Origin of the sequence: Brachybacterium epidermidis (genome assembly GCF_015209585.1) — a bacterium.
In the GTDB taxonomy this organism is placed as follows: Bacteria; Actinomycetota; Actinomycetes; order Actinomycetales; family Dermabacteraceae; genus Brachybacterium; species Brachybacterium epidermidis.
On record NZ_JADEYR010000015.1, the window covers coordinates 1 to 57,671 of the forward strand.

At 70.3% G+C, this 57,671-nt stretch carries 40 protein-coding genes and 2 pseudogenes (1 of these 42 running past the window's edge); 23 read left to right on the forward strand and 19 right to left on the reverse strand.

The genetic code is table 11. The features are described 5' to 3' along the window. A partial coding sequence (locus tag IOE58_RS11765) for a 2,4-dienoyl-CoA reductase FMN-binding domain-containing protein (protein ID WP_193866572.1) occupies nt 1–1,435 on the reverse strand: 1,435 nt, incomplete at its 3' end. Nucleotides 1,436–1,507: 72 nt separating this feature from the next. On the opposite strand from IOE58_RS11765, the gene IOE58_RS11770 reads away from it, so the two are divergent. The 3 genes from IOE58_RS11770 (at nt 1,508) to IOE58_RS11780 (ending at nt 3,765) form a co-directional block, all read left to right on the forward strand. Next, nucleotides 1,508–2,599: a GNAT family N-acetyltransferase gene (locus tag IOE58_RS11770; RefSeq protein ID WP_193866573.1), complete on the forward strand. Its 1,092-nt coding sequence runs from the start codon at nt 1,508–1,510 to the stop codon at nt 2,597–2,599. Nucleotides 2,600–2,716: 117 nt separating this feature from the next. After that, a complete protein-coding gene (locus IOE58_RS11775) occupies nt 2,717–3,241 on the forward strand; it encodes an SRPBCC family protein (RefSeq protein WP_193866574.1) in 525 nt (174 codons plus the stop codon). 23 nt (nt 3,242–3,264) lie between these two features. Beyond that, the gene (locus IOE58_RS11780; protein ID WP_193866575.1) at nt 3,265–3,765 is read left to right on the forward strand and encodes a DnaJ family domain-containing protein; all 501 of its coding nucleotides are present in this window, start codon (nt 3,265–3,267) and stop codon (nt 3,763–3,765) included. 84 nt (nt 3,766–3,849) lie between these two features. On the opposite strand, the gene IOE58_RS11785 is transcribed toward IOE58_RS11780, so the two are convergent. Beyond that, the gene (locus tag IOE58_RS11785; protein WP_193866576.1) at nt 3,850–4,542 is read right to left on the reverse strand and encodes a Type 1 glutamine amidotransferase-like domain-containing protein; all 693 of its coding nucleotides are present in this window, start codon (nt 4,540–4,542) and stop codon (nt 3,850–3,852) included. Between the two features lie 149 nt (nt 4,543–4,691). Here IOE58_RS11785 and IOE58_RS11790 point away from each other — a divergent pair, with 149 nt between their 5' ends. Then, nucleotides 4,692–5,024 carry a DoxX family protein gene (locus IOE58_RS11790; RefSeq protein WP_193866577.1) on the forward strand — a complete coding sequence of 111 codons (333 nt, stop codon included), beginning with the start codon at nt 4,692–4,694 and terminating at the stop codon, nt 5,022–5,024. 133 nt (nt 5,025–5,157) lie between these two features. Here the strand turns inward: IOE58_RS11790 and IOE58_RS11795 are convergent, their stop codons facing one another. Together IOE58_RS11795 and IOE58_RS11805 are read right to left on the reverse strand one after the other, a co-directional pair. Then, nucleotides 5,158–5,958, reverse strand: coding sequence for a GNAT family N-acetyltransferase (locus IOE58_RS11795; RefSeq protein WP_348981969.1), 801 nt, complete (start codon nt 5,956–5,958; stop codon nt 5,158–5,160). A gap of 81 nt (nt 5,959–6,039) precedes the next feature. Further along, a complete protein-coding gene (locus IOE58_RS11805; protein WP_348981970.1) occupies nt 6,040–7,629 on the reverse strand; it encodes an amidohydrolase in 1,590 nt (529 codons plus the stop codon). Nucleotides 7,630–7,728: 99 nt separating this feature from the next. On the opposite strand from IOE58_RS11805, the gene IOE58_RS11810 reads away from it, so the two are divergent. The 5 genes from IOE58_RS11810 to IOE58_RS11830 all read left to right on the forward strand — a co-directional run bounded on the left by IOE58_RS11810 (nt 7,729) and on the right by IOE58_RS11830 (nt 12,531). Beyond that, nucleotides 7,729–8,706 (forward strand): ABC transporter ATP-binding protein, encoded by a 978-nt coding sequence (locus IOE58_RS11810; RefSeq protein WP_193866580.1) that lies wholly within the window; start codon nt 7,729–7,731, stop codon nt 8,704–8,706. Nucleotides 8,707–8,753: 47 nt separating this feature from the next. Further along, nucleotides 8,754–9,596, forward strand: coding sequence for an ABC transporter permease (locus IOE58_RS11815; protein WP_193866581.1), 843 nt, complete (start codon nt 8,754–8,756; stop codon nt 9,594–9,596). 100 nt (nt 9,597–9,696) lie between these two features. Continuing rightward, nucleotides 9,697–10,905: a sensor histidine kinase gene (locus IOE58_RS11820; protein ID WP_228019934.1), complete on the forward strand. Its 1,209-nt coding sequence runs from the start codon at nt 9,697–9,699 to the stop codon at nt 10,903–10,905. Continuing rightward, nucleotides 10,902–11,567 carry a response regulator gene (locus IOE58_RS11825; protein WP_193866583.1) on the forward strand — a complete coding sequence of 222 codons (666 nt, stop codon included), beginning with the start codon at nt 10,902–10,904 and terminating at the stop codon, nt 11,565–11,567. Before IOE58_RS11820 ends, IOE58_RS11825 begins: the two co-directional genes overlap by 4 nt. A 34-nt stretch (nt 11,568–11,601) precedes the next feature. Next, entirely contained in the window at nt 11,602–12,531 is a 930-nt protein-coding gene (locus IOE58_RS11830) for a Na+-dependent transporter (RefSeq protein ID WP_193866584.1), read from the forward strand. 74 nt (nt 12,532–12,605) lie between these two features. On the opposite strand, the gene IOE58_RS11835 is transcribed toward IOE58_RS11830, so the two are convergent. The 5 genes from IOE58_RS11835 to IOE58_RS11855 are packed head-to-tail and all read right to left on the reverse strand — an operon-like array spanning nt 12,606 to nt 18,606. Next, the gene (locus tag IOE58_RS11835; protein ID WP_193866585.1) at nt 12,606–13,649 is read right to left on the reverse strand and encodes a LacI family DNA-binding transcriptional regulator; all 1,044 of its coding nucleotides are present in this window, start codon (nt 13,647–13,649) and stop codon (nt 12,606–12,608) included. Nucleotides 13,650–13,653: 4 nt separating this feature from the next. Next, nucleotides 13,654–14,559, reverse strand: a complete 906-nt coding sequence (locus tag IOE58_RS11840) for a glycerophosphodiester phosphodiesterase family protein (protein ID WP_193866586.1) — start codon at nt 14,557–14,559, stop codon at nt 13,654–13,656. Further along, nucleotides 14,556–16,469 carry an ABC transporter permease gene (locus IOE58_RS11845; RefSeq protein ID WP_193866587.1) on the reverse strand — a complete coding sequence of 638 codons (1,914 nt, stop codon included), beginning with the start codon at nt 16,467–16,469 and terminating at the stop codon, nt 14,556–14,558. Before IOE58_RS11845 ends, IOE58_RS11840 begins: the two co-directional genes overlap by 4 nt. Next, nucleotides 16,466–17,518 carry an ABC transporter ATP-binding protein gene (locus IOE58_RS11850; protein ID WP_193866588.1) on the reverse strand — a complete coding sequence of 351 codons (1,053 nt, stop codon included), beginning with the start codon at nt 17,516–17,518 and terminating at the stop codon, nt 16,466–16,468. The genes IOE58_RS11845 and IOE58_RS11850 overlap by 4 nt, the downstream gene beginning before the upstream one ends. A 2-nt stretch (nt 17,519–17,520) precedes the next feature. Continuing rightward, nucleotides 17,521–18,606 carry an extracellular solute-binding protein gene (locus IOE58_RS11855; RefSeq protein ID WP_193866589.1) on the reverse strand — a complete coding sequence of 362 codons (1,086 nt, stop codon included), beginning with the start codon at nt 18,604–18,606 and terminating at the stop codon, nt 17,521–17,523. 391 nt (nt 18,607–18,997) lie between these two features. Between IOE58_RS11855 and IOE58_RS11860 the strand changes: the two genes are divergently transcribed. Together IOE58_RS11860 and IOE58_RS11865 are read left to right on the forward strand one after the other, a co-directional pair. Continuing rightward, nucleotides 18,998–21,334 carry a heavy metal translocating P-type ATPase gene (locus IOE58_RS11860; RefSeq protein ID WP_193866590.1) on the forward strand — a complete coding sequence of 779 codons (2,337 nt, stop codon included), beginning with the start codon at nt 18,998–19,000 and terminating at the stop codon, nt 21,332–21,334. A 181-nt stretch (nt 21,335–21,515) separates the two neighbouring features. Continuing rightward, complete coding sequence (locus tag IOE58_RS11865; protein WP_193866591.1) at nt 21,516–23,318, forward strand: ABC transporter transmembrane domain-containing protein; 1,803 nt, start codon at nt 21,516–21,518, stop codon at nt 23,316–23,318. Nucleotides 23,319–23,477: 159 nt separating this feature from the next. Here the strand turns inward: IOE58_RS11865 and IOE58_RS11870 are convergent, their stop codons facing one another. Continuing rightward, on the reverse strand, nt 23,478–25,616 hold the full coding sequence (locus tag IOE58_RS11870; RefSeq protein WP_193866592.1) for a hypothetical protein: 2,139 nt from the start codon (nt 25,614–25,616) through the stop codon (nt 23,478–23,480). 89 nt (nt 25,617–25,705) lie between these two features. Further along, nucleotides 25,706–26,410 carry an ATP-binding cassette domain-containing protein gene (locus IOE58_RS11875; protein WP_348981971.1) on the reverse strand — a complete coding sequence of 235 codons (705 nt, stop codon included), beginning with the start codon at nt 26,408–26,410 and terminating at the stop codon, nt 25,706–25,708. Between the two features lie 857 nt (nt 26,411–27,267). Between IOE58_RS11875 and IOE58_RS11880 the strand changes: the two genes are divergently transcribed. From IOE58_RS11880 to IOE58_RS11895, 4 genes are all read left to right on the forward strand, one after another. Next, nucleotides 27,268–28,470, forward strand: coding sequence for an SPFH domain-containing protein (locus IOE58_RS11880; protein ID WP_193866594.1), 1,203 nt, complete (start codon nt 27,268–27,270; stop codon nt 28,468–28,470). Between the two features lies 1 nt (nt 28,471). Continuing rightward, a complete protein-coding gene (locus IOE58_RS11885) occupies nt 28,472–30,220 on the forward strand; it encodes a TFIIB-type zinc ribbon-containing protein (RefSeq protein ID WP_228019937.1) in 1,749 nt (582 codons plus the stop codon). 126 nt (nt 30,221–30,346) lie between these two features. Next, nucleotides 30,347–30,676, forward strand: a complete 330-nt coding sequence (locus IOE58_RS11890) for a hypothetical protein (protein WP_193866595.1) — start codon at nt 30,347–30,349, stop codon at nt 30,674–30,676. Between the two features lie 13 nt (nt 30,677–30,689). Further along, entirely contained in the window at nt 30,690–30,836 is a 147-nt protein-coding gene (locus tag IOE58_RS11895; RefSeq protein WP_193866596.1) for a hypothetical protein, read from the forward strand. Between the two features lie 36 nt (nt 30,837–30,872). On the opposite strand, the gene IOE58_RS11900 is transcribed toward IOE58_RS11895, so the two are convergent. Continuing rightward, the gene (locus IOE58_RS11900; protein WP_193866597.1) at nt 30,873–31,796 is read right to left on the reverse strand and encodes an NAD(P)-dependent oxidoreductase; all 924 of its coding nucleotides are present in this window, start codon (nt 31,794–31,796) and stop codon (nt 30,873–30,875) included. Nucleotides 31,797–31,904: 108 nt separating this feature from the next. Between IOE58_RS11900 and IOE58_RS11905 the strand changes: the two are divergent. After that, a pseudogene (locus IOE58_RS11905) lies at nt 31,905–33,160 on the forward strand (endonuclease/exonuclease/phosphatase family protein). 97 nt (nt 33,161–33,257) lie between these two features. Beyond that, nucleotides 33,258–34,151, forward strand: coding sequence for a sulfurtransferase (locus IOE58_RS11910; RefSeq protein ID WP_193866598.1), 894 nt, complete (start codon nt 33,258–33,260; stop codon nt 34,149–34,151). Between the two features lie 2 nt (nt 34,152–34,153). Here the strand turns inward: IOE58_RS11910 and IOE58_RS11915 are convergent, their stop codons facing one another. Beyond that, nucleotides 34,154–35,968, reverse strand: a complete 1,815-nt coding sequence (locus IOE58_RS11915) for an alpha/beta hydrolase (RefSeq protein ID WP_193866599.1) — start codon at nt 35,966–35,968, stop codon at nt 34,154–34,156. A 64-nt stretch (nt 35,969–36,032) separates the two neighbouring features. On the opposite strand from IOE58_RS11915, the gene IOE58_RS11920 reads away from it, so the two are divergent. Next, entirely contained in the window at nt 36,033–36,977 is a 945-nt protein-coding gene (locus IOE58_RS11920; protein ID WP_193866600.1) for an NAD(P)-dependent oxidoreductase, read from the forward strand. Here the strand turns inward: IOE58_RS11920 and IOE58_RS11925 are convergent, their stop codons facing one another. Further along, entirely contained in the window at nt 36,978–38,825 is a 1,848-nt protein-coding gene (locus tag IOE58_RS11925; RefSeq protein WP_348981972.1) for a BCCT family transporter, read from the reverse strand. Between the two features lie 304 nt (nt 38,826–39,129). Next, on the reverse strand, nt 39,130–39,864 hold the full coding sequence (mtnN, locus tag IOE58_RS11930; protein ID WP_193866601.1) for a 5'-methylthioadenosine/S-adenosylhomocysteine nucleosidase: 735 nt from the start codon (nt 39,862–39,864) through the stop codon (nt 39,130–39,132). 152 nt (nt 39,865–40,016) lie between these two features. Between mtnN and IOE58_RS11935 the strand changes: the two genes are divergently transcribed. After that, nucleotides 40,017–40,925 carry an alpha/beta hydrolase fold domain-containing protein gene (locus tag IOE58_RS11935; protein ID WP_193866602.1) on the forward strand — a complete coding sequence of 303 codons (909 nt, stop codon included), beginning with the start codon at nt 40,017–40,019 and terminating at the stop codon, nt 40,923–40,925. On the opposite strand, the gene IOE58_RS11940 is transcribed toward IOE58_RS11935, so the two are convergent. Continuing rightward, nucleotides 40,909–41,616, reverse strand: coding sequence for a lysoplasmalogenase family protein (locus IOE58_RS11940; protein WP_193866603.1), 708 nt, complete (start codon nt 41,614–41,616; stop codon nt 40,909–40,911). The two genes, IOE58_RS11935 and IOE58_RS11940, sit on opposite strands and share 17 nt — an antisense overlap. Nucleotides 41,617–41,715: 99 nt before the next feature. Then, the gene (gene argS / locus IOE58_RS11945; protein ID WP_193866604.1) at nt 41,716–43,536 is read right to left on the reverse strand and encodes an arginine--tRNA ligase; all 1,821 of its coding nucleotides are present in this window, start codon (nt 43,534–43,536) and stop codon (nt 41,716–41,718) included. Nucleotides 43,537–43,754: 218 nt separating this feature from the next. Between argS and IOE58_RS11950 the strand changes: the two genes are divergently transcribed. From IOE58_RS11950 to IOE58_RS11965, 4 genes and pseudogenes are all read left to right on the forward strand, one after another. Further along, the gene (locus IOE58_RS11950; RefSeq protein ID WP_193866605.1) at nt 43,755–44,174 is read left to right on the forward strand and encodes a YccF domain-containing protein; all 420 of its coding nucleotides are present in this window, start codon (nt 43,755–43,757) and stop codon (nt 44,172–44,174) included. A 91-nt stretch (nt 44,175–44,265) separates the two neighbouring features. Further along, a complete protein-coding gene (locus IOE58_RS11955; RefSeq protein ID WP_193866606.1) occupies nt 44,266–46,140 on the forward strand; it encodes a DUF7937 domain-containing protein in 1,875 nt (624 codons plus the stop codon). A 116-nt stretch (nt 46,141–46,256) separates the two neighbouring features. After that, nucleotides 46,257–47,614 (forward strand): annotated as a pseudogene (locus tag IOE58_RS11960) (uracil-xanthine permease family protein). A 240-nt stretch (nt 47,615–47,854) separates the two neighbouring features. Continuing rightward, nucleotides 47,855–49,501, forward strand: coding sequence for an NAD-dependent epimerase/dehydratase family protein (locus IOE58_RS11965; RefSeq protein ID WP_193866607.1), 1,647 nt, complete (start codon nt 47,855–47,857; stop codon nt 49,499–49,501). 151 nt (nt 49,502–49,652) lie between these two features. On the opposite strand, the gene pulA is transcribed toward IOE58_RS11965, so the two are convergent. After that, nucleotides 49,653–55,901 carry a pullulanase-type alpha-1,6-glucosidase gene (gene pulA, locus IOE58_RS11970; RefSeq protein ID WP_431831706.1) on the reverse strand — a complete coding sequence of 2,083 codons (6,249 nt, stop codon included), beginning with the start codon at nt 55,899–55,901 and terminating at the stop codon, nt 49,653–49,655. 419 nt (nt 55,902–56,320) lie between these two features. Then, nucleotides 56,321–57,671 carry the final stretch of an alpha-1,6-glucosidase domain-containing protein gene (locus tag IOE58_RS11975; RefSeq protein ID WP_348981973.1) on the reverse strand. 1,466 nt of this gene lie beyond the right edge of the window, so only the last 1,351 of its 2,817 coding nucleotides appear in the window; its start codon lies beyond the right edge, outside the window — the gene reads right to left on this strand; the stop codon is at nt 56,321–56,323.

The window sequence follows — 57,671 nt, forward strand, 5'->3', positions numbered from 1 at the left end:
GGTCCACCTCGCGCGGCAGCACCCCGGTGGCGATCACGACGTCGTGGAAGCCCAGCAGGTCCTGCGCCGAGGGGCGCACCCCGAGCCGGATCCCCACCCCCGCCGCCGCCAGGCGCGTGGGCCAGGAGCGCAGGGCCTGGGCGTAGTCCTCCTTGCCGGGGATGCGGGCCGCCATCCGCAGCTGGCCGCCCAGCTCGTCGGTGGCCTCGAACAGGGTGACCACGTGCCCGCGCTCCGCCGCCGCCAGAGCGGCTTCCAGACCCGCCGGGCCGGCGCCCACCACCGCGACCTTCCGCTGCCGGCGCTGCAGCACCGGGGTGAGCACCAGTTCCGTCTCCCGGCCGGCGCGCGGGTTCATCAGGCAGCTGGCCCGCTTGCCGTCGAACACCCTGTCCAGGCAAGCCTGATTGCAGGCGATGCACGGCACGACCTGGGAGGCCCTGCCCTCGGTCAGCTTCCGCGGCAGGTGCGGATCGGCCAGCAGCGGGCGCGCCATGGAGATCAGATCCGCCTGACCGGCGGCCAGCACCTGCTCGGCCACCGCCGGGTCGTGGATCCGGTTGGAGGCGATCACCGGCACATCCACGTTCATCCGCAGCCGCTCGGTGAGCGGTGCGAACGCGGCCCGCGGGACGGAGGTGACGATAGTGGGCACCCTCGACTCGTGCCAGCCGATGCCGGTGGACAGCACATCGACGCCGCGCTCGACCAGGCCGCGGGCCAGCACCATGGTCTCCACCCAGTCCTGCCCCTCCGGCACCAGGTCCAGCAGGGAGATGCGGTAGCTGAGCAGGGCGTCCGGCCCGATCGCCTCGCGCACGGCCTGGGCCACGGCCAGCGGGAAGGTCCGACGGGCCTCCGCACCGCGGCCCCACCGGTCGCGGCGACGGTTGGTGGCCGGGGCCAGGAACTGGTTCAGCAGGTACCCCTCCGATCCCATCAGCTCCACCCCGTCATAGCCCGCCTCCACGGCACGGGCCGCGGCGGAGGCGAAGTCCTCGACGGTGCGCTGCACGCCTCGCCGGGTGAGGCGGCGCGCGCGGAAGGGCGACAGGGGCGAGCGGCCGGCCTGCGCGGAGGCCGCCAGCGGATGGAAGGCGTAGCGGCCGGCGTGCAGCAGCTGCAGCAGGATGCGGCCATCGGCCTCGTGGACCTCGCGGGTGATCACCCGGTGCCGCTCTGCGGTGCGCGCGTCGACCTGAGCGCCCCGCGGGGTCAGGCGGCCGGTGCGATTGGGGGAGTAGCCACCGGTGACGATCAGCCCCGCGCCGCCACGGGCGCGTTCGGCCAGGTAGGCCGCGAGCTTCTCGGCATCGGCGGGGGAGTCCTCCAGGCCCACGTGCATCGAGCCCATCACGATGCGGTTGCGCACCTCGAACCGCCCCAGGTCCAGCGGGGACAGCAGGCGGGCATACCCGGGGCTCGCAGTGTGCATGTCGCGATTGTGCCAGGCGGGCGGGGAGAAATTGGCGTGCACACGGCGGGCCCGCCGTGGTCGACTTTCCCCATGCACATCACGATCCGCCCCCTGGACCTCTCCTCCGACGCGGAGCTGGAGCAGTACGGGGCCGTCAGCACGGCCTCCGACGACGCCAGCTACGGCGGCCACGAGGAGCGGACCCTTGACCAGATGCGCACCCTGTACCGCGACACCCCGTACTGGCGGCAGCAGCGGTACATCGCCCTGGTGGAGCAGATGGCCGGAGGCAGCAGCGTGGTGGGCACCGCCTCGCTCCTGTTCCCCCTGACGGAGAACCTCGAGACGGTGCACCTCGGCATCACCACCCATCCCGCCTTCCGCGGGCAGGGGATCGCCACGGCGATGCTGGAGCAGGCCCTGGCCCCGGCGATCCACGGCTCGGACCGCACGCTCGTCACCGCATGGGGAGAGATCCCTGCGCACGGCGAGGTCGACGATCCTGCGCTGCCCGTGAACCGTCTCGCGGCTCGCCTGGGCCTGAGCCGCAGGAATGTCTCCGTGTGCCGGCTGCTGCCACTGCCGATCGAGGACTCCCTGCTCGATGCGCTCGAGGAGGAGTCCCGGCAGAAGCGGGGCGGGTACCGCATCGAGCTGTGGGAGGACCAGGTGCCCCAGGAGCACCTGGGGGCCTACGGGCAGCTGCTGCGTCAGATGGCGCTCGATGAGCCCGACGAGGACGTCGAGGAAGAACCGGCCGAGTACACCCCCGAGCGGATCCGCCTCATGGAGCAGCGCCGACGCGAGAGCGGCGGGCGTGCCCTGACCGCCGTGGCCGTGGCACCGGACGGCTCCATCGTCGGCAACTCCGAGGTGCACGTCCAGACTGCGCCCGGCACCACCATCGCCTGGCAGGAGAACACCCTGGTCATGCCGGAGCACCGTGGCCATGGCCTGGGTCTCGCCCTCAAGGTGGCCACCCACCGCCTGCTGAGCAGTGAGCTGCCGGAGGTGCGGTCCCTGGTCACCTTCAACTCGCATGTGAACCCGTGGATGATCGGGATCAACGAGCGGCTGGGGTACCGGATCGCCTTCCGCGAGATCGCCCTCCAGGGCCGTCCTGACCTTTCCGACGGGCTGCTGGCGCGAGTGCCGCACGAGACTGCGATCGGCCCCACCTGAGCAGGTGCCTCCCGGTCGGGGCTCGGGGCCCGCACCTCGCCGAGGGCGCTGCTGGCCGCGCTCCTGTACATCATGCCGATGGTCGCGATCCGCACGGTCCGGTGCCACCATGGGCGCATGAGCGAGAACACCGCCTCCGCCGCATCCGATGACGCCCAGTCCCGGGCGGTGACCGCCTCCCGTGAGATCAACGCTCCTGCCGTGCGCATCTTCGAGCTGATCGCCGACCCGTCTCATCAGCCCCGCTGGGATGGCAACGACAACCTGCGTGAAGCCGCCGAGGGTCAGCGTGTCCACGCCGTCGGCGACGTGTTCGCGATGACCCTCACCAAGGGCAAGGTGCGCGAGAACCACGTGGTGGCCTTCGAGGAGGGCCGGGAGATCGCCTGGATGCCCGCCTCCCAGGGGGAGCAGCCGGCCGGTCACCGCTGGGGCTGGCGCCTCACCCCGCTCGCGGACGACGTGACCGTGGTGGAGCACATCTACGACTGGTCCCAGCTGACCGACGAGAGCCGCTTCGACAGGGCCCGCTCCACCACCGCCGAGATGCTGATGGCCTCGATCGACAGGCTCGCGGAGCTCGCCGAGAGCGGCGGCGCCGGGCACCTCGACCCCGACGGCGGCACCGGCACGGTGGCCTGAGCCTGCATGGTGGTGGCGCTTCCGTGACGTCCGGTGACCCGTTCCGGCCCGAGGACCCGGACCCGTTCCGGCCCGAGGACCCGGTCGATGCCGCGATCGCCCGCGGGGACTTCGACGACCTCGCGCTCGCCGGCAAGCCCCTGCGCCTGCCCTCGCGGCACGACCCGGACTGGTGGATCAAGCAGCGCATAGACGGGGAGGACGTGGACCGCGACGCGCTGCTGCCGGTGGTGATGCTGCTGCGCCGGGAGTACGAGCGGCGCGAGGAGACCTTGGCCGTGCTGTCCACCGAACAGGAGGTGCGCGAGTACGCCGAGGACTACACGCGGAGGGTCCGGGACGACCGCCTGCGCAGCCCCATGGCCCGCATGCTCGCCCCCGAGATGGATCCCGAGCAGGCGGTGGCCCGGTGGCGGGAACTGCGTGCCGAGGCAGATCGAGCGCAACCGCCCGTTGCGCAGGCCGGTGATCAGGTGCCACGGCAGCGTCGCCGCTGGTGGTATTTCGGGCGTCGTTCCCGCTGAGACGGCACGACTGGGCGTACGGGGTCCCGGCGCGCCGGCAGGATCCTTGGCCAGGATGTCGACACCGGAACAGCGGCCATCGGCTCAGGGCCTCTGCGTCGACACCTGCACGCCGCCCCGGCTGGCGCGCACCCACCACAGCTGGCCGGAGCCGGTGACGCTCACGGACCCGTCCGCGGCCTTCGCCAGGGCGGTGTCCTCGTCGATCGCGACCGCATCCCCGCACAGTCCCGCCTCGACGGCGCGGACGATCCGGCCCAGGGTGCCCGCCTGGGCGGCGTGCGCATCCACCGACCACGGCACCAGGCCCAGACCGGGTCGGAACGTGAGCTCGTCCAGGCCCTCGGACCACTCCTGCGGGCACACCTCGATGCCGCCCAGCCGGTACCCGCCCACCTGGGCGTTGGCGGAGGCGACGGCCGCCCCGGCGGAGAACCCGAGGTAGGGCACACCGCCGCTCACCCGCTCACGCAGCAGATCGGCATGCGGATGCAGGGAGTCCATGTACTGCGGGGTGGGGCCACCGGCGACCACGATCGCACCCGCGGTGCGGATCTCCTCGGCCACCGGGCCGCCGTCCAGGGGAACCACCCGCACGTCCGCCTCGAGGGGCTCGAGCAGCTCCAGATAGTCCCACGCGAACTGCGCAGCGATCTCGGCGGTGCCCGCATTGAGCATGGCGACGTGCCCCGTCATGCCCTGGCATGCCTCCAGGAAGGGGGAGATGGTGGTGGGCCGTGTGGACGTCGGGCCGCCGCCGGCCAGGACGATGCTCATGCAGGAAGGCTACGGCAGTGATTCCGGGCGCAGGCAGTACGCTTCGACAATCAGAGCGGCAGGTCCGCGCCCCCACACATCGGAGTTCCATGCTCGGCCCAGCGAGCCCTTCCCGCCCCGGTGCGCCGCGCACCACTATCTTCCTGACGATGCTGCTCGGAGCGGCCGGCATCATGCACGCCGTGCGCCCAGAGCCGTTCGACAGCATCGTCCCGCGGGCACTGCCCGGATCGCCTCGCGCCTACACCTATGCCTCCGGCCTGGCCGAGGTCGCCACGGCCGCTCTGATCGCGGTGCCCCGCACCCGGAGGCTGGGCGGCCTGGCCGCGGCGACGCTTTTCGTGGCGGTGTTTCCCGCCAATGTGCAGATGGCGATCGACTGGCGGAGAAAGCCGCCCAGGATGCGGGCGATCGCCCTTGGCAGGCTGCCGCTGCAGGGAGTGCTCATCGCGCAGGCGCTGCGCGTGGCCCGCCGCGGCTGACCCCGTTCCTCTCCGCAACACCTATGTGTACACAAAGCAATGGCAATCTCGCCGCTGTCGTGGCCGGGGTCGCGCGTCCGGTGAAGAAGCTGCCCCGCTCGGCGCGAGACCGTGTGCTCGGCCAGCAGGGCCATCACCCACGCAGCACGGGATCGCTGCTGCCCCGGATGCGGTCCATGACGATGAAACCACCGGTATCGATCCAGTAGCGCCGCTTCGGCACGTCCGCTCCCGCGTTGCGTACGTCCTCCAGCTCACCCCCGCATCGCTCGATCGTCCGGATCGAACCGAGGTTGTCGTCATCGCACGTCACCAGGGCGCGCTCCACCCCCGCCTGGGCCAGCCGGGCCAAGGACTGGCGCAGGATCTCGGTGGCATGCCCTCGGCGGCGGAACGGGGGAGCCACCGCGTAGCCGACGTGACCACCGACCTCGCGCAAGAAGTCGGTCAGCGCGTAGCGGACGGAGGTGCGGCCGACGATGACGCCGTCGACCTCGGCCACCAGGAAGTCAGCGCGCACCCGGCCGGGAGGAAGATCGACGCCTCGGGACTCGCGCGTGACCTGCTCGAGCACGGCGCCCCAGTCCTCACCCTCGGCGAGCAGGAACTCGAAGTTCTCCTCCAGCATCTGCGCGTGAATGCCACGCAGCGCAGTTTCGTCCTCGTGGCGGGGGGGGCGCAGTTCGAGCGTCATCCGCAGAATGCTAGTCGTGCTGCCGGAAGGCTTCGTGAATCGCCATGACGTCACGACGCGGGTTGTCACCTCACGGGTCGACGCCACCATACGAGTCGACGCCACCGTGCGAGTCGGCGCCACCGTGCGGGTCGACGCCACCGTGCGAGTCGACGCCACCGTGCGGGTCGGCTCCACCGTGCGGTTCGACGCCACCGTGCGAGCCGACGCGGCGACGTCGCCGCAGTTGGCGGAATCCACCCCGCATACCGCCAACTGTTCACCCCTCGAGCCTCAATAGCGGGGGACACCACAACTCAGGGGTCGCTGTGTCATGGCGGCTCAGCCCGCCGCGACCCGCCCCGCCACCACCGTGGCCAGCACGCGTGCCTCCCGCAGGCGCTGCGCGGCCTCGCGGGCCGCGGCATCGACCATCACCCCGTCGGCCCCGAGGGGCACGTCCTCGAACACGTCCTGCTCCAGCAGCACCACATCGGCCCTGCCGCCGACAACGAGCCCTCCCACCCCGTCAGTCGATGCTGCCAGCGCCTCGCGCGGCTGCAACTGCTGACGGGGCAGCCACCCCTCGCGCTCGTCGGCGCTGCGGTGCACGGCGGCGGCCATCGCCAGCCACGGGTCCAGCGGCGCCACCGGGGCGTCGGAGCCGAGCACCAGCTCCACCCCCGCATCCAGCAGATCCCGTAGGCGGTACGCCTGATCGGTGCGGTCGTGCCACAGCTCCTCGGTGGGATCGCGGTCATCGAGCAGATGGGCCGGTTGGACCGAAGCGGCCACCCCGAGGCGGGCCATCCGATCCACGTCCTGGTCGCTCAGCATCTGCGCGTGCTCCACTCGGGCCGGGACCCCGGCTCGCTCGATCGCCTCCAGCGCCACCCCGGCAGCCGCGTCGCCGATCGCGTGCACCGCGGCGCGCAGGCCCAGGCCCTTCGCGCGGCGCAGCGCGGCCACCAGCTCCTCCGGCTCCCAGGTGAGCACCCCGTGCCCGACCGGGCCGTGCCCCCCGGCGTAGGACGTGCGGGTGTAGGCGGTGTGGGAGCCGAGCGCGCCGTCCAGGATCCCCTTCAGCGGACCCATTTCCACCAGGCTCTTCCCTGCGGGGCCGGGCGCGTCCAGCACCACGCCCGTCGGACCCGGCACGAAGTCGAGGTCCTCGGTGTACACGCCGGTGCGCACCCGCAGTGAGCTGCCCAGCCGCTGCCAAGTCTCCCACACCCGGCCCCATTCCATGTCGACCAGGCCCACCACACCGCGTTCAAGGGCCTGACGCTGCAGCATCGCCATGCCCGTGGCGACCTGCGCCCCGACCCCGGGGAGGGCGGGCATGAGCGAGACCAGGTCGAACCACTCGTCCTCGCCCACCACCCCGTCCCGCGGGGGTGCACCGAGGGCCCGCAGCGCCGCTGAGTTCATCCAGGCGTGGTGGGCGTCTCCGCCGATCAGCACCGTGGGCACCTCACCGGTCACCTCATCCAGCATCGGTACTGTGGGCGGCACCAGCAGGTCCACCAGCCGGTGCCCGAACCCCACCAGTGCCTCTTCGCGGCGACGACCGGTCTCCTGCCGCCGGGCCAGCTCCTGCTGCACCAGGGACAGAATCGCTGACGCGCTCCCCGCGCCGGTGGTGTCCAGCCGCGAATGGGCCTGCGCCAGCTGACTGGAATGCACGTGCTGGTCCCACAGGCCCGGGATCGCGATCGCGCCGCCGCCGTCGAGCACCTCCTCGCCGGACCGACGGGCCAGGCGATCACCGATCTCGACGATCACGCCGCCGGTGATACGCACGTCGGTGACGTGCACATTCATCGGGGAGGTCGCGGCGGCGCCGGCCCCTGAGCCCACGGCGGCGCCGGCCCCCGAGCCCGCGGCGGCGCCGGCCGCCGGTTCGCGCACTCGCACCTGTCTGATCAGCACCGATCCAGGCTACCCAGCCCCGCACCATGACACCCGTCATGGTCACGACGTGACCGCGGTGCCTGGGACCGGACGCCCCGGGGCGGAAGGCTGGTCCCCATGAACAGCGCAACCCTCGCCCCCACCCCTGATTCCCTCAGCAGTAGCCGTGCCGCCGACCCCACGGCCGAGACCGCCGCGATCTCCCTGCGCGGCCTGCGCAAGAGCTACGGCCCGGTGCGCGCCCTGGACGGTGTGGACCTCACCGTGCAGCCCGGGGAGATCCTCGCACTGCTGGGCCCCAACGGCGCCGGGAAGTCCACCTGCATGGAGGTGATGGTGGGGCTGGCCACCCCGGATTCCGGCCGCGTGGCGATCCACGGCGCCGACCCCGTCACCGCCACCCGCTCCGGCGTGATCCGGGCAATGCTGCAGAGCGGTGCCCTGCTGCCGGACCAGACCGTGCGCTCCATGCTCACGATGCTGCACTCCCTGCAGGCCCGTCCTATGCCGCTCGCGCAGGCTGTCGAGCAGGCTGACATCGGCGAATTGATGGGCCGCCGCATCGGCCGCCTCTCCGGAGGGCAAGCCCAGCGGGTGCGCTTCGCGATCGCGCTGCTGGGCGACCCGGACGTGCTGCTGCTGGACGAGCCCACCGTCGGCATGGACGTCACGGCCCGCCGCGCCTTCTGGCACCGCATGCGCGAGGTCGCCGCCACCGGCCGCACCATCGTGTTCGCCACCCACCACCTCGAGGAGGCCGAGCGCGAAGCCGCCCGCGTGGTGGTCATGGACCGCGGCCGCATCGTCGCCGACGGCAGCGCCGAGACCATCTCCGCCCTGGTCGCCGGGCGCATCATCACCCTGCGCGGGGCCCACGCCGCAGCCGTCGCGGCACTGCCCGGTGTCGAGGCCGCGGCCCCCGACGAGGCCGACCCCACCCGGGTGCGGGCCGTGTGCGCCGACGCCGACGCGGCCCTGCGCGCCCTGTACGCCTCACCCCTCGCCGACCAGGTGCACGACGTGCTGGTCACCGCTCCCGGGCTCGAGGAGGCCTTCATGCACATCACTGGTCACAGCGACGAGACCGCCGCCTGAGAGCGGCGGCGCCCTTCCCACGCCCCCATTTCCCGAGGAGATCCACGATGACCACCGCCGACCTCACCGCCACCCCCGCCTCCGGCCCGGGGCGCGATACCCCTGCCACCGGCTCCGCGCGCCCCGCTCCCGAGGCACGCCACCAGCCCTCCGCCACCGCCCGCGCTCTGCGCTACACCGGGCACACCGCCCGCATGACCCTGACCAACGTGTTCTTCATGGCCTTCTCGATCGCGATGCCAGTGGGCATGTACCTCCTGTTCGGCACCATGTTCGGCGACCAGGCCGACGGCGCCGCCCGCGGCATCGTGATGGTCAACATGGCCGCCTACGGCGGGCTCGGCACCGCCATCACCGCTGGCACCCAGATCCAGGAGGACCAGCGCAACGGCTTCCTGCGCCAGCTGATCGTCTCCGGTCTGTCCCCGCGCTCCTTCCTGTTGGGCTCCGTGCTCGCCGCCAGCGTGGTGATCGTGCCCGCCCTGATGATCGTTGGGCTCGTCGGGCTGGCCACCGGGGTGCAGGCCGACGCCGGCTCGTTCATGGCCACCATGGGCGTGCTGTGGCTGGGCCTGCTGCCCACCATCCTCATCGGCATCGCGCTGGGAATGCTGCTGAAGGGAGGCGCGGCCTCCGCCGGGGGCGTGGTGGTCCTGATGGCCCTGGCGATCTTCGGCGGGCTGTGGATGCCGCTGGAGATGTTCCCCGAGTGGATGCAGAGCACCGGGCGCCTGCTGCCCAGCTACTGGATCGCCCAGCTGGGCGAGTGGACCCTCATCGGCGGGGACCTGCCCGTGACCGGACTGCTGGTGATCGGCACCTGGACCCTGGTGCTCGGTGTGCTGTGCGCGGTGAGCCTGTCCAAGGCCATCGGCCTCACCCGCCGCTGACCCGGCCCCCCGTGACACGGGGCGGACCCGCACGTGAGACGGCCCGGCCCCGACGCGACGACGCGACCGCGCACCGAGGAGCACTGACACAATGACCGCGATGGACACCACGGACGAGACCTCCGGGCCGCGCTGGGCGGGAATGGCGCAGGCCGCCGACCCCGCCATCGCTGAGGACGCTCCCGCCCGGTCCCTGCACCCGGCGGAGATCCATCGGGCCGCCGTCGAATCCGGGGCGGTGCCGTTCTCCCTGCCCCCGACGGTGTTCCTGCTCCTGCCGATCGTCTTCGCGTGGATCCAGGCGCCCGGCATCGGGGCCGCCGTCGCCACCGGGATGCTGCTGGTCTACGGCGTGCTTTTCGTGTACGCCTCCGGCATCGCCCTGTACCCGCAGCCGGTGAGGCTGGTGTGGTTCGCCCTGATGACCGCTCTGGTGCTGGCACTGATCCCCGTGATCGGCGAGAACGTGCTGTTCATGGTGATGTTCCAGGCCATGACCCACGTGATCCTGCTGCCCTGGCGCTGGGCAGTGCCCACGATGGTGGTGATGTGCGTGGCGGTCGCCGGCATCGCCGCGTGGCTCGGCGTGTACTTCGCGGTGATGCTGGCGGTGATGGGCCTGGCGATGTCCTGGGGCATCGGCCACGGCATCCAGCAGCAGGTGCTGCAGGAGAAGCTCGATGCCGCTGAGCGCCGCAACGCCGCCCTCGCGGTAGCCGCGGAGCGCGAGCGCATCGGCCGCGACCTCCACGACATCCTGGGCCACTCCCTGACCTCCGCGACCGTCTCCGCCCAGCTCGCGCAGCGCCTGCTGGACACCGATCCGGCGGCGGCCCATGAGCAGCTCGCCCACATCGAGTCCACCCTGCGCCAGTCGCTGGCCGATGTGCGCGCCACCGCCAGCGGCATGCAGACCGTGCGCGCCGCCACCGAGATCGCCTCCGCCCGCAGCGTGCTGGCCGCCGTCGGCATCGACGCCCAGGTGCCCAGCGCACTGCCCACCCTCGATGACCAACGTGCCGAACTGTTCGGCTACGTGGTTCGGGAGGCGGTCACCAACATCGTCCGCCACGCCCGCGCCGAGCACGCCCGCATCACCATCTCGGAGGACGAGGTCAGCATCAGCGACGACGGCGTGGGGATCCCCGAGGGCACCGGCCGCACCGGGCTGCGCGGGCTCGAGCAGCGCGTTGCCGACGCCGGGGGAGCGCTCGCCGTGGAGTCCTCCCCGGCGGGCACCACCGTCACGGCGACGATGGGCCCCGCCCTCGCTTCCCCGCGTCCCGGCTCGCCGAAGGAGACCCTGTGATCCGACTCGTCATCGCCGATGACCAGCACATCCTGCGCTCCGGACTGGTGGCTCTGCTGCGCCTGGAGTCCGACATCGAGGTCGTGGCCGAGACCGCGGACTGCGCCGGCACCATCCGCGCGGTCCACGAACACACCCCCGACGTGCTGCTGCTGGACGTGCAGATGCCCGCCGGTTCCCCGCCGGGCGCCCCACATCCCGACGGTGGCGCGCCCGACGGCGCGGTGCCCGAGGACGGCATCGAGGTGGCGCGGCACCTGCACCGGACGATGGAACAGCCCCCGCGCATCATCGTGCTGACCACGTTCGGCAGGGCCGGGTACCTGCGCCGCACCATGGAGGCCGGCGCCCAGGGCTTCATGGTCAAGGACACCCCCGTGGAGCGCCTGGTCGATGCGATCCGCAGGGTCCACCAGGGACTGCGCGTGGTCGATCCGGACCTGGCCGCCCAATCGCTGGCCGTCGGCCCCAGCCCGCTGACCGCCAAGGAGACGGAGATCCTGCGCGCCGCCGCCCAGGGGGACTCCACCGCCGTGATCGCCCGGTCCCTGTTCCTCAGCGAAGGGACGGTGCGCAACCACATCTCCTCCGCCATCGGGAAGCTGCAGGTCTCCACCCGCGCGGACGCCGTGAGGGTCGCCACCGACAACGGCTGGCTGTGAGACCGCCGCACCACCGGCCTCATAGGATTCCTCGGTGCACACGCTCGAATCGCTCCTGGGACTGCTGATCCAGATCAGCGTCCCGGCTTTCGCGATCGCGTCGATGCTCTCGATGGGCCTGCGCACCCCTCTGCGCTCCTTCCGCGCCCAGCTGCGCGACCGCCGCACCGTGCTGGCACTGCTGGGAGCCAACTTCGTGGTGATCCCCGCCGTCGGCACCCTGCTGATCTGGCTGCTCAACGGCCTGATGGCCCCGCACATCGCCGAGGGGTTCGTGATCGTCCTGTGCGCGGCCGGGGCGCCCTTCGTGCTGCAGCTGGGAGCGATGGCCCGCATCCCCTATTCCGAATCGGCAGGTCCCATGGCGGTGCTGCTGCTGGGCTCGATCGTGTTCATGCCGCTGGTGGTGCCTTTCCTGCTGCAGGACGTGCAGGTGGATGCGTGGGCGATCGCCCGACGGCTGCTGGGGACCATGCTGCTGCCGATGCTCGCCGGCATCGCCATCAGCGCCGTGCTCCCCACCCGGGCCGACGGCCTCGCCCGGACGGCGGGGGCTGTCGCGGCGGTCTCGGCGGTGCTGATGTTCGTGTCCGGTTTCGGCCGCAACACCTCCCTGCTGCTGGAGGTGCTGTTCTCCCCGGCGCTGCTGGTCGCAGCAGGGCTGGTGATCCTCGCCTTCGTGGCCGGCCGGGTCTCCGGAGAACTGGCCGGACCCACCCTCACCGTGCCGGACGGCCCCGCGATCCTCTCCAGCCAGCGCAACATCGCCGCTGCCCTGCTGGTGGCACGCTCAGCGGGGGAGGACAGCCACCAACTGGTGCTGGCGATCCTGCTGCTGAGCGCCGTGGGCTTCGTGATGCTGGTGCCGTATGCGCTGGCCACCGGGTACGCGCGCCGCAGGCGGGCGGGGGAGAGGACATCTGCGGGTGTGCTGCTGGGCATCGTCGGGCCGCGCTCGGACTGAGCACGCCCCCAGCCGCGATGGTCGCCGGATTGCAGGCAACCCCCGCTGCCTGACCGCGGAGCAGAACCGCCTGTTCAGCTCTTCCTGCGCGGCGGTGGCCCCAGGGTCGGACCGTCGACCGTATGTCCGCGGAACTTCTCGTGACGAATGGGGAGGGAGTCTCTGTGCTCCAACAGGTCGCCCATCACCGTCACCGCCCGATCTGCGACGGCTTCGATGGGGATGCGCACCGTGGCCAGTCCGATCATGGCCATGGCAGGGGAGATCCCGTCCATCCCGATCACGGAGACCTCACCGGGGACTCGCAATCCGGACTTGCGTGCAATGGTGAGGAAGTCGAGGGCCCTGTCGTCGGTCGGGAACGCGACAGCAGTGATCGTCCCCTCCCGCACCATGTCCGCGATCCGGTGCGAGTGCTCCGCGCCGATGCCGAATGTGGTGGCCTCCACCCGGTGCACAGCAGCGCCACGCTCCCGCAAACGCGAGACGATCGCCTCAGCCCTCACCGATTCCGGTACCGAGACGCTCGCGGCGGTGGCGAGGACCGCAATGTCGCGGTGCCCGTGCCGAAGGAGCAGATCGGCCGCCATGTGACCGTGCGCGACCTCGTCGTAGGAGACCCCGTACACACCGTCATGCGCCTCCGGTCGGCCCACGGACACCACCGGTACGACGGAGAGGAACGGCGCGAGATCCTCGGGGCCGATGACTCCGGTGGCGACGAAGAGGCCGTCCACCCGTAGCCCCAGGAGCCGCTGCAGGGCCTGCTTCTCCGCTGCGGATGCCTCCGTGCTGGAGGGAACCACTGTGATCAACTGCAGGTTCGCCCGATCGGAGAGCTGCTGGAGCTCCGAATGCAGCAGACCGTAGGCAGACTTGCGGGGATCCCGCAGCAGTAGCCCCACCAATCCCGATGACCGGGTGGCAAGCGACTGCGCCATGCGATTCGGGACATACCCGAGCTGCTTGATGGCCTGCAGGACCCTGTCCTCGGTGCTCTCGGCGACACGAGCTGTTCCTGCCAGGACCCGGGAGACGGTCGCACGGGAGACACCCGCCGTCCGTGCCACATCGTCCATCGTCGGGGTGAGGGTCGCCGACCTGAGGTTCTCGCTCACTCCGTCAGCCTATGCCGCGATAGTCCCGAAGCAGGGCCGGCCAGTCGGTCTGGACGATATCCGCGCCGAGGGCGATGAGTCTGCCCCACCCCTCATCGGGGTGCGACAGCACGGACGCCTCGTCGTCCCATCCGCAGAACAGCGGCACGCGATTGCTGAGGTTCAGCGCATTGAGGTAGACGGCGATGCCGCGCGCTCGCAGGGACTGGATGTACGCCGGATCGGCGAACGGGTCATCGGGGGTCTGAGCGAGCAGTTCCATGGCGACGGTATTGATCTCGCCGATCGCGAGCACCTGCTCAACCTCCTCAGGGGACTTCACGATCGGGAGGAACGGGAACGGTTCGGGATGGTCAGCCAGCAGCTCCAGCGCCTCCTGCTCGACGGGCGCCTTCAGTAGCAGCTGGTCGGTGACCCCGAAACCGGCGAGGTGGTCGAGCAGATCATCCCAGTACCACCAGGAGCGGTCCACGTTCAGGATCGTGCCTGGGAAGGCCTGCAGCACGTCATCCAGGCGTGCCAGCCCGTAGGGCGGATCGGACTCGGCCTGCCAGGAGTACTCCAGCTGCTCCATCTGCGCGGTTGAGAGCTCGCGGATGTCCCTGTCCAAACCGAAGTGCATCGCCTCGTAGCCGTTGTGGAACAGGAAGTAGTCGCCGTCGGTGGAGGCGATCACGTCGATCTCGACGATGTCGGCCCCTTGGGCAAGAGCCGCGGTGACCGCGGGCGCCGTGTTCTCCGCGATCGAGCCTGCCCCTGACCCCCGGTGAACGGCGATCAGCGGCGAATGCACGGCAAGGCGTGAGGCCAGCAGCGCGTTCGTGCCGGCATGGTCGGGATGCCCGAGAAGGCGGCCGCCCCACGGATCGGGGTGGATGTTCGTGGCGTTCAGCTGCGGGCTGCTGTTCATCGTGATTTCCCTCCAGGGGTGGGATCGGAAGTATCAGTACCGGCGGATGGCGCCGGCGCGGGCGGCAGCGCCGCGGGGGCACCGTCGGGTTTACCTGCGGCGACGTCGGCGATCCGCTGGGTGGTGGCCGTGGTGGCGGTTGCGTGGGCAGGCGTCGCACGTCGGGATCCGAGTCCACGCAGCCAGGTCCGACGACGTCGACGGGAAGTGGTGGAGCGCCCGTAGACCAGCCACATCGTCACGCCGGAGATCAGCATCAGCAGCACCGTGTACACGAAGGTCAGCGCGGTGGTGTCGTTGATGGTCTCGTTGGCGGTGGCGTTGCGGATGAAGATCCCCAGCGGCTGGAAGAACGGGTGGGCCAGGAACACCGCCGTGTCGTAGTTGTCCAGCAACGAGTTGAAGTTCAGTGCAGCGATGGCGGTGGCCGCCGGCAGCACCAGCGGGAGCAGGACCCTGCGGAACGTGTAGAACTGGCTGGCCCCGAGGATCGAGGCCGCCTCTTCCACGGACTCGGGGATCCCCATGAACGAAGCCTTCAGCATGCGCAGCGTGAAGGGGATCTTCTCGATGATGTAGCCGATCGCCAGGATCACGACGGTTCCGGTGAGCACCTGCCCGGCCACCAGCGCCTGAGGGGTGCTGAAGGTGATGATCAGGGCGAGCGCGATCATCGTGGCAGGAAGAACCCAGGGCAGGTGCAGCAGATACTCCAGCCAGCGAGTCACCGTGTTGGGGAAGCGCTGCAGGATGCGGGCCACGAACAGCATCGCTATGACCACCGTCCCGGAGGCGACGGCCGAGTACCCCATGGAGATGAGGAACGGTCGGAACGCGGTCGGAGCGGGGACGATCTTCGCGTAGTTCTCCAGGGTGAAGCTCTCCCAGGAGATCGTGCCCGAGGCGATGGCTGCCGCATCGGTGAACGAGAAGATCGTGATCGGGCCCGGCGGGATCGCATAGATCAGGAACAGCAGGTACGCCCCCACGTGCACGATCGCGTTGGCGACGGGGTTGCGGATCGTCTGCTTCGTCAGGGCCACCGGGCCCTTGGAGACGGAGAAGTAGGTCCCGCCGCGCTCGAGGCGGTTCAGCACCGCCAGCAGCACCATGGTGGCCAGCCCCAGGAACAGAGCGAGAGTCGCTGCCAGATCGCGGGAGGCCAGACTGTTGGAGAAGGTCAGGATCATCGGCGTGATGGGCTGGGAGTCGGGCCCGCCCAGGATCAGAGGAGCCGCCATTGCGCCCAGCCCACCGAGGAACGTGAGGATGGTGATGGAGAAGATGATCGGCCGCAGCACGGGCAGCACGATCCTCCACAGGATCCCCCACGTCGAGGCGCCCAGCTGCTTGGCCGCCTCGATGGTCTGGAAGTCGACCTTGCTCAGGGCATTGGTCATGAACAGCAGATGGTTGCCGGTACCGGCGAAGGTGGAGACCAGCGCGACGGCAAGGAATCCGGTGAACCACGCCGTGTCCATCCCGGGGAAGAAGCGGGAAAGGATGGTCGTCACGAACCCGCGGGGGCCGTAGATCAGGTTGTAGCCGGAGACCAGCACCACGCCCCCGTACAGCAGCGTGGTCGCGAAGCCGACGAACAGGATGCGCGATCCCTTGATGTCGAAGTAGCGGGTCACCAGCACGATGAAGGTGCCGACCACGTTCACCGACACCGACAGGACGACGGCGAGCAGGAAGGAGTTGCGGAGCGACTGCATCGCGCGGTCAGAGGAGAAGAGCTTGGGGAAGACATCGAAGCTCCAGGCCCCCTCGGGACGGAACACCTGCAGCAGCAGCCGGATGTTGGGCCACACCATGAAGGTCACCACGAACCAGGCGACGACCAGGAAGACCACGGCGAACAGGGGAGAGCGGAACATGGCTCCCATCGAGGTGCCTGAGCGTCTCATGCCGCTGCCTCCTCGACCGGCGGGGTGTAGGAGAGCACCTGCTGAGGGTCGATGACCAGACGCACGTCGTCCCCAGGGCTCCACAGGCCCGTGCCCAGCGCGTCATCCATGATGCGGATGACCTGCAGGAGACCGTCTCCGACCTCGATCTCGAAGGTCGAGGTGGCACCCTCGTACCGGCGGCGCCGCACCCGTCCCTGCAGGGGGACGCCGCGTGGCGTCGAGTGCGATGCTGAGCTCTCCGGGCGGATCTTCTCCACGCGAACGTAGTGCCGGCGGTCAGGGGCCAGGCCCGCTCCGCCGGCGTTGAGCATCTCCACCTGCCCCGGGGTGAGCCGGTTGACGTCCCCCAGGAACGTGCACACGAACTCGCTCGCCGAGGCGTCGTACAGCTCCGCCGGCGCGCCGAACTGCTCGATGCGCCCTTGGTTCATCACCGCGATCCGGTCGCTCATCGAGAGGGCCTCGTCCTGATCGTGCGTGACGTAGACGGTGGTGATGCCGAACTGTGACTGGAGATCCTTGAGCTGGACGCGCAACTGCTGCCGCAGCTTCGCGTCGAGGTTCGACAGAGGTTCGTCCAGCAGCAGGATGCTGGGCTTGAGGATCAGAGCGCGTGCGATGGCCACACGCTGCTGTTGACCGCCGGAGAGCTCGGAGATGTTCTTGTCCAGCTGCTCCGGGCTGAGGTTGACCTGCTCGGCGATCTCGTCGACCCGGCGCCGCAGCTCGGCTGCGGCTGTACGGCGGGTCGCGAGCCCGAACGCGATGTTGTCGCGCACGTTCATCGACGGGAACAGGGCGTAGTTCTGGAACACCATGCCGACCCCGCGCTTGTCGGGGGTGGCCCGGGTGACGTCCCGGCCGGCCACGATGATCCGCCCCCGGCTGGGGGTGACGAACCCCGCGAGAGTGCGCAGAGCGGTGGACTTACCGCAGCCCGACGGTCCCAGCAGGGTGAAGAACTCACCCTCATCGATGGTGAGGTCCAGTTGAGGCAGCGCCGTGAAGTCTCCGTAGGTGACGGTCACGTCGTCGAAGGTGATCATGGTCAGCCCAGGTATTCCAGCTCGATCTTCTCGACCCAGTCGGGAAGGTTCTCGGCGACGGTCGGCCAGTCGATCTCCTGAGCGGTGAACGCATCGGTCTGGTCCACCGCGTCCTGATCGGCCTGGGCCAGCGCATCCTGGTTGGTGGGAGCGGTGAAGAACTCGTTGGACCATGCCGCCTGCAGCTCGGCGCCGCCGAACCAGTCGATGAACTCCTGGGCGGCCTCGGCCCGCTTGGAGTCCTTGACCAGCGCGACATGCTGGGTGGCCATCGGCACCCCGTTCTCGGGCTTCACGGCCTCGGTGCTGATGCCGTGCTCCTCCTCACGCGAGGCCTTGCCTGCCAGCCACATCTGGCCCATGTCGACCTCGCCGGCGGCCATCCGCGCGTACAGGTCGGTGCCCTCGACCGCAGGGCTGCCGTTGGCGAAGTACTGCTCCACCGCAGCCCAGCCCTCATCGGAGACACCGAGGTCCCCGGAGGCATCCAGGTGGCGCGAGAGGATCCCCGACAGCACCATCTGCGTGGTCGCGCCGCCCAGGCTGCGCGGGGTCTCGTAGCGACCGTGGAAGGTCGAGTCCTCCCACAGTTCGGGCCAGTCGGCCGGGGCCTGCTCCGGGGTCGAGTAGGCGGCAGTGTTGTAGACCAGCATGATCGGCTCACGGACGATGGGCCAGAAGGTCTCCCCGTCGCCCATCTCGGCGTCGACAGAGCCGGACCAGGCGGGGGTGTACGGCTCGAGGACGTCAGCGGCCTTGATGTTCTCGAAGTAGACGTTGTTCAGACCGAAGACCACGTCGGCAATCGGATTGGCGGCCTCGGCGATCAGCCGGTTCTGGATGTCGCCGCCACCCAGGTCCACGAACTGCAGCTCGAAGCCCTCGGCCGCAGCCTGCTCGGCGAGCCATTCGCCGCGACCGTCGGAGACCGAGTTCGAGTAGACGACGAGGGATCCGGAGCCGGAAGAGCCGCCGTCGGAACCGCCGGAACCGGAGCCGGAGGATCCGCCGCACGCGGCGAGTGCAGAGGTGCTTCCCAGGATCCCGGTGGCGATGAGGGAGTGGCGAATGAAGGAACGACGATGCATGGAGTCCTCCTCAGGACGGAGCGTGCAGCACGCTTTCATAGTTGATTGACGTGAGAAGCTGGATGGAAGGGGAGTGGACAGCAAAGAGGCTGGTCAAGACGGGATCCGTAGTCGGGCTGCCGCAGATGCGGCACTGGATGATCGCGCTTTCATAAGGAGTGTGCAGGCGCTACGTTGCACCGCGGTGTACGGGGCTCGGAAGTTCGGTGAACAGGTGGCGAATCCGGGCCGCGGAACCCGCGGGGAGTGATCTGTGGTGCGCCGACGAAGGTGAGCAGTTCTGCACTCCGGGGTCCTGTCATTCCTCTCACCCCCACCTGACAGATACCCCTAGGGGGTATATCCTCGTGGTGTAGGCGACGCAGGACCGCCGCACTTCCAGGAGGCACACGTGGCGACCACATCGGACACGACCGAACCCCTCTCCGCACTCGAGGTGATCGACCTCGAGGTCGGAGGGATGACCTGTGCCAGCTGCGCGGCCCGCATCGAGAAGAAGCTCAACAAGCTCGAGGGCGTCGAGGCCTCCGTCAACTACGCCACCGAGAAGGCCAACGTGCGCGTGCCCGAGGGCATCAGCGCCGAGGACCTCATCGCCGTGGTCGAGAAGACCGGGTACACCGCGACCCTGCCCGCGCCGCCTCCCCGCACGACCGCCGGTCATGGTGCGGACCCGTCGGCCGATCCCGCCAACGCCACCGCCGGCCGCAGCGACGCGACCGGCGGCGCGACCGGGCACGATGCCGAGGACCCGGAGCTGCGCAGCCTGCGCCACCGCGTGATCGGTGCCGCGATCCTCTCGGTCCCCGTGATCGCGCTGGCGATGATCCCGGCGCTCCAGTTCGACTACTGGGGCTTCGCCTCCCTCACGCTCGCCGCTCCCGTGGTGGTGTGGGCCGGCTGGCCGTTCCACCGCGCCGCCTGGATCAATGCCCGCCACGGCGCGGCCACCATGGACACCCTGGTCTCGGTGGGCACCACCGCCGCGTTCCTGTGGTCGATCCTGGCGCTGTTCGTGGGCACCGCCGGTGATCGCGGCACCACCCACCACTTCAGCTTCGCCCTCGAGCGCACCGACGGGATGAGCAACATCTACCTCGAGGTCGCCGCCGGGGTGATCACCTTCGTGCTGCTGGGCCGCTACTTCGAGAAGCGCTCCAAGCGCCAGGCCGGCGCTGCCCTGCGCGCCCTGATGGAGATGGGCGCCAAGGAGGTTGCGGTGCTGCGCGACGGCGCCGAGCAGCTGATCCCCGTGGAGCAGCTCGCCGTGGGGGATGAGTTCGTGGTGCGCCCGGGCGAGAAGATCGCCACCGACGGCATAGTGGTGACCGGTTCCAGCGCCGTGGACATGTCCATGCTCACCGGCGAGTCCGTGCCCGTCGAGGTGGGGGAGGGCCACGAGGTCACCGGCGCCACCGTCAACGAGGGCGGGCGTCTGGTGGTGCGCGCCACCCGCGTGGGCTCGGACACCCAGCTGGCGCGCATGGCCAAGCTGGTCGAGGACGCCCAGTCCGGCAAGGCCGAGATCCAGCGCCTGGCCGACCGCGTCTCCGGCATCTTCGTGCCGATCGTGTTCGTGATCGCCATCGCGACCTTCATAGGCTGGCTGGTCTTCGGCGGCAGCGCCGTGATGGCCGGCACCGCCGCCGTGGCCGTGCTGATCATCGCCTGCCCCTGCGCCCTGGGCCTGGCGACCCCCACCGCCCTGCTGGTCGGTACCGGCCGCGGCGCCCAGATGGGCGTGCTGATCAAGGGCCCCGAGGTGCTGGAGAGCACCCGCCGCGTGGACACCATCGTGCTGGACAAGACCGGCACCGTCACCACCGGCACCATGACCCTGCAGGACGTCGTCCCCGCCGCCGGCACCGACCGCACCGCCCTGTTGCGTCACGCCGGCGCAGTGGAGGCCGCCAGCGAGCACCCCATCGCCCGCGCCATCGCCGCCGGTGCCGCCGGGGAACTGGGCCGTCTTCCGGAGGTCACCGACTTCCAGAACCTCGCGGGCTCCGGCGTGCGCGGCACCGTTGATGGCGTGCCAGTGCAGGTGGGTCGCAACATCCCGGGGGCCGACGAGCTCCCGGCCGATCTCGCCGCCGCCCTCGAGCAGGCCCGCGGCGATGGTCGCACCGCCGTGCTGGTGGCCTGGGACGGCCAGGTGCGCGGCCTGCTCACCGTGGCCGACGAGGTCAAGCCCACCAGCGCCCAGGCCGTCGCCCAGCTTCGCGAGCTGGGCCTCACCCCGGTGCTGCTCACGGGAGACCACGAGACCGTGGCCCGCCGCGTCGCCGCCGAGGTGGGCATCGACGAGGTGATTGCCGAGGTGATGCCCGAGGACAAGGTGGGCGTGATCGAGGGCCTGCAGGGCGACGGCAAGGTCGTCGCGATGGTGGGCGACGGTGTGAACGACGCCCCGGCCCTCGCGCAGGCCGACCTGGGGCTGGCCATGGGCACCGGCACCGATGTGGCCATCGAGGCCGCGGACATCACCCTGGTGCGCGGTGACCTGATGGCCGCCGTGGATGCAATCCGCCTCTCACGCCGCACCCTGCGCACCATCAAGGGCAACCTGTTCTGGGCCTTCGCCTACAACACGGCCGCCATCCCGGTGGCCGCCTTGGGCCTGCTGAACCCCATGCTGGCCGGTGCCGCGATGGCGTTCTCCAGCGTGTTCGTGGTCTCCAACAGCCTGCGCCTGCGCGGCTTCGGCAGCGTGGCGAGCGAGGGCTGACGCGCGGGCGGCCCGCCGGGCCGCTGCTCGAGCCTGCGGAGCCGGCGCGCCCCGCCCCGTGCATCCCGTCGGCAGCCCGGCCCCCGGGGGTGCGGGGCATCGGCCGGCGGGCAGTGCCGCACGGGTCACACGGGGCCCCGCGGCCCGATCCAGGGACGATGCCCGGGCATACCCTGGTGGGGTGTCCGCCCTCCTGCGCATCGCCCGCTTCACCCGTGAACTGACCCCGCTGTACCTCGCCATCATTCTGTGCTCCGTGCTGACGGCGGTGGCGGGGCTCGCGGTGCCGTTCCTGATCGGCAACGCCACCGATGCGATTGCCGCGGGGATCGGTGGGCAGACCACCACCGAGCAGGCGCTGCGCACCGCCCTGCTGATGGCCGGTGCGCTGCTGCTGGCGGAGCTGGCCTCCACCGTCATCTCCAACATCGGCGGCTGGTACGGCGACGTGATGAGCAACCGGATGCGCACCATGCTCTCGGTGCGCTACTACGACAAGCTGCTTCACCTGCCCCAGCGGTGGTTCGACAACGAGATCACCGGCACCGTGGTGGCCCGCCTGAACCGCCCGATCACCGAGATCACGGGCTTCGCGAAGATGTTCTCCAACTCCTTCGCCACCATGCTGATCACCACCGCCGCGGTGCTCGCCATCAGCGCCTGGTACGCGTGGCCGCTGGCCGCCCTGCTGCTGATCGTGTTCCCGGTGTACGTGTGGCTGACCGCGCTGACGTCGGTGAAGTGGCAGCGCCTGGAGGGCGAGAAGAACGAGCAGGTGGACATCGCCTCGGGTCGCTTCGCCGAGGTGATCGGCCAGATCCGCGTGGTGAAGTCCTTCGTGGCGGAGAGGGCCGAGCTGGACGACTTCACCCGTCGCTTCTGGTCAACCGACCGCATCACCCGTGAGCAGTCCCGTCACTGGCACGGCATGGACATGGCCCGCCGTGCGGTGCTGAACATCGTGTTCTTCGGGATCTACGCGATCATCTTCTGGCAGACCGCCGCCGGCGAGTTCTCCATCGGCACCATGGTGCTGCTGATCCAGCTGATGACCATGGCCCGCCAGCCGGTGCAGAACATGAGCTTCGTGATCGACACCGCCCAGCACGCGATCGCCGGCTCCAAGGACTACTTCCGGGTGATGGAGACCGAGGTCGACCCGCGCCTGCTGGCCACGGGTGAGGATCCTGCCGAGCATGCGATCGAGCCCGTGGCGGGGGCGCCCGCGATCTCCTTCCGCGACGTGCACTTCGCGTACGAGGACGGCCAGGACGTGCTGCACGCCATCGACTTCGCAGTCTCCCGCGGCGAGAAGGTGGCCCTGGTAGGGGAGTCCGGCGGCGGCAAGTCCACCATCGTCAACCTGCTGCTGGGCCTGTACGAGCCGCGCGAGGGCACCGTCGAGGTGGCCGGCCATGACGTGGCCGAGCTGCCCCTGGACGTGCTGCGCTCCCGCATCGGCGTGGTGCTCCAGGACGCCTCCCTTTTCTCCGGCACCATCCGCGAGAACATCGCCTATGGCCGCCCCGGCGCCACCGACGAGGAGATCCGCGACGCCGCCCGCCGCGCCAACGCCGACACCTTCATCGAGCGCTTCGCAGACGGCTACGACCAGATCATCGGCGAGCGCGGACTGCGCCTCTCGGGCGGTCAGCGCCAGCGCATCGCGGTGGCCCGGGCGATCCTCAAGGACGCCCCGATCCTGGTGCTCGACGAGGCCACCAGCGCCCTGGACACCAAGGCCGAACGGCAGGTGCAGGCGGGGCTGGACGAGCTGATGCGGGGCCGCAGCTCTTTGATCATCGCCCACCGCCTGTCCACCATCGCGGGCGTGGACCGCATCATCACCCTGGACGACGGGCGCATCGACGAGATCGGCTCCCCGGCCGAGCTGGCGCAGTCCGGTGGCATCTACGCCCAGCTGCTGCAGCTGCAGAGCGCCGGCAACACCAAGCAGCTGGCCAGGTTCGACATCACCGGTTGATGGGCCTGTGCCACCCGAAACCCCGAGGGAGCTTCCGCTGCAAGCGGGGTCCTTGGCCGGGGGACCTAGCCCCGTGCGGGAAGGACCCACGTAGGCAATCGATCTGACGCCGAAGCCAGGGATCCAGTGCCGATTACCACTGAAGGCACGGTATCGATGCTACGACTGTCCGGGTCGCCAGCGGCGAAGGGAAGAACCCTGAATGAGCGCGCTGATGGCCGTGATCATGGCGGCGGCAAGCAGGGGTAGGACAGTCGTGGTGAGGGCGTAGTTGCGGGGCAATTGGCCGTCAAGGGGTGGAAGGAGATACGGGAAGGTCGTCACGTACGCGACAGCCCCTCCCGCAGCAACGGCGACGAGGAGGGGAACGAACACGCGGATGATCGAAACCCCCAGGACGAACTGACGGCCAGCTCCCCACATCGACATGACTCCCGTCCGGCGGGCATGGGGGATGACGTCCCCCTGAACCGCCGCGGTGATGGCGAGGCCGAAGAGCACGGTCAATACGCCGGCACCGGCAGCATTCCATCTGGCCTGGTCCCGGTTCTCCTGAAGGCCGGTGATCCACGAGTCGCCGACGGGGAAGATTGCAGGTGGGGGAAGCATGGCGTGAGCAAGGTCTGACCGTAGAGCTTCGATGGGCAGATCACTCCCGTCGTAGCTGATGATGCTGGTGGAGACGGACTCAGCGCTCGGCGGGACAACCAGGGGATCGGCGACCGTCACCGTGATGGTGGTTGACCAGTCCGCGGGTGCCAGGTAGTCCAAACGCGGATCTGGGTCGATCTCCGTGCGAGACAGGCTGCCGTTGGTGCAAGGCAGTCGAAGAGAGGTCAGGGTTGCGCATGAACCAGTGATGGCGGTGGTGGAGGTGGGGTCGTGGACGTCCCCGGGCATCGACACGGCAACCACTCCCGCGCGCTCCCCGAGGGTTTCGGCGAGCAGTTCGCGTTGGTCGGGGGTGTCGACTCGCCCGGTCACCTCGAGGAGGGACGAACCGAAGGCAGCCTGGGTGGCTTGGGCATTGCGAGTGAAGGAGTTCGTCAGAGTGGACAGGACCATGGCGTGGGCGATGAGGACGACCATGATGGCCATTCCGGCACCGAGACGGCGAACGGACCGCGGGTCGTTGAGCAATTGGCGGCCGGCGACGATCATCGCGGGGCTGCCGGCACCCCGCCCGAGCCGCGTCAGAGCACGGGCGGCAAGAGCGGTGGCGCTGCCGATGAACGAGGGAAGAGTGAGAGCGACCAGGCCCAGGCCGGCATAGCCGATCAGCAGTCTCGGAGTTGAGTCCTCCCAGCTGAGCGTGGCGATGAGTGCCTGCGTCATCGTGAGGCAGGCCAAGGGGAGAGGAGCAAGACTCCACCAGCGTTCCCGGACCCGCCCTGGAAGCGGTCTGGTCCCTCGTAGGCGCCGGGGACGGTTCATCACGATAAGGAGGCACACCGCGATGAGCCACCCTGCCCCAGCGGCACCGAGAGCCAGAGGTGCCTGGGCCCGAAGGTCGCGGGCCAGGATGACTGCTTCGGACGCGGGCACGGGCACGTCGATCAGCATCATCAGGGCAAGGATCGCTAGCGCACCGAGTCCGCCGATGACGAGACCGTGGCCCGTGGCGCCCCAGAGGAACGCTAGATGCTCACGGGGACCGGCGCCCTGGGCACGGAGAACCTGAAGCCGGCGATCGCGGCGTGCGGACCCGGTGCGGGAAGCGACCAGCATGAGTGTCATCGCTGGGAGGACGGCGGCGATGCCTGCTCCTGACAGCGCCTGGGCAAGGCTTCTCTGGTATGCGGCACCACCGAAGAACCCTTCTTGGTTCGCGCGGGCCGGATAAGGGACGCCGTAGCCGGTCAAGGGAATGCCTTCGACCCGGTCGAGGATGTCATCGGCCGGACGGACATAGGCGATCCGTTCCTGTGGAGAGACGAGGCCCTCCAACTGGATCGTCTGCCTGCTTTCCGTGCCGTAGCGCTCGAGGACCTCCCGTCCCGCCTGGGTCCCACGGAGAGCGGGCGCGAGGACGACCTGCCCGGGGTCAGGCCAGGCCTCCAAACCAGGGGGGAGAGGAGTGTCGGCTTCCGGGACGACAACGAAGACATGCACCCAGCGACCGTCTGCCGTATCGGCAATGATGCGCCACCTCGGCCCCTCGACGGTCATCCCGCCGACCCCGGTGTAGGCAGTAGGAACCCGCGCGTAATCCCGTTCCAAACGCTCCTGGTAGCTTCCGATCAGGATGCCCATCGCGGCGATGGCCAATGTCAGAAGCGCTGTGGCGACTGTGATCACAAGGGTTCCCGTGCGTCGTTCCGGAGTGCCGCGATCCACGTCCTTCCCGAGACGGACCCACGAGTAGCGCGCCGAACCCGCTTGGCGCGTCACGGCGCAGGTTCGAGGTGGGCCACCCCGTTGTGGTCGGGGACGAGGGAGAAGGCGGCGTCCGCCCGTCGTGCCAGCGCATCGTCGTGAGTCACGATCAGGACGCTGCTGCCCCATCGCTTGGGAATGGACAGCACGAGATCTCCGACCATCTCGCGGAACTCGGCATCGAGTGACCCTGTGGGCTCGTCGGCGAGGACGAGGGAAGGGCGCGTGATCAGTGCTCGGGCTACCGCCACTCGCTGGTGCTCCCCACCGGAGAGCACCTGCGTGCTCACCCCCCGGGCTGGTACCCCCAAGTCCTCCAGGAGTTCCTCCGCTTCCTGGAACGCCGCTCGCCGAGGTGAGCCCGCCAAGATCGCGGCGATGGCCACGTTCTCAACGGGCTCAAGCTCCTCGAGCAGTTCCCCGTGCTGGAATACGACCGACACGGTGTGACGGAGGTACTCACGCCGATGAGCGCCGCGCAGGGAGTGGACGCCCTTCCCATCGACCTCGATGGTCCCTGATGCGATCGGGACCATGCCCAGGATCGCGCTGAGGAGTGAGGACTTCCCCGATCCCGACCTGCCGGTGATCGCAGCGGACATGCCGTCCTCGAGGCTCAGGTCGATTCCGGAGACGACAGTGCGCCGTCCATGACGGATTGCAACATCGCTGCAGTGCATCACATCAGTGGCCTCTCGAGCAGGGTGGTCATGCATTCAGCAACCAGCGGCGCCGATCAACGGGCGTGACCGGTGCCGCTGGTGAGCGGCGAGGAATTATCAGATGTACTGGCGGGTGCCGCAGCCATCGGGCCTGACCGGGCGATCAACACAGGTCTGGAACGAGGAGACCCTCGTGCTGCCGCTGAGGGTAGCGCTCGCAGTCTCACCGTGGGCCCTGGTGATCAGCTGGTACCGGGAGGAGGAGTTGTTTCGCCAATAGTTCCCGTAGGCACGGACCCCGTCCGCCTTTCCGTCGCGAACGGAAACAGTGGTTCTGGCGCTGTTGACGTTCATGACAGAACCACCTCCATCTTAACTCTGTGAATACGCCTGGGCTGCGCCTGCTCCCGTGGCAATCACCCTGCTGCGAACGCCGTCACCAGTGCGCGTCTGAGATGTGCGGTCGTCTTTGACATGAGCAAACACCTTCCCCCTTGAGTGAAGTAGATCGGCTCTGATCTACCAAGGTGGACGCTACCGCCCCCCCCTCAGCCTCCGCAAGGTCAGCTGACGACATCCTGGTTGCTCCAGAACCGCGGTGCACCGCCTGAGGTGCGCATAGAGCCTGCACTCGGCCCATGTCGGATCTATCGTGCGCGAACGCCCGCGGCCCGTCGATATATCGAGCAGCAGGCGCACCGGAGTTGGAGCCACGACGCCTGCGGTGACCGCCTCGCCTTCTCGGCATCAGCCTGCCTGGTCTCCGCGGCGCGGAGGTGAGCGTCGGAACGGCGCCCTGGGAACCGATTGTCGAAGGCGCGAGCATCCGCAGTGATCCACGCGACGGGTGTCAGCGCCCCAGGCTACGATGGCACACGTCACAGATACTCGGGGGCAACGAAGGAGCTCACATGGGATTCATCCAGGCATTCAAGGGCGCCATCGGCGGTATGTTCGCCGATCAGTGGAAGGACTTCCTCACCATTCCGGACGGCCTGCCGCAGACGGCAGCGCTGTTCCCGGCGGTGCCGCGCGGCACCAACGCCGGTCGCGGCTCGAACGTGCGCGGCTCGCAGAACGTCATCTCCAACGGCTCGCGGATCCTGGTGCCCCAGGGGTACGGCCTGATCACGGTGCTGGACGGTCGCGCCACCGGCATGATCACCGAGGCCGGCGGCTACGAGTTCAACAGCGACTCGCCTGATTCCCGCTCCGTGTTCGCCGGCGATGATCCGCTGGCCTCGACCGTGGGCATGTCGTGGGAGCGCTTCAAGTTCGGTGGCCGCCCCACCTCGCAGCAGCTCGCGTTCTTCGTGAACCTCAAGGAGATCCCGGACAACCGCTTCGGCACCCAGTCGGAGATCTACTGGGACGACGCCTACCTCAACACCCAGGTCGGCGCCGTGGCGCGCGGCTCCTACACCATGCGGATCATCGACCCGCTGCTGTTCGTGCACAACTTCGTGCCCGCCACCTTCATCTCCGAGGGTGCACCGGTGTTCGACTTCTCCGACCCGGACAACTCCGCCGGCAATCAGCTGTTCCAGGAGGTGGTCGGCTCGCTCGCGGCCGCCTTCTCCCGCTACACCAACGACCCGGACAAGGGCAACCGCATCACCCGCATCCAGGGCGACTCGGTGGGCTTCGCCCAGTCCCTGGCCGCCGCGGTGGAGGAGGGGTACCGCTGGTCCACCGACCGCGGTCTCACCATCGTCAAGGTCGCGATCGCCTCGATCGAGTACGACCAGCGCACCCGTGAGCTGCTGGCGGACGTCCAGAAGGCCGATGCCCTCTCCGGCAACCGCTCGCAGTCCTTCATCAACCAGGCCGTGGCTCGCGGTGTGCAGTCCGCCGGGGAGACCGGCGGCGGTGCGGGCCTGGCGATGTTCGGGGCAGGTGCCGGAGCAGCCGGTGGTCTGGTGCAGCCGGTCCAGCCCTGGCAGAACCAGCCCGGCCAGCAGCCCCAGCAGGGCCAGCCCCAGCAGGGCGGCCAGCAGGCGCCCCAGCAGGACGACCCGGTGGCCAAGCTCGCCCAGTACAAGAAGATGCTGGAGGACGGCCTGATCACCGAGGAGGACTACGAGGCGGCGAAGAAGAACGCCCTCGGGCTCTGACATGTCGGTCCCTCCCCAGCAACCGGGCTGGGCGCGCCCCCAGTGGCCCGCCCAGCCGGGGACCCAGCAGAACCCTGCTCCCGGGGGGCACGACGGGAGCGGTGCCCCTGCCGGGCCGCCCTCGCAGGCCGGTGCGCCCGGGCAGCCGAACGCCTTCGGGCAGCCCAGTTACCCAGCCGCGCCCGGCGGCGGGATGCTGCCGCCCCCGCCCGGCCGTCGACCCCAGGCGGCACCGGGATCCCAGGAGGCCCGTCGGGCGGATCCGATCCCCTCGGGCGCCCAGAGCACGGGCCAGCGGGAGGTGCCCCAATGGGCCGGTGACCAGTACCGCAGCGGCGGCGCCCACGCCGAGCGCAGCGGGACCCCGTACGGTCAGCGGCGCCCGGCCGGTCCGGCGCACGGACAGCAGCGTCCCGTGGGCCCCCAGGCCGGAGGGGCCCCGCACGGGGCCCCGGGCCAGGGAGGTCCCTCGGGCCAGGGCGGCGCTCCCGAGGGCCGGGCAGCGACCATGCTGCCCGAGCAGTCCCTCGGCGAGGCCGCGCAGAAGGCGCTGAGGAACGCCGGCAACCGCATCGTCGACACCAGCTCCGGCAAGACCGACGGCCTGGACAAGTGCCCCCGCTGCGGCAGCACCGACATCCACTACTCGATCACCGCGAAGGCCCTGGTATGCGGGTACTGCCGCAACCAGTGGAACGAGGACGTGGCCGAGCAGGCCTTCGGCCTGGACAGCGCCATCGAGGAGCTGCGCGGCCACACCATGGCCTCCGGCACCGGCGACATCCGCGAGGACCTCACCACCGTCACCCTGAAGTGCCAGGGCTGCGGTGCCGAGGTCGTCATCAGGGTCGACGAGCAGCTGCAGAAGCGCTGCCACTGGTGCCGCCAGACCCTCTCCATCAACACGCAGATCCCCAACGGTGCCGTGCCCGACGCAGTCCTGCCCTTCCAGCTCACCCGAGAGCAGGCCATCGACCGGATCAACGAGTTCGTCGGGTCCCGCCGCGCCTTCGCCCACGCCCGCTTCAAGAGCGAGTTCGTGCCCGACAACGTGATGGGCGTGTACATCCCGTACATGGTGGTCGACGGCAACTTGCACGCCGTGATGCGGGGCACGGGCGAGGTGACCACCCGCCAGTACACCGTGCGCCGCAAGGTGGGGGACAACTACGTCTCGGAGACCTACTACGACGCCGACGTGTACGACGTGCGCCGCGCCTTCGACCTGCTGGTGGACGACCTCACCGTGGAATCCTCCCGCCGGTACGACGCGCGCGACAACACCCGCTCCACCAACAACATCCTCAACGCCGTCCAGCCGTACGACACCGCCGCCGCCGTCGCCTACAACTCCAACTACCTGCGGGGCTTCACCTCGGAGCGGCGCGACCTGAACATCCGCGACGTCGACGACAGCGTCGAGGAGAAGTTCCTGTCCATCGCCCGCGCCAAGGCCCGCCCCACCATCTCCCGGTACGACCGTGGCGTGCGATGGGAGCACGAGGGCGTGGCCGTGCACGGCACCCGCTGGGTGGCCGTGTACGTGCCGGTGTGGCTGTACAGCTACGCGGACTCCGCGAAGGGCGAGGGCTCGCTCGTGCACTACATCGCCGTCAACGGCCGCAACGGCAACACCATGGGCTCGGTGCCCGTGTCCCACCCGAAGATCTTCGCGCTGTCCTGCGCGCTCGGCAGCATGGCCACGGCCATCGCTGCCGCCATCGGCTGGGGATGGTTCTTCCTCGGCTGAACCCCGCCCGTCCCACGCTCCGCCCGCCCACCAGGTTTCGCTCCACCCGCCCACCAGGTTCTGCTCCACCCGCCCACCAGGTTCTGCTCCACCCGCCCACCCCACCTATCAGGGAAGGACATCGCGATGCTGCCGCTGCTCGCCGACGCCGCCACCGCCGTGGACCCCGCTGCCGTGACGATCCTCGCCGACTCCGGGGACAGCGGGGTGGCGGGGTTGATGTTCCCCTTCATCGCGGGACCGGCCGTGTTCGCCGCCGTGTACGGGGGGATCTACCGCTACTACCGCAACACCGACAAGCGCCACCACTTCGAGAAGGAGACCGAGGTGGCGGTGGGGAACCTGCGCACCGGAGACCGCAGGCGCGGAAGCAACAACCGCCAGAGCAGCCGCACCATGAGCGGAGCCAACCAGGACAACCACCTGGAGCGAGTGCGCCGCATCGCGGTGCGATGACACAGCGAGGACCATGGGCGCTGGCACCGGGGGCGAGACGGGCAGCCGCGAGTTCGACGCGATCGTCGTCGGCGCTGGACTGGCAGGACTGGTCGCCGCCTGCGAGATCGCCGACCTCCTGAACACAGGGCCCGGCGGCCTGCCCCCGACAGCCGCTTGATCGGTGGTGCGGGTCGCGCAGTCCGGGTCCGCGTGGTCAGTCGCCCGTCGGCCGCGCCTCGGGCAGCAGCATGGTGGAGAAGTCGCGGTCACCGTGACCGGCGTCGATCTCCGCATCCAAGGAGGCGAGAGCGGCCCTGACCGCGGGCAGGTCCGAACCGGGCCGAGGGGAGGCCGGGATCGCGGTGCCCGCGGGGACATCGGCCGTGCCGCCCTGCTCCGCTGCAGTGGCAGCGACGGTGTCGATCATCAGCCGGGCATCCTTGGCGATCGCATCGGCCGTGAAGTCACCGCCCTCGGTGGTGCGCTCACCGCGCACGAACGGGCCCTTCATCCCCGCGATGAACGCCAGGCCTGTCGAGGCCAGCATGTCCAGCACGTCCTCGGCCGGCGTCCCCGTGGCCGCGCCGAGCGCGAGTGCCTCCCGCAGGCCCTGCGCGCTCACCGCGAGCGCCAGGTTCGCCAGCAGCTTCCCGGTGGCGGCCTTCGCGGCAGTGTCCACGCCGCGCAGACGCTCCGGGTCAGCCCACGGTGCGACCAGCGCCAGCACCTTCTCCCGCAGAGCATCGTCCGGGGTGCCGACGTACACACCGAGCTTCCCGGCCCGGGCCGGGCCCAGGGTGCCGATCACGGGCACGCCCACATAGGTGGGGACGGCCGCGCCGAACTCCTCGGCGTCGGCGGGGGAGACGGTGGTGGTGTCCACCCACGGGACACCCGCGGGGATCAGACCGGGGCCGATGACGGTCTCGCGCACCGCGTCCGGGCCGAACAGCGAGGTGACCACCACCTCCGCGCCCTGGACGGCCTCGGCAGGGGAGGAGGCCACACGTGCCCCGGCCTCGGCCAGGCGCTGCGTGCGACGCTCGGTGCGGTTCCACACCCTCAGCTCGTGCTCAGCGAGCAGATGGAGGGCGAGCTCGGTGCCCATGCGTCCGGTTCCCAGAAACGTGATCCTCATGGGGCGAGTCTCTCACCAGCACAGATGCCTCGCCACCGGAACATGCCGTGACCTGTGCATTGTGGGCCGCCCTATCGGGGTCGGGGCCCACCGTGCACAATGGAGGCCATGTCTCCCAGGATCAGCCGTCGTCGTGCCCTCACCGCCGCCGCTGCTGCCGGCCTCGCAATCCCCACCGCTGCCGCCCAGGCCCAGCCCGCAGCTCCGGAGCGCGCCGCGCAGTCCGTCCCTGCTCGTGGGAACGGGGGCCGGTCGATGAACGTCCGCTTCGCCACCTACAACGCCTCCCTCAACCGGGCCACCGAGGGCGAGCTGCTGGAGGACCTCGCCACGGGGGAGGACGTGCAGATCAAGGCGATCGCCCAGGTCATCCAGATCAACAACCCCGACGTCCTGCTGATCAACGAGTTCGACCACGACGCTGACCACCGCGGGATCGACCTGTTCCGCCGCAACTACCTCGAAGTGGGGCAGAACGGCCGCAGCCCCGTGCACTACCCGTACGCGTACACCGCACCGGTGAACACCGGCGTGCCCAGCGGGCTGGACCTGAACCGTGACGGCACCGTGGGCGGCCCGGACGACGCCTGGGGCTTCGGCGAGTTCCCCGGCCAGTACGGCATGGTGGTGCTCTCCCGGTACCCGATCCTCACGCACCAGGTGCGCACCTTCCGGGATCTGCGCTGGGCCTCGATGCCCGGCAACCTGATCCCGGAGAGCTTCTACGGCAGCGAGATCGCCCCGCAGCTGCGCCTGAGCTCCAAGTCCCACTGGGATGTGCCGGTCCAGGTGGGCTCCACCACCATCCACCTGCTGGCCGCCCACCCCACCCCGCCCAGCTTCGACGGTCCCGAGGATCGCAACGGCCGCCGCAACCATGACGAGATCCGCCTGTGGGCGGATTACCTCAGCCCCGGGAGGCCTCCCGCTGGATCGTGGACGACGCCGGCACCCGGGGCGGGCTGCACCCCAGCGAGTCCTTCGTGATCGCCGGTGACTACAACTCCGATCCGAAGGACGGCGACTCCTGGCCCGGCGCCATCGACCAGCTGCTCAACCACCCGCGGGTTCGCGACACGAAGCCCGCCAGCCAGGGCGCCGTCGACGCCGCCCAGAAGCAGAGCGGCAGCAACGAGGACCATCAGGGCGATCCCCGCTACGACACGGCGGACTTCTCCGACGTGCCCAGCCCGGGCAACCTCCGCGTGGACTACGTGCTGCCCTCCAAGGACCTCCAGGTGGTGAGCTCGGCCGTGTACTGGCCGGCCCCGGGACAGCCCGGCAGCGAGCTCACCGGCGAGTACCCCTTCCCCACCTCGGACCACCGCCTGGTCCGGGTGGACATCCAGTGCCGCGGGCTTTGATCGGCAGCGAGATCTGCGACCGCCGGGGGCCGTGAACGTCTGCTGGCCCCACGAACCGCGCCGGGCGAGCCCCCACCGGCCGACGTAGTCTGCTCCCATGAGCGCGCACACATCGCCCGACGCCCCTGAGCCCGCACGCACCGCGGGCCTGCCCCCGGTGATCGACGTGGCCGAACTGCGGGACCTGCAGGGCGGCACCGCCCAGACCGGTGAGGAATCCGCGGTGCGGCTGCTGGACGTGCGCTGGGCGCTGGACGGCTCCAAGGGGCACCACACCTACCTCGCCGGGCACCTTCCCGAAGCGGTCTACATCGACCTGCCCGCCGCCCTGGCCGCACCTGCCCAGGTGGGGCGGGGCCGCCACCCGTTGCCCGATCCGGAGGACTTCGCCGGCGCCCTGCGCTCAGCCGGCGTCGACGAGTCCACGATCGTGGTGGCCTACGACGATGCCGACGGCTCCCAGGCCTCCCGCCTGGTGTGGATGCTGCGTTCCCTGGACCAGCCCGCCGCCCTGCTGGACGGCGGTCTCGACGCATGGGACGGGGAGCTCGCCACCGATGACGTGCGACCCGAGCCCGGCAGCGTCCCGGCCAGGCCCTGGCCGGAGACGGCGATCGCCACCATCGACGAGGTGGCCTCCGGGAGCGCCCTGGTGATCGACGCCCGCGCACCAGAGCGCTACCGAGGCGAGGTGGAGCCGATGGACCCCCGCGCCGGCCACGTGCCCGGGGCCATCAATCTGCCGTTCTCCCAGAACACCGACGAGCACGGCCGCTTCCTGCCGCCGCAGCAGCTGCGTGAGCGCTTCGCCGCCGCCGGTGTCGAGCCCGGCGGCGAGGTCATCGTGTACTGCGGCTCCGGGGTGACCGCCACCCACGACATCCTGGCCCTGGAGCGCGCTGGCTACGAGGGCGTGCGGCTGTTCCCCGGCTCGTGGTCGCAGTGGAGCGCTGACGACACCCGCGAGGTCGCCACCGGCCCCAACCCCTGAGGTCAGTCCGGCGGGCCCAGCTCGCGGATCGCATCGACGATGCGGCGGTGCCGGCGATGCAGCTCGTGCTCGTCATCGTCGGTGCCGTCCTTGCCCAGCACGGCGGCCCAGATCGGCACGAGCTCCTCGTGGTAGGCGTGTCCGTGCCCGCCGGTGACCTTGATCGACAGGGGCATGTCGGCCGCGATCTGCCAGAACGTGATCCAGGGGAACCAGCGCATGGCGTCGGTGACGTCGTGCCCCACCCGCTCCCGCAGCCACGCGGGCTCCGCCCACAGCAGCGAGGGCTCCCACCACGCCACCGGGTCGGAGGGATGCTGGGCGTACACCACGCGCGGGCTCTGCCACGGCTCGTAGAGCCCGCCCCAGTAGTCCTGGTACAGGTCACGGGGCCGGGTCACCACCCGCACGTGACGGCCGTTGTCCAGGATCGGGGCGATCGCGGGGGCGCCCGGTCGGCTGCGGGCCACCAGCTGGCGCCAGATCGGGGTGAAGCCGGGCGTGCCGGTCCACACTGCCCCGTCCACCCTGTCCAGCATGTCCGGCAGATCGCGGAAGGCGGCATGGCCGCCGAACGATCCCAGTGACTCCCCGGCCACGAACAGTCGCGGCCTGTCCGCCGCCGGCATCCGGTCCAGCCGCCTGCGCACCGCGTCGAACAGGAGGTGCCCGGCCCGCTGCGGGGAGCGGCGGTCCAGGATGTAGCTGAGCGCGCTGGTGTACACCGAGTACTGCAGGGACGCGGTGGCGCAGTTGCCACCGGTGAGGAACTCGATCGCCGAGAGCGACCACTCCTGCAGCCAGCCGGTGCCCGTCCCGGTGAACAGCACCAGCACCTCCCGTTCCCAGGCGCCGGTGCGGTCCAGCTCCGCCAGCACCGCGTCCACCGCTTCCTCGATGGTGCGGGTGGTGGACTTGCCGGCGTACACCCGGATCGGCTCCACCGCCGGCTCGCCCGTGGTCGCGGAGATCAAACGGGCGTCGGCCCCGAAGGACACGATCCGGCGGCCCTGCGCACCCAGGGCCGTCCAGTCCTCGCCCGAGGCGGCACTGCCCGAGCGCAGCGGTGAGGCAGGCGGTGTGAGCTCGGGGGAGATCAGAAGGTTGGCGGCTTCGGCGCGCTCGATGGCCTGCTCCAGCAGCCGCCCCCGCACGAACCGCTCTGCCAGCACACCGACGGTGGCCAGGGTCAGCAGCAGGGACGTGGCCTCCAGCACCCGCGGCGGCAGGTAGGGGCGCAGCACCGCGCGGTACACGCGCGCGGTGGCGATCACGGCGCGGGCCGCCAGCAGGGCACCGGCCGACGCGGCCACCCCGCCGGCGGCGCCCACCAGGTGGGTGGCGAGGTTCTTGGGCTCCTGCTGCACCAGGTGGCTGATCTCCCGCTGCCGCAGCACGCCACGCACCCACGAGTAGGTGGTGATGCCGGTCAGCGCCGCCCCGCCCAGCAGGCGCGCCCGATGCCGATGCTCCGGGGAGATGCTCACCTGCAGGCCCACCGCCCGGCCGGCGCGCCCCAGCAGTCGCCGGGTGAGAGCGCCGGTGGTGTACCCGTAGATCTGCGAGAGCCCGATGTTGGCCGTCCACATCCACCAGGTGCGCGGCAGCAGACTGGGGGAGGTGGCGATCCAGGCAGCGGCGGAGGCGCCCAGGAAGCCACCGGTGTCCAGGGGTGCGCGCACGGCGGTGCGCCACACCTGCTGACCGGTGGCGCGTGTCGCCCCGCGCAGCGCGGAGGCGATCCCCCGGGCGGCATGCCCGATCCCCCTGCCGGCGCGGTCGATCCCTGTGGCGGCTGAACCGAGGCCGAGAACCATGGCGGTAGGCTATCGGAACGCGCCCGGTCGGACGTCCTGCAGCGCTGCCCCGTAGCCTGGATCCATGAAGATCCTGCTGCCCGACACCACCGAGCTCGACCCCGACCTGCCCGAGGGCTGGGAGGCCGTCACGATCGACGCCCGCGCCGAGATCCCCGCCGAGCACCACGATGCCCAGGTGCTCGTGGTCTGGGGCGCCTCCCGCCGCCACCTCGCCTCAGCAGCGGAGAACCTCCACGACCTGCGCCTGGTGCAGTCCCTCGCCGCCGGGGTGGACGGCATCCTCGAGGCCGGCTTCGGCGAGGACGTGCAGATCGCCACCGGCGCCGGCCTGCACTCCCTGACGGTCTCCGAGCACACACTGGGCCTGCTGCTGTCGATCCTGAGGCGCCTGCCCGAGTCGAAGCAGGCCCAGGAGCGCCACGAATGGTCCCAGGAGCTCGGGGGAATGCAGCCGCTGAACCCCGAGGGCCGGATGACCAGCCTGGTCGGCGCTCGGGTGCTGATCTGGGGCTTCGGGCAGATCGGCCAGACCCTCGCCCCCGTTCTCAGCGCCCTGGGGGCCACCGTGCGCGGTGCGGCCCGCAGCGCCGGCGAGCGTGCCGGCTTCGAGGTGCTCGCCGACGACGACGTGCTCGCGGCCCTGCCCGAGGTGGACGTGCTGATCAACATCCTGCCCGGCGGGGAGGCCACCCGCGGACTGGTGTGCCGGGAGGTGCTGGACGCGCTGCCCGGCCACGCCGTGCTGATCAACGTGGGCCGCGGCACCACCGTGGACCAGGGGGCGCTTGCCGAGGCCCTCGAGGCGGGAACCCTCGGGGCGGCCGCGCTGGACGTCACCGACCCCGAGCCCCTGCCGGCCGAGGACCCCCTGTGGGACGCGCCCCGCCTGCTGATCACCCCGCACGCCGCCGGCGGCAGGCCCGTCGGTGCCGATGAGCGGATCCGCGAGAACCTGCTCGCACTCGACGGCGACGGGGAGATCATCCAACTGGCCGAGCGCGGGTGATCAGCGGCGGAAGGGGTTCCGGCCGCGACGGTGCCCGTCCTGCTGCCCGGGCTGCCCAGCCTGATCCGCGGCGTGCTCGTCCAGGCGCGCGCTGACCTGCTCGTCCACGCGGGCATCGATCTGGGTGGCGACCTGCTGCTCCACCTGCTCGGCCACCCGCCCGTCGACCTGAGCGGTGACCTGCTCGGCGATCTGCGCGCTCACGCGGTCGCTGACCGTGCCGGTGAGCTGGTCGGAGTAGCGCTCCACGAACTCTCGCTGACGGATCCGCAGCTCCAGGCGCTGGATGATCTTCACCTCGCGCGACAGGGCGATCCAGGTGGAGACGCACATGCCGATCATCACAATGGAGAACGGCAGGGCGCTCAGCAGAGCCATCGCCTGCAGGCCCGTCATGCCTGCGCCCTCCGCACCGGAGACCGAGCCGGCCCAGATCAGCGCGGCGGCGATGATGCCGGAGGCCGAGGCCCAGAAGATGCGGGTCAGGCGCGGCGGGTTCGGGTCGCCGCGGTGGGCGATCATGTCCATCACGAAGGCGCCGGAGTCCGCACTGGTGATGAAGAAGATGGTCACCAGCACAACGGCGATTCCGGACAGCAGCATGCCCAGCGGGAGCGTCGAGAGGGTGTCGAACAGGGCGGTGTTGGCATCGATGGTGCCGTCCTCGCCGGTGAAGTCGATGTTCTCGAACAGGCTCTTGTACAGGGCGGTGCCACCCATCACGGTGAACCAGACCATGGTCACCAGGGTGGGGACCAGCAGCACACCGGTGATGAACTCGCGCACGGTGCGGCCGCGGGAGATGCGGGCGATGAACACGCCCACGAACGGCGACCAGGACATCCACCAGCCCCAGTAGTAGGTGGTCCAGCCGGAGATCCAGCTGGCCCCCTCATCGCCCATGAACGGCAGGGTCTGGAAGGAGAGCTCGAGGAAGTGCTGCAGGTAGTAGCCGATGTTCTGCACCACGTCGCGGAGCAGGAACAGGGTGGGGCCCAGGATCAGAACGGCGACCAGCAGCAGCGCCGCCAGCCCCAGGTTGAGGTTGGAGAGGAACTTGATGCCCTTGTCCACCCCGGAAGCGGCGGAGATGGTGGCCAGCGCGGTCACCGACAGCACGATGATCACCTGAACGGTGGTGGAGTTCGGCAGCAGGCCCAGGTGGTCCAGGCCGGCGGCGATCTGGTTGACGCCGAAGCCCAGGGAGGTGGCGATGCCGAACAGGGTGCCCACCAGGGCGATGATGTCGATCAAGTCACCGATCCAGGTGTCGGTGCGCTTGCCGAGGATCGGCTCGAGTGCCCAGCGGATCGACACGGGACGGCGACGGCGGTGCACCGAGTAGGCGATCGCCAGGCCCGCGACCACGTAGATCGCCCAGGCGTGCAGCCCCCAGTGCAGGAAGGTCTGCCCCATGGCGCGCTGCGCCCGGGCCGGATCGTCCAGATGAGCGGCGTTCGGCGGGATCCCGCCGTCGGAGGCGAAGAAGGTCAGCGGCTCCGCTGCCCCCCAGAACACCAGGCCGATGCCCATGCCCGCGGCGAAGAGCATCGCGAACCAGGACAGCAGGCCGTACTCGGGCTCATCGTCGTCCCGGCCCAGCTTGATGGTGCCCAGGCGGCTCAGTGCGACCACGATCGCGAAGCCCACGAACCCGGTCACCAGCAGCACGTAGTACCAGCCGATGGAGTTCACCACCGTGGAGTTCAGGGTCGAGATGACCTCGGCGAACACCGTGGGCAGGAACAGCGCGAAGGTGACCGCGATGGCCACCACGCCAGCGGTCACCCCGAACACTCCCTTGGCCAGGGAGTACGGGCGGGGGTTGCGGTTCTCGGACCCGTCCACAGGGTCATGGGGTGGGGCGGGGGCGGGAGGCAACAGTCGAAGCCGACACGATCACTCGTTCCGGTGGAGGGGCAGGGAAAGCCCCGTGGTTGCAGGCCGAGGCGCATCTGCGGTTCACGAGGCTCGCCTGCACCATACGGGTCGCACCCCGGGCGATGCCAGGGGGCGGCGCGATCCGGAACGGTGCCCAACACCGCCAGTCCTGATCAGAAGCCCAGGTCAGAAGGGGAACGGGGTGCTCGCGTGGGGCATGGGACCGTTCGTCCGCGGGGTTGTCTGATTCACACGAACGACGCGGGGTGGCTCATGCAGGCAGCTCCCGCACCAGCTGTTCCACCGCTCTAGCCGAGATCTCCGCGACCAGGTCCAGCTCCATGTGGAACTGCTGGCCCGCAGCGGGGCCGCAGAGATCCGAGACAGCGCGCAGCGCCACGAACGGCACCCCGAGCGCGGCGGCGGTGCGGGCTGTGGCAGTGGTCTCCATGTCCGCGCTGAGGGCACCGGGGAACCGCTCCCGCATGGGATCGGCCAGGGGAGCGGTGACGAAGGCGTCACCGGAGAGCATGAGCCCCCGGCGCACCGCGGTGCCGGCAGCACCGGCAGCGCGTTCCGCGACGTCGGCCCAGTCGTCATCGGCCTCGAGGCGTGCGGGCGAGCCGGGCACCTGCCCGGGCTCGTAGCCGAAGGCGGTGGCGTCCGCCAGCGACCAGGTGAAGGCATCGCCCACGATCACCGTGCCCACCTCGACGTCGGCCGCCAGGCCCCCGCAGGAACCCGCCGCGACCACGCAGGTGGGCCGATGCTCGAGGATCGCCCAGGTGGCGGCGGCGCTTGCTGCGGCGATGCCGATGCCGGTGGTGACCACCACCGTGGGCGTGCCCCCAAGGAGGCCGGCCACCGCTCGCACCGAACGCATCCCGGCGTCGTCGACGAACGGGGTCGGCAGCGCCCTCGCGCCGTCCAGCCGGGATTCCAGCGGCGCTGCCTCCTCCGGCATCGCGACCATCACCAGGACAGGGGCGGGGGAGGGCGTCGTCATGAAGGCAGGCTACCTGTGCTCACACGGTCGCGAAGGCGCGTGCCCTGCGTGATCGTCGGCGTGCCCAGGAGGGCAGGAGCGGGGTTCGCTAGGCTGGCCGCGCAAGGCACCCCGCATCGATGCGACCAGAGGGTCGCGGCTAGGAGTCAGCAATGGGACGCATCCGAGACGCCGTGGTGGTGGGCGCCCGCACCGTGCGCCGGGTGCCGATCCCCTCAGCGGTCACCAACCATGCGCTGCGAGAGGCCCGGCGGGCACTGCCCCCGAGCTCGGTGCAGAAGCGCCACGCGGTGGACGTGGAGATGATCGGCCGCACCCGCTGCGTGTGGCTGGACGGCCATCGCCGCGACCAGGGGCTGATCATCCACCTGCACGGCGGCGCCTACGTCTCCGGGCCGTTCACCGGGGACTGGACGTGGCTGTCGAAGCAGGCCGATGCCCGCGACTGCGCCGGGTTGATGGTCGACTACCGCACCGCTCCGGACCACACTCACCCCGTGGCGCGGGACGACGCCGAGAGCGTGCTGCAGGCGCTGGCGGCCGACGGTCGGCTCGGCGCCGGCCCGTGGGTGCTCAGCGGTCAGCACGCCGGCGGTGGACTTGCCTTCGCGATCGCCCGCAGGCTCCGGGAGCATCCGCAGATCCCGGCGCCGGCCGCGCTGGTGACCATGTCGCCCTGGCTGGACCTCGAACTGGCCAACGCCGGCATCACTGAGACGGACCAGGTGGATCCCGTGCACGAGCGCCGGATGCTGCGCGAGGCCGCCCGCGCCTACGCCGGGCGTGCGCCGCTGGACGATCCGGACCTCTCCCCGATCAACGCGAGTCTGGAGGGCCTGCCGCCGGTGCACCTCAGCGTGGGAACGCGCGACCTGTTCCTCTCCGATGTCCGGATGGCCCGGCTGCAGCTGGAGGAGAACGGGCTGGAGGTGGCCTACCGGGAGATCAACGGCCGCCTGGGCCTGCAGCTGATGCAGCGGCGCGGTGAGGACCTCGAGCGCCTGCACCGGGAGCAGGGCGAACTGATCGCCCGCGTCCTGGGGGTCACCCCTCGACGATGACCAGCTCAGCCCCGACGGGCTGCATCGTGTGCTCGCGCGAGGGGATGATGCGCAGCATCCCTGCCACCAGCAGCGCCTGCCCCAGGGCGTAGGTGAGCATCACCCACACGGTGCTGTACATGATCGCGGCCCCGGGCAGGAACCAGTCCATCGCCAGCAGTGAGCTGGACAGCAGGAACAGGGTGCCGCCCATCCAGGTCATACCGTTGCCGCCGGAGGACAGGAACGCCATGGTGGCCAGCACGGTCGCGTAGGCGGCCACCAGCGGCGTCAGCTCGCCGGCGCCGTCCGCGCAGGCCACGAACAGCCCGATCACCACACCGGCGTAGGGGATCGCCAGGGCCAGGCGCAGCGGCTCGCGGTTGCGGGCCCACAGCGGCAGCAGCGCGAGGCAGTACAGGACCAGTGCCACCAGGAACAGCACGACGGCGGCCGGTCGCAGCACCTGCGGCAGGAACGGCGGCATGGTGTCACCGAGCCAGGCGAAGAACAGTCCCGCCGTGAGCAGCACCGGGGTGCGGTGGCGCGAGGGCGCACTCACCAGCAGGATCGCGATCAGCAGCGGAGCGAACAATGGCTGCGTGACCCGCTGGGTCAGGCTGGACTCGGTCAGCAGTGCCCCCAGGTGCACCGCCACCACCAGGGCATAGACAGCCCACAGGGTGAGCTGGGCGAGGCGAGGCGATGGCACCCTGCAAGATTATGGAAGGAGGGTGTTCAAGGTAAGGCCGTTCCGGGACTCACCTGGGCACGTTTGGATAACAACCGGACACGATCTGGTCACGCCCGCTCACATCTGCTGCGGAGCGTTCACGCCGAGGGCCGCGAGACCCTCGACCAGCACCTGCTCGGTGAGCTGCGCCAGGGCCAGACGACCGGCACGCACCTGCGCATCGGCCTCCTTGAGGATCGGGGAGGCCTCGTAGAACGCGGTGAACGCCTGGGCGGTCGCGAACAGGTAGGAGCACAGGCGGTGCGGCTCGTAGGCAGCGCCCACCTGGGCCAGCGTGGGACCGAACTCCAGCAGCTGCAGGGCCAGGGCGCGCTCGGCGTCGTTGTCCACCCGAGGCGCGGCCCCGGCGGCGTCCACCCCCTGCTCCGCGGCCCGGCGGCCGATCGAGCGGATACGCGCCACCGCGTACTGCAGGTACGGGGCCGTGTTGCCGGTCAGTGCCAGCATCCGGTCCAGGTCGAACACGTAGTCGGAGTCGTGCGCGGTGGAGAGGTCCGCGTACTTCACGCCGCCGATGCCGATGTCATGGGCGATGGAGGCGCGCTCCTGCTGGGACAGATCCGGCCTCAGCTCGTCGATCACGCCCTGGGCCTTGGCGACGGCCTCCTCCAGCAGCGCCATCAGTCGCAGGGAGGAGCCGGAGCGGGTGCGCAGGATCTTCCCGTCCTCACCGAGCACCGAGCCGATCTTCACGTGGGTGGCCTCCACGCTCTCGGGCAGCCAGCCGGCCTCCCGCGCGGTCGTGAAGATCATTTGGAAGTGGAGCTCTTGAGCGGTGCCCACCACGTAGCCGATGCGGTCCGCTCCCAGGGTGCGCACCCGGTGGCGGATCGCCGCGAGGTCGGTGGTGGCGTAGCCGTAGCCGCCGTCGGACTTGCGGATGATCAGCGGCAGCGGCTGCTCGTCACGGCCGGTGAACCCTTCGGGGAACACGCACAGCGCACCGTCGGAGATGCGGGCGATGCCTGCCTCCTCCAGATCGCGGCACACCGCCTCCAGCTGATCGTTGTAGGTGGACTCCCCGGCCAGGTCCGCATCGGTGAGGGTCACGTCCAGCATGTCGTAGATGCGGTGGAAGTACTGCTTGGACATCTCCACCAGGCGCTGCCAGATCTCCAGGGAGCGGGCATCCCCGGACTGCAGGGTGGCTACCCGGCGACGGGCCCGGGCCGCGAAATCAGCAGCGACGGCGGGCGCCTGGGTCCCGTCGGCCGCGGTTGCCCCGGGGGTGCCGGCCGCGTCGGCGTCGCTGGCGGCCTTGCCCTCGGTCGCATCGAACTTCTGCCGTGCAGCCTGGTAGAACGCATTGGGGTCGGTCAGCAGCAGGGCAGCCTCCGGCGAGTCCTCGCCCACCTCCAGCAGGTGCTCGATCAGCATCCCGAAGGGGGTGCCCCAGTCACCGATGTGGTTCTGGCGGATCACCGTGTGGCCCAGCTTCTCCAGCGTGCGCGCCAGGGCGTCACCCACCACGGTGGTGCGCAGGTGCCCCACGTGCATCTCCTTGGCCACGTTGGGCGCGGAGTAGTCCAGCACCACGGTGCGGGGCTGCCCGGCGGGGATGCCCAGGCGGGAGTCGTCGGCCAGCTGCGCGACCTGCGAGGCGATCCACTCGGTGCGCAGCCGGATGTTCAGGAACCCGGGCCCGGCCACCTCGAGGGGCTCGGCCACGTCCTCGAGCTGCACGGCCTCCAGGATCTCCGCGGCGATGTCGCGGGGCTTCTTCCCCAGGCGCTTGGCCAGTCCCATCGCCGCATTGCACTGGAAGTCGGCGAACTGGGAGGGGCGGATCAGCGGGTCGGCCTCGGCGTACTCGGGCCCGAAGGCGGAGGCGAAGGCGGACTGGAAGCGCTCGGTCAGCACGATCTCGGGAGCAGGCATGGACTCAGGGTAGTCCTGGGCAGGCAGGCGGGTCGCGCCCGCGCGCGTGAGATCCGTCGGAGGGCCGGTGCGGCCGCAGTGACCCGGCCCCGTGAGCCCGCGTGGAAGCAGAGCCCGCATGCAAGCAGAACCCGCGCATGGAAGGGAGGCCCGGCCCCGCCCGGGAACGGGGGCTTTCCTCCTGTCGCGGCGCGGGGACCTTTGCCTAGTGTGGAGGCATGCGCTTCTTCATCACCCTGGTCCTCAATCTCATCTGGCTGTTCACCGCGGGGATCCCCCTGTTCCTCGGCTATCTGCTGGCCGGCGTGATCGCCTGCATCTTCATCGTCACCATCCCCTTCGGGGTGGCCTCGTTCAGGATCGCCGGCTTCGTGCTGTGGCCGTTCGGTCGCGAGGTCGTGGCCACCGGCCGCGGCAATGCGCTCAGTGGTGTCGGCAACGTGGTGTGGTTCCTGGTGGCCGGGCTGTGGCTGGCCATCGGGCACGTGCTCACCGCTGTGGCGCAGGCCGTAACCATCATCGGCATCCCCCTGGCGTGGGCGAACATCAAGCTGATCCCCGTGACCTGCTTCCCCTTCGGCAAGCAGGTCGTCGACTCCAGCTCGCAGCGCGCGCGGATGTACCCCACCGCGCGCTGAGCATCACTGCGTCGCCCCGGCGCGCCGCCGCGGGCGCCCGCCCGAGCCTCTCTAGACTCGTGCAGGCAGGACCGACAGAGGAAGAGGGTTCATGGCGGGGGAGCGCGAACGCGGCACGGCGGGGGATTCCGATTGGATCTTCGCATCCGACGACCCCCACACCCTTCCCACCGAGCAGCTGCCTGACCGCGCTGCCTTCGACCGCTACGCCGCCCCGCTGCTGGAGCGCAAGCGGGCCGAACGTGCTGAGGCCCTGAAGGAACAGCTGGCCCAGCGTGACTCGGGAGCGGCCTCCACTGTTCGAGCCTCGTCCGAGGCGGCCTCGTCTGACGGCGTCTCGCAGAGCCCCCCGCTCCACGACGGCGGCACGCCCGCCGCGGCACCCCGCTCACCGCTGACCCCTGGCCCGGCCGCGCGTCCGCGGCCCGAGGCGCGCCCCTGGCCCGACGCGCCGGCAGCCCCCGATCGCCGGCGCACGCTCGACTGGGACCTGGACACCGAGGAGCGCGAGACACCCGGCGCGGGACCAGGCATGGACGAACCCGTGCTGCCCTCGCGGACCGTCTCCTACGCCCGCTCCGGCACCACCCCGAACGTCGAGGACGGCGCCGCCGGAGGCATCGAGGTGCCCGAGCGGTTCCGCGAGCTCGGCGTGTTCGACGCCCTGCGCGATCTGCTGGCGCTGGTATGCCTGGTCACCGCGCTGACCACCACTTTCACCTACGCCCCGGTACCGATGCTGGGCATGGCTGGGAAGATCTCCATCGGCATCGGCCTGGCCGCGCTGATCGCCGTGCACCTGCTGCGGTGGGTCCCCGCCCGCCCGCCGCTGGCGGTGGTGCGCGCGGTGCGGGTGATCGGCCTGCTGCCCGCCTTGGCGGTCCCGCTGGTCGTGGTGGCCGTGGACCTCGTCGTCTCCCTGCCGCGGCTGTTCTCCTCCCTGCCCGACGGGCCCCCCGTTGGTATCGGGGTGGGCGTACCGCTGCTGCTGCTGGGCGCGATCGTCGGCATCGAACCGCGCCGTCACGAGGGCTACCTCCCCCATCACGTGGCCCGCAACCGCGCCCGCCTGCTGGTGCTGGGCATCGGGGTGGCCGCCGCCGCGGCACTGCTGCTGGCACTGGTGATGATCGTCGGCAGGCTGTTCACCACCGGTTGGGGCTTCTCGGTGATGGTGTTCGCCGATGCCCTGATCTCCGCCCTGCTGCTGGCGATCGTGTTCGCTGCGGTGTGGCGGCGGGACCGCTCCTGGATCGTGTTCTCGGTGGCCGCGGTGGCCGGCCTGGTGGCCTGCGCCCTGGCCGACAACACCCTGCGCCTCCAGTTCGCCGCCCCGCTCAGCTTCGCCACCGGCTTCGTGTACCTGCCGCCGCTGTTCGCCGCGTTCGGGGTGATGATCTCCCGCTCGTTCATCCGCACCATCCCGATCTCCTTCCGGCGCGCCGACTGGCTGGTGTACACGGTGCGCGTGTTCGAGTTCAGCGTGCTGATGCACGCTGCCGCAGTGATCTGGCACCTGCTGGCCGCGATCGCCTCGCCCACGGGCGTGACCCGGGGCGGTCCTGTGCTGCACCTGCTGGACGCCGTGGTGTGCGCCTGTTTCGTGGCGGTGTCGATCTTCGCCCGGCGCGCCCTGTTGGAGCGCCGCGCCGAGGTGGCCCGCGCCAGCGGTGTGATGGCCGGGGCCGTGCTGGTGGTGGTGGGCTTCCTGGACATCATCGTGAACTCCGTGGCCACCGGTGCCGGCTCCGGCCTGCTCACCGGGGGCGTGGCTCTGACCACCGGCATCGCCGCCGTGCTGATGCTCACCGTCCCCGCCCCGGTGCGCGACGAGTTCGGCGCACCGGACCTCACCCGCATGTTCGCCGACTTCCGCATGCGCGACACCCGCCGCGCCTCTCTGCTGGACCAGGTGCCCGACGTCAACGCCGAGCGCGCCCGCAGGAAGACCTTCCCCGGCGGGTGAGCCAGGGACGGCAAGGTCGCTCCTGCCAGGCCGAAACCGCCCGGGCCGCCTGCCGTCCCTGCCCCGACCCCCATCACTCCTCCCGATCCCCACCCCGCTCACATCCCTGGAGAGCCATGCCGCTCTGGACCCTGCACGGCAACGGCCGCACCGTCGCCCCCGCCGCCATCGTCAAGCCCGAGGAGCGCCTGGCCTGGCCGGTGACCATCGGCATCGGCGCCCAGCACGTGATCGCCATGTTCGGCGCCACCTTCCTGGTGCCCCTGCTCACCGGGTTCCCACCCTCGACCACCCTGCTGTTCAGCGGCATCGGCACCCTGCTGTTCCTGGTGATCACCCGCAACCGGGTGCCCAGCTACCTGGGCTCCTCCTTCGCGTTCATCGCGCCGGTCGTGGCCTCCACCGAGGCCGATTCCATGGGCGCGGCCCTGGGCGGGGTGATGGTCACCGGCATCCTGCTGGCCCTGCTGGGCCTGCTGGTCGCCCGCATCGGCACAGCACCGTCTGGATCGGTGTGCTGATGCCGCCGGTGGTGATGGGATCGATCGTCGCGCTGATCGGCTTCAACCTGGCCCCGACCGCGTACGACAACTTCAAGCAGTCCGCCGTCACCGCCACTATCACCCTGTTCGCCGTGGTGCTGTGCACCGCTGTGTTCAAGGGCCTGCTGGGTCGCATCTCGGTGCTGGTGGGCGTGCTGGTGGGGTACCTGGTCGCGGTGCTGCGGGGCGAGGTGGACTTCACCCCCGTGGCTGAGGCCCCCTGGATCGGCCTGCCGCAGTTCCACCACCCCGAGTTCAACCTCGCGCTGCTGCCGATGTTCCTGCCGGTGATCCTGGTGCTGCTGGCCGAGAACGTGGGTCATGTGACCAGCGTGGGCCTGATGACCGGTCGCAACCTCGACCACATGGTGGGCCGCACCCTGTTCGCCGACGGCGCTGCCACCGCCCTGTCCGCTGGGTTCGGCGGCTCACCCACCACTACCTACGGCGAGAACATCGGCGTCATGAGCGCTACCCGCGTGTACTCCACCGCCGCCTACTGGGTGGCCGGGACCGTCGCGATCCTGCTGTCGCTGTCCCCGAAGGTGGGCGCGGCGATCTTCACCATCCCGCCCGGTGTGCTGGGCGGCGTCACCTTCGTGCTGTACGGCCTGATCGGCATCATCGGCGTGCGCATGTGGGTGGACGGCAAGGTGGACTTCTCCAAGCCCAAGAACCAGTTCACCGCCGGTGTGGCCCTGGTGGTGGGCATCGCCAATGTGACCTGGGAGATCGAGGGCATCCAGCTCACGGGCATCGCGCTGGGCACAGTGGCTGCACTGCTGGTGTACCACCTGATGGCCGGCATCGGCCGCGCCACCGGCACCGACACCGAACCTGGCGGGCCCATGCAGGTGGACGATCCCGTGCAGGGGGAGGGCCCCGTGCAGGTGGACGATCCCGTGCAGGGGGAGGATCCCCATAGGAGCTGACGACTCCGGGGGGCTGCGGTGGCCCCGGGGGCGCGGCGGCCGGTGCTGGCCCGGGCCGCACCTGGCAGCTCGCATCCCTCGCCTCGTGCTCGCGCCCGGCCCGCATGGCCTCTGCTCCAGGAGACCGACCGGTCGAGGCGAGGGCCTTTCCTTCCGGGCGCTCAGGATCCCTGCGTAGGTTGGAGGAGTCCACGCACGCCCACTCGTCGCGCAGCGCGTGACCCCACGAGGGAGAAACCCATGAGAGTCGCCGTCGTCGGTGCCACCGGGAACGTCGGAACCGCAGTCCTCACGGCCCTGCACGAACGCCCGGAGGTCTCCTCCGTACTGGGCATCGCCCGGCGCATGCCCGACCAGGGCGCCGAGCCCTACGCCCAGGCCGACTGGGCCTCGATCGACATCGGTGCCGCCGTCAAGGCGCCCGAGGCGATCGCCCACCTGACGAAGGCGTTCGCGGATGTCGACGCCGTCATCCACCTGGCCTGGCTGATCCAGCCCAACTCCAAGCGGGACCTGCTGCACCGCGTCAACGTGGAGGGCACCCGCAACGTGGCTCGCGCTGCCGCCGCCGCGGGCGTGGACACTCTGGTGGTGGCCTCCTCCGTGGGTGCCTACTCGCCCTCCCCGGGCCTGGAGGTGCGGGACGAGAGCTGGGAGACCGGAGGGATCTCCACCTCGCACTACAGCGTCGACAAGGCCGCCCAGGAGCGCGTGCTGGACGAGTTCGAGGCCGAGCACCCCGAGGTGACCGTGACCCGGCTGCGCCCCGCACTGATCTTCTCGGCCGCCGCGGCATCCGAGATCCAGCGCTACTTCCTGGGCTCCTGGATGCCCGTGCAGGCGCTCAAGGCCGGTCGGCCCCCGCTGCTGCCGCTCCCGCAGGGCCTGCGCATCCAGGCCGTCCACGCCGATGACATGGGCGCCGCCTACGCGGCCGCCGCCGTGGCCGGCGTCAAGGGTGCCTTCAACATCTGCGCCGACGACGTGCTCGGCGTGCAGGACCTGGCCGACATCGTCGGCGACGGCAAGAAGGTGCGGCCCGTGGAGCTGCCGCCGTCGATGGTCCGCACAGCGATGTCGGCCGGGCACCTCACCGGACTGGTCGCGGCCGACCCGGGATGGCTCGACATGGGCATGAACGTCCCGGTGATGGACAACGCCCGGGCCAAGGCAGAGCTGGGTTGGAAGCCCACCCGCACCGCAGCCGATGCCGTCGCCGAACTGCTGGGAGGGATGATCGAAGGCACCGGAGCCGATTCGGTGCCGATGCGCCCCCGTGATGCCGGCGGGGGCTCCCTTCCCGTCTCGGCCGTTCCCGGCGGGGCGGATGCCGGGGAGGGTGCCTCGGCCGGAAAGCGCTCGCCGAGGATCTCCGAGGACGTCGACCGGGACCTGCTGAACCTGTACATCTCCGACCACCTCACCGGGGCCACTGCCGGGATGTCCCGCATCGAGCGGATGGCCGAGGCCAACGTGGACACCCCCGTGTTCGCCGAGCTCTCGATGCTGGCCCACGAGATCCGCAACGAGCACCGGTTCCTCGAACAGCTGCTGGAGGACCTCGGCTTCAAGCAGCTCCCGCACCGGCAGGCCGCCGCCTGGGTGGGGGAGAAGGCCGCACGGCTCAAGAACAACGGTCGTCTCGTCAAGCGCTCGCCGATGACGCTGGTGCTGGAGGCCGAGCTGATGCGCAGCGCCGTGATCGGGAAGAAGGGCGGCTGGGAGAGCCTGCGGGACAACGCCCAGCTGCTGGGCCTGGACAAGCAGGTGTTCGCCGATCTGGTGGACAACGTGGACCGGCAGGTCGCGGTGCTGGACCAGGTGCACGCCTACGCGCGCCGCCGCGCCTTCCGCACAGACCTGGAGACCTTCACCCCGCAGGACTGAGCCGCCACGGCCGCCGGTTCGTCCCAGGGTGAACGCCTGCACGTCGCCGACCGTGAGGCACGAAGCACAGCGATGTGCTGAGGACTGAACGACGGATCCCCCGGTTCCCTCGATCGAGCGAGGGAACCGGGGGATCCGTGTGTGGGGTGTGTCAGGCCGCCCGGCGCTTCCAGGCGGTGAGCCCACCACCCACGGCGATCAGTGCGGCTGCCGCCAGCACGTAGCCCCACGCGTCCGTGCCGGTGCGGGCCAGCGGACCGCGATCACGATCTGCACGGCCAGGATCGCCGGCTTTCCCCGGGTCGCCTGGCTCTCCGGGCTCACCCGGTTCCTCGGGCTGGCCGGGCTGACCCGGTTCCCCGGGCTCTCCGGGCTGGCCGGGCTGGCCGGGATCTCCGGGCTGGCCGGGTTCTCCGGGCTGGCCGGGCTCGCCGGGTTCACCAGGTTCGCCGGGTTCACCGGGCTGGCCGGGTTCACCGGGCTCACCGGGTTCACCGGGTTCACCGGGCTCACCGGGCTCACCGGGGTCACTGGGCTCACCGGGCTCACCGGGGTCACCGGGTTGGCCAGGCTCACCGGGCTCACCGGGCTCACCCGGCGCCGTATCCTGCGGGGCCACGAACACGGCCACCGTGTGCGCCGGCACCGTCACCGTGCCCGTCGAGGCCTCCCAGGTGGACTCCTTGACCACCGGGTCGACGCCCTCGGCCTGCACCTCATGCAGCGAGTACTCCAGTCCCGCCATGCCGTCGACCTGCTCGGTGATCGGCTCGTCGGAGGCGTTGAAGACCGTGACCAGACCGTCCAGGGCCGGGTCGGCGTCAGCCCCCACGGTGTCGTCGATCCGCATCACCAGCAGGCCCGGCGTGGCATCCGCACCGGCATTGGGGAAGCTGACCTTCTGGTGGATCAGCTCCGCCTCGCCCAGCGTGAACAGGTTCGTCGAGGAGCGCAGCCGCAGCAGGTCCAGCGTCACCTCCGAGCTGAACTCGATGTCCGCCGGGGAAGGAGTCTTGGCCGGGTCCTCCAGCATCGGCACCATCAGGTCCCACGCCTCGCCGTTCTTGCCCTCCGGCGGCAGGCCCCGGCCGTAGCCGTTGTCCTGCATCGTCCAGTCGATCACGTTGAAGTGATCCCCGGAGTCGTAGGAGTCGCGATCCAGCGACTTCGAGCGCATCAGATCGGTGCCGCCCGCCCAGAACGACGGGGACTGGCCCAGCGTCACCGTGGCCAGGGACAGGGTGTTCATCCGGCCCCTCACCTCCATCGACGCATCCTGCGGCAGCTTCCACACGTTGAGGTCGTACAGCGCCTCGTTGTCGTGGGCGTCCACGTAGTTCACCGACTCCTCCGGACGCGAGGTGAACCCGGCCGCAGACCCGTTGTAGTCCAGCTGGTCACCACGCAGCACCTCACCGCTGGAGGACTCCAGCTCGAAGTCCTTCAGGCTGCCGGCCAGGCCCAGACGGATCAGGTCGGTGCGGTGCAGCAGATCCGCCCGCTGATCCTCCTCCGACAGCTCGGAGAACCCGTTGGGCATCGTGTACTGGCCGTTGCCGAAGCCCTGCATGGTGCGCTTGTCGGTGTCGAAGGGACTGCCGCCGTGCACCGCATCGCGCAGACGATCGTTGAACGCACCGATCGAGGTGCCGTCCAACTGCCCTTGCGTGGCCTGCGTGAACCGGGCGTTGTTCTCGATCTCGCCGAAGTTCCAGCCCTCGCCGTACAGATAGATGCCGGAGCCGTCGATGCCGTCGGCCTCCAGGGTCAGCTCGTCCAGGGCGGCCCGCACCTCCTCCATGTTCTCGCGGGAGTGGTGGCCCATCAGGTCGAAGCGGAAGCCGTCCACCCCGTAGTGGCGGGCCCAAAGCACGGTGGAGTCCACCATGATGCGGCCGGCCATCTCGTTCTCGGTGGCGAGGTTCGAGCAGCAGGTGGAGGTCTCCACCGCGCCCTGCAGGCTCAACCGGTGGTAGTACCCGGGCACCACCTTGTCCAGCACCGAGCGATCGGCCTGACCATGAGCGGCGGTGTGGTTGTACACCTTGTCCAGCACCACCTGCAGGCCCATCCGGTGCAGCTCACCGACCATGGAGCGGAACTCCGCGGGGCGGGCACCGCCCACCTGGTTCCCGGCGGTCGCGTAGGAGCCCTCCGGGGTCTGGTAGTGGTACGGGTCGTAGCCCCAGTTGTACGGGTCCTGATCCGCGACCTCCGCGATCGCCGCCTGCTGGTCCGGGGAGGCCGGGCCCGCGTCGGGGATCTCCGGCTGCACCTGAGCGGAGCGGTCCTCCTCGATGGTGGCGATGTCGAAGGTGGGCAGCAGGTGAACCGTGGTCACGCCCGCATCGGAGAGCTCCTGCAGGCGCGCCGACCCGGCCGAGTCCGGGTGCCCGAACGCCGCGTAGGTGCCGCGCACCTCCTCCGGCAGGCCCTGGTCCCCGGCGGAGAAGTCCCGCATGTGCAGCTCATAGATGGTCTGGTCGGCGAACTGCTCGACCTGCGGGGCGGGAGTGTCCGTCCACCCCTGCGGGGCCCAGCGCTCGTCGTCCAGGTCCACCATCACCGACTGCTGCGAGTTCAGCGTCAGCCCCACGGAGTACGGATCGGTCACCACGTTGGTGACCGCCTCTCCCTCGGCGGGGACGTACACGTCCACCGCGAAGGTGTAGGCGCGGTCCTCCCAGCCGGGCTCACCGGTGATGGTCCACACGCCGCCCTCGCCGCGCTCCATCGGCAGCACCTCGGCGCCCTCCGGGGCGGCGGCACGGGCCGACGGGCCGGCCGCCTCCGTCACCGGTGCCGGGGACAGCTGCAGGTCCACGCTCTTGGCGGTGGGTGCCCACAGCGTCACGGTCGGGGTGCCGGCCTCGTCGAACACCACGCCGAGCTCGTGAGCGTCGGCGTCCTCGGCGTACAGCGCATCCAGAACGCCCGGGATCTGCAGACCGGTCATCACCTCGATGCCGTCGGCCCCGATCTGGACCACGGCCAGCTCGCCGGTGAGGGCCTGCTCGAGCGCGTCGCGGTCCACACCGGAGAGGTCCAGCGCCAGGAAGTCGCCGAGATGGCCGCGGCCCTCCAGCTCCGCCTCGTCCAGGCCGCCGTCGCGCAGGGCCAGCTCACCGAGCTGCTGCCCGCCGGTGACCGCGCCGTCGGCCACCGTGAGCCCACCCTCGGGGGCGGACCACAGCTGCCAGCTGGTGGTGGCCGGATCGCTGACCCGGTCGGCGGGCCAGGCGATGGTGTCGGCATCCACGAAGTGCGCCAGCTGCTGGCCGGAGCCCGCCACCAGCGGATCCTCCGACTCGATGGTGAGCACGTGGGTGGCCAGGTCGTAGGAGAAGGTCACGACCTTCCCCTCCTGGGTGGAGAAGGAGTAGTGGGCGCCGCCGCGCGCACCGTCCCCCCCGTAGTTCTCGTCCCAGGAGCCGCCGTGGGCCGCCTTCACCTCGTAGCTGCCGGTGGGCAGGGCATCGGTGGTGAAGGTGTACACGCCGTCCCCGTCACCGTCCTGCATCCAGGTGGCCATGCAGGAGGGCATCCAGTCCTCGGTGCAGCCCAGGGCCGCGTTGAACGAACCGGGAAGGGTCACGAAGGGACCATCGGCGCTGGACTGGACGATGTGGGTGACCGGGTCGTACCAGAAGGTGACCGGCCCGCCCTCGTGCGTGTAGGAGATGTTCTCCCCACCGGGCACACCGCCCGCACCGTAGTTCTCGTCCCAGGAGCCGCCGTGGGCGACCTTGAACTCGTAGGTCCCGGCGGGGATGTCGAAGGTGCCGGTGTACTTCCCGGAGGCCGCGTCCAAGGTCAGCTGGGCGGACTCGCAGTCCGGCTGCCAGTCGCCCGCGCAGCCCATCGCCGCGTTGTGGGAGCCCGGCAGCGTGATCGACTCCGCGTCAATCCCGCCGGGCCCCTCGGCCGGGCCGGCAGCGGAGAGATCCGCGCCCACCACCGCAGTGGTGGAGGCCGCCACGCGGGAGCCGCTCGCATCGGTGGAGACCGCGCGGTACTCGATCACGGTGCCGGTGTCCAGGCCGCGCACGTCGTGGAACACCCGCGGGGTGTCGTCCTCAGCGGTGCCCAGCGGCGTCCACGCCACCTCACCGGCGATCCGGTAGCTGAAGGAGGTCTCCGCCCAGCGGTCCGCAGCGATCTGCGCGCTGATCGGGGCCAGACCCTCCACCGCACCGCCCTGGGCGGGGGTGAGGGTGATCGCCTGCGCCTCACCGGCAGCGGCGACCGGGGCATCGGCCACCAGCACCACCGCCGACAGCGACGGCACGGTCAGCTCCACGGTGCCGTCCGCCCCGGCGGTGACGGGGGCGTGGTCACCGTGCAGCACCGAGTAGCTGGCGCCCGGGGTGAGGGTGGTGAGCGTGACGGTGCTGGCGGAGCCGGCATTGTTCAGCGCCACCAGGTGCTCGACCTTCTCCTCGCGGTCCACGCGGGAGAAGGCGTACACGCCGGGGCCGCCCTCGGCGTACAGCTCGATCTGCGCCCCGGTGGACAGCGCCGGGGTGGAATTGCGCAGCGTGGCCAGCTCGCTGATGAGCGGATACAGCTGCGCGCCGGTGTCGAAGTGGTCGCCGGACCCGTAGGGCGAGCCGTCGATCAGGGTGTCGTCCAGGTAGGACGGGGTGCGGCTGGGGAACATCGACTGGCGGGCATCCTTGTCGTTGCCATCGCCCACGAAGCCCTGCTCGTCGCCGTAGTAGATCACCGGCTGGCCGCGCGTCAGCAGCATCGTGGTGTGCGCGAAGGCGGCGCGCTCATCGAGCCGGCCGGAGTCCCGCAGCAGGTAGCCGATGCGCCCCATGTCGTGATTGCCCACGAAGGTGGGCAGGTCCGCGGCGGAGGAGGTGGGGGTGATGTAGTGGTCGTCGGCGTCGAACAGGGCCGCCATGCCCTGCGCGGTGTAGCCGCGCGCCCAGTTGGTGCTCGCCGACTGGTAGGCGAAGTCCAGCACCGAGTCCATGTCGGTGTCCCGCACGTAGGGGGACAGCAGGCGCGCATCGGCGTCGTACACCTCGCCGAAGGTGAAGAACTCCTCGCCCGCCGGGGTGGAGCCCTGGTGAGCGGCCATCGTGCTGGTGAAGGACTCCCAGAACCCGAAGTCCACGTGCTTGACGGTGTCGATGCGGAAGCCGTCGATCCCGAAGTCCATCCACGTGGTGTAGATGTCCTCCATCAGGGCCAGCACCCGCGGGTCCTCGGTCATCACGTCGTCCAGACCGTCGAAGTCGCCGTGGGTGACCGATTCTCCCTCCCACGTCGAGTTGCCGCGGTTGTGATACATGGTGACGTCGTTGAGCGCCTCCGGCACCATCACCGTGTTCTCCTCGCTGCGCACCGGGGTGTACGGGAAGGAGGTCTGCGGGTCGAAGGTGGGGAAGTCGGGGGACTGCGCCACCTGGGCGAGGTCCACCGGGTTGCCGTCGGCGTCGCGGTACGGGGAGGTGGCCTGGTCGATGTACCCGTACTCGCCCTCCTCGTAGTCGATGAGGTCCGCGGTGTGGTTGACGATGATGTCGAAGTACACCTTGATGCCGCGCGAATGGGCGTCGTCGATCAGGGCCTTCAGCTCGTCGTTGGTTCCCAGGTGCGGGTCGATGGTGGTGAAGTCGGTGACCCAGTAGCCGTGGTAGCCGGCGCTGGCGTTCTCGCCCTCGCCCTGGACGGGGTTGTTCTTGAACGAGGGGGTCAGCCAGATGGCCGTCATCCCCAGGTCCTCGATGTAGTCCAGCTTGGAGTGCAGGCCGGCGATGTCACCGCCCTGGTAGAAGCCCTTGTCGGCCGGATCGAAGCCATGCTCCAGGCGGCCGCCCTCGATGCCACCGGTGTCGTTGGAGGAGTCACCGTTCTCGAAGCGATCGGTGAGCACGAAGTAGAAGGTCTGCCCGGCGCCGGGGTGGCGGTGGGGCGCCGCTGCGAGCGCGGCGTCGTCTTCGGTGTACTCACCAGGCTGCTCGGGCAGGGCGATGGAGAGCCGGCTGGTGGCCTCGTCGAACTGGAAGCGCACCGTGGTGGGGGCGGCGAAGGCCAGCGGGATGTTCTGCTCCCCGCCGTCCAGGCCGTAGGCCTCGTCCCAGGAGCCGCCGATGGCGACCTTGGTCTCCCACTGCCCGGCGGGCACCTCGAAGGTGGAGGCCCACACCCCGGCCTCACCGGTGGGCAGGAGCCTCGTGGCCTCGCAGTCCGGCGCCCAGTCGGCCCCGCAGCCCAGCTCGTCCTGCAGGGAGCCCACCAGCACCGGGTCGTTCGGGCCGACGGCGTGCACCAGCGGCGCGGTGCCCATCACGCTCGCCATCGCCATCATCAGGGCAGCGACGATCGCCAGCCCGCGACGTGGCAGCGGTGCGGTGATCGCCGCGGCCGACGAGCCACGGTGCCGCATCACCGCCGGCGCGGCCGAGGACCGACGCGAGCGGGGGTGCGGATGCCCGAGGATGCGGGCTGCACGAGGGGAGGGGACGGGGCGGGAAAACCGCGGGACCGACATGCGGGGACTCCTCTGTCCGGGCAAGGAACGGCCGAGGGGAACGGCCGGGGCGCACTCCCGGCATTGGGAGTGAAAGATATTCAACGGTGCGGCGGCGATTTCGCCTCCAGCACGCTCGCCCCACCCTAAAGGCCCGCCCCACCAGCATCAACCACCAGCCAGAACTTGCAAGATATTTCAGTCCACAGGGGTGGAGGGGCGCCCGCAGCGCAGCCCGCATGGCACCCGCAGCGCAGCCCGCATGGCACCCCGCAGCCCCCCCGGGGGACTTCACGCACAGCAGCGCTTCGACAGCGGCGAAGGACGCGGCCCTGCTACGAGATCCGCTGGACCAGCACCGCCGCTGTGTACGCGGGCACCGTCACGGCGCCGGCTGCCGCATCCCAGGTCGTCTCGCGGGCCACGGCATCGGCCCCGTCCACGTGCACCGCGGACAGCTCCAGACAGGTCCCCTCCATGCCCTCGACCTGCTCACAGATCGCCTCAGGGGAGGCGTTCAGCACCACCAGCAGCCCGTCGAGCGCGGGGTCGACGTCCGGCCCGATCGTGTCGTCGATCCGCATCAGCAGCAGCCCGGGCGTGGCCTCGGGGCCGGCGTTCGGGAACGTCACCTTCTGCTTGATCAGCTCGGGGTCCCCCAGGGTGAACAGTGGCGTGGAGTGCCGCAGCCGCAGCAGGTCCAGCGCCATGGCGGCGCTGCGGGCGATGTGCTCGGGAGTGGGGCGCATGGCCGGGTCCTCCAGCATCGGGGCCTGCAGCTCCCACAGGTGCTGGTTGCGGCCTGCCGAGGGCAGGCCCCGCCCGAAGCCGCTGTCCTGCATCGTCCAGTCGATCATGTTGACCAGGTCGCCGGAGTTGTAGCTGTCGGTGTCCAGGGACTTCGATCGCAGCAGGTCCGTGCCCGCCGCCCAGAACGCGGGGGACTGGCCCAGCGCCACCGTGGCCAGGGCCAGGGTGTTCAGCCGCACCCGGACGTCCATCGAGGTGTCCTGCGGCAGCTTCCACACGAAGGTGTCGAACAGGGTCTCGTTGTCGTGGGCGTCGACGTAGTTGACATTCTCCTCGGGGCGGGAGGCGAAGGCCGCGGGGGAGCCGTTGTAGTCCAGCTCCTGCCCGCGCAGCACCTGCCCGGTGGAGGCCAGCAGCTCGTAGTCCTTGAGATTTCCGGCCATGGACAGGCGGATCTGGTCGGTGCGGTGCAGCAGGTCCGCCCGCTGCTCCTGCGCCGAGTGGGGTGAGAGCTCGTTGTGGGTGAGGAACAGGCCGGTGGCGAAGCCGCGGTTCATGCGGGCGTCCTCGTCCATCAGGCTGCCGCCGTGCACCGCGTCGCGGATGCGGTCGTTGAAGCAGCCGATCGAGGTGCCGTCGAGATTGCCCTGGGTGGCCTGGGTGAAGCGGGCGCCATCGGCCACCTCCCCGAAGTTCCAGCCCTCCCCGTACAGGTAGATGCCCTTCCCGTCGACGCCGTCGGTCTCCAGGGTGAGAGCATCCAGCGCCTCGCGCACGGCCTCCATGTCCACGCGCCGATGGTGGCCCATCAGGTCGAAGCGGAAGCCGTCCACCCGGTAGTGGCGTGCCCACAGCACCAGGGCATCCACCATCAGGCGGCGCATCATCGCGTGCTCGGTGGCGGTGTTGGAGGTGCAGGTGGAGTCCTCCACACTG

Excerpts from the sequence above, each read along its gene's own strand:
- IOE58_RS11770 (WP_193866573.1), top strand. The coding sequence starts at position 1,508 with ATGCACATCACGATCCGCCCCCTGGACCTCTCCTCCGACGCGGAGCTG.
- IOE58_RS11775 (WP_193866574.1), top strand. The coding sequence starts at position 2,717 with ATGAGCGAGAACACCGCCTCCGCCGCATCCGATGACGCCCAGTCCCGG.
- IOE58_RS11785 (WP_193866576.1), bottom strand. The coding sequence starts at position 4,542 with ATGAGCATCGTCCTGGCCGGCGGCGGCCCGACGTCCACACGGCCCACC.
- IOE58_RS11790 (WP_193866577.1), top strand. The coding sequence starts at position 4,692 with ATGCTGCTCGGAGCGGCCGGCATCATGCACGCCGTGCGCCCAGAGCCG.
- IOE58_RS11810 (WP_193866580.1), top strand. The coding sequence starts at position 7,729 with ATGAACAGCGCAACCCTCGCCCCCACCCCTGATTCCCTCAGCAGTAGC.
- IOE58_RS11815 (WP_193866581.1), top strand. The coding sequence starts at position 8,754 with ATGACCACCGCCGACCTCACCGCCACCCCCGCCTCCGGCCCGGGGCGC.
- IOE58_RS11820 (WP_228019934.1), top strand. The coding sequence starts at position 9,697 with ATGGACACCACGGACGAGACCTCCGGGCCGCGCTGGGCGGGAATGGCG.
- IOE58_RS11840 (WP_193866586.1), bottom strand. The coding sequence starts at position 14,559 with ATGAACAGCAGCCCGCAGCTGAACGCCACGAACATCCACCCCGATCCG.
- IOE58_RS11845 (WP_193866587.1), bottom strand. The coding sequence starts at position 16,469 with ATGAGACGCTCAGGCACCTCGATGGGAGCCATGTTCCGCTCTCCCCTG.
- IOE58_RS11850 (WP_193866588.1), bottom strand. The coding sequence starts at position 17,518 with ATGATCACCTTCGACGACGTGACCGTCACCTACGGAGACTTCACGGCG.
- IOE58_RS11855 (WP_193866589.1), bottom strand. The coding sequence starts at position 18,606 with ATGCATCGTCGTTCCTTCATTCGCCACTCCCTCATCGCCACCGGGATC.
- IOE58_RS11875 (WP_348981971.1), bottom strand. The coding sequence starts at position 26,410 with ATGCATGACCACCCTGCTCGAGAGGCCACTGATGTGATGCACTGCAGC.
- IOE58_RS11880 (WP_193866594.1), top strand. The coding sequence starts at position 27,268 with ATGGGATTCATCCAGGCATTCAAGGGCGCCATCGGCGGTATGTTCGCC.
- IOE58_RS11885 (WP_228019937.1), top strand. The coding sequence starts at position 28,472 with ATGTCGGTCCCTCCCCAGCAACCGGGCTGGGCGCGCCCCCAGTGGCCC.
- IOE58_RS11890 (WP_193866595.1), top strand. The coding sequence starts at position 30,347 with ATGCTGCCGCTGCTCGCCGACGCCGCCACCGCCGTGGACCCCGCTGCC.
- IOE58_RS11895 (WP_193866596.1), top strand. The coding sequence starts at position 30,690 with ATGGGCGCTGGCACCGGGGGCGAGACGGGCAGCCGCGAGTTCGACGCG.
- IOE58_RS11900 (WP_193866597.1), bottom strand. The coding sequence starts at position 31,796 with ATGAGGATCACGTTTCTGGGAACCGGACGCATGGGCACCGAGCTCGCC.
- IOE58_RS11910 (WP_193866598.1), top strand. The coding sequence starts at position 33,258 with ATGAGCGCGCACACATCGCCCGACGCCCCTGAGCCCGCACGCACCGCG.
- IOE58_RS11915 (WP_193866599.1), bottom strand. The coding sequence starts at position 35,968 with ATGGTTCTCGGCCTCGGTTCAGCCGCCACAGGGATCGACCGCGCCGGC.
- IOE58_RS11920 (WP_193866600.1), top strand. The coding sequence starts at position 36,033 with ATGAAGATCCTGCTGCCCGACACCACCGAGCTCGACCCCGACCTGCCC.
- mtnN (WP_193866601.1), bottom strand. The coding sequence starts at position 39,864 with ATGACGACGCCCTCCCCCGCCCCTGTCCTGGTGATGGTCGCGATGCCG.
- IOE58_RS11935 (WP_193866602.1), top strand. The coding sequence starts at position 40,017 with ATGGGACGCATCCGAGACGCCGTGGTGGTGGGCGCCCGCACCGTGCGC.
- argS (WP_193866604.1), bottom strand. The coding sequence starts at position 43,536 with ATGCCTGCTCCCGAGATCGTGCTGACCGAGCGCTTCCAGTCCGCCTTC.
- IOE58_RS11950 (WP_193866605.1), top strand. The coding sequence starts at position 43,755 with ATGCGCTTCTTCATCACCCTGGTCCTCAATCTCATCTGGCTGTTCACC.
- IOE58_RS11955 (WP_193866606.1), top strand. The coding sequence starts at position 44,266 with ATGGCGGGGGAGCGCGAACGCGGCACGGCGGGGGATTCCGATTGGATC.
- IOE58_RS11965 (WP_193866607.1), top strand. The coding sequence starts at position 47,855 with ATGAGAGTCGCCGTCGTCGGTGCCACCGGGAACGTCGGAACCGCAGTC.
- pulA (WP_431831706.1), bottom strand. The coding sequence starts at position 55,901 with ATGCGGCACCGTGGCTCGTCGGCCGCGGCGATCACCGCACCGCTGCCA.